Raw genomic sequence first — 56,182 nt, 5'->3', positions numbered from 1 at the left:
TTGAGGGAGGCGTGCGATGCCGCAGAGCGTGCCCAGCTTCATTGACATGCTGGCCGACTGCCACCGGTCGGCCGTGCATTTGGAGATGCGCGACGCGTACGCGGTCGGCGACGAAGTGGACGAGTTCGAGGCGTGGCGCAGTGGTCACCGTACGAACTGGGATGACCGCGAGTCATGGTGGCACCCGTTCTACCAGGCAGTATCCGACGCCGTGGGGCGTGGTGTCGTGGTCCGGCGTGCGCGAGTCGTCTGCGAACCGGTGACTGAGTACATCCGGTACGAGCACTACATCACCCAGGCCAATGTCGTGGCCGGGGAGCAGGTGCGGTGGCTGCCCCGCCGACGGGCTACGGACATCGCGTTCCCCGGCAATGACTTCTGGCTCTTCGACGACCGCCTTGTGCGCGTCAACCACTTCACTGGCGACGGAGTCATGGTCGACCAGGAAGTCATCGAGGACCCTGACGTGGCGAAGCTCTGCAGTTCCGCCTTCGAAGCAGTCTGGGAACGAGCCGTGCCGCACGAGGAGTACCAGGTCTAACGGCACGATCCACCGGATAGCCAGCAATGCCCTCGTCACCCGTCTCCAGCGCTCAGGCAGCGCGCGAAGCCGTCGCGGCGCGGCTGAAGGAAATGCGCCTGGATGCCGGCCTGACGGGGCTCGAACTGGCTATCCGGTGCGGCTGGCACAAAGCGAAGTCGTCTCGGATCGAAAACGCGAAGACGCCGCCCTCAGACGCTGATATCCGGGCATGGACCCGCGTCTGCGGAGCGCAGGACCAGGCCGCCGATCTCATCGCCGCCTCCCGCACCGCTGAGTCGATGTACGTGGAGTGGAAGCGGAAGCAGCGCACCGGGCTCCGCCGCCTACAGGAGTCGTACGTCCCCCTCTACGAGCGCACCCGGCAGTTCCGTGTCTACTCCTCGGATGTCATTCCCGGCTTCTTGCAGACTCCCGAGTACGCCACGGCGCTGCTGTCCTCGATCACCGAATTCCGCGGGATCCCAAACGACGTCGCTGATGCCGTGGAAGCCCGGATGGCCCGCTCGCACGTCATCCGCGAAGGGCGCCACAGCTTCGCGCTGCTTATAGAGGAATCGGTGCTGCGCTACCGCATCGGCGACCGCGAGGCGATGGCCGGCCAGCTCGGGCATCTCCTGACTGTGATGTCCCTACCGTCTGTCTCCCTCGGAGTCATCCCCTTCACCTCCGAGCGCCGCATCTGGCCGATGGAGGCTTGCTACATCTACGACGACCGGCTGGTGCAGGTGGAACTGCTGACGGCCGACGTCACCGTAAGCACGCCGAGCGAGGTCGCCACGTACCTCAAGGCGTTCACCAAGCTGCAGGCGCTCGCCGTCCACGGCCCGAAAGCGCGGGCGCTAATCACCTCTGCCATCGACGCGCTCGGCTGAATCCGCGCAACCTCGTGCAACTTCATTGAGGCCCAATTGGCCTCGTCCGTACGTTCGTTCCCGTGGTCGTTACGTGCGCGGAGACCACGTCACCCCCCACCCCACCTGGGGCGACGACGCACGGACCCCGCATTCCCCCGCCGCTTCTCATGGGTGGGCAGCGGCGGGTGCACCCGCATCCGCCGAGGAACCGATGCGATGGAGGTACGAGATGGACCGAGGGAAGCCCCAGTCGGCGAAGCAGGTAGCTGCTCCTGCCGTCACGCCCGAATCCGTGCGGGCGATCCAGCGGCGCGTGAAGGCGTTCGCCGCGACCGGCACCACCAGCAGCTCCCCGACGACCTACCACCGGTAGCCGCAACGCGGAGGGGGACGCCGGTCGCTCCGGCGTCCCCCTCCGCCCGCTCGCACTGTCCGATCGCATAGAGGAGATCGTCATGGCTGCTCCCGCCGGCCTTGAGCTGACGTTCCTGGGCCACCAGACCTGGCACATCACCGATGGCCTGTCCACCGTGTTGCTCGACCCGATCCTCGCCCCCGCCTTCGGCGCCGGGAACCTGGAATTCGAGATCTGGCCGCCCCGCACGGTAGACACCATGGGCATGCCCGCCCCCGGCGCAGTGATCCTGAGTCACGAGCATCTGGACCACTTCCACCTCCCGTCCCTCAACCTCCTCAGCCGCAGCGCCCCCGTCTACACCGGCATCACCACGCCGACGGCCGTTACCGACGCCATCGCGGCCCTGGGATTCACCGTCCACCGCGTCGATCACACGCAGCCGCTGCACATCGGCGACATCGAGATCACCCTCTACCCCGCCGGCGCCCGGACCCTGTTCTGGGAGAAGCGGGTCGCCCAGCCCCTGGTTCGGCTCGCCGGCACGACAGGCAACGACGTTTTCATCGGGGTGGACGCCGACGTGTCCGACCTCTACATCGAGCAGCTGGCCGACGGAGCTCTCGCCCCGCCTCGCCTTGCCGTCGTCTCCAACAACGCCCAGACGGTCCCCTACGGCGCACTCGGCGCGGACAACAACCTGTTGCCCGGCCTCGACGGGCCGCGCAACCGGAAGACCGGCCTCGAAATCCTCCACAACCTCCTCATCGACTACCTGGCACCGCTCGACGGCGTGAAGGACGTGGCCCTGTGCGGAAACGGCTTCACAGCCCCTCGCAGCCCGCACGGCCCGTTCCTCTACTCCGACCACGCCGCACTCGCGGATATGGCAAACAAGCTCCAGCACCTGTTCCACGTCCACGGCCCCCGCCCCGGCGACCGACTGACGGTGCCCACGGGAGAAGGCCCGATCACTCGCTCCCACGCCACGTGGGTCACTCCCGACCCCATCGCCGAGAAGCGAGCTCTCGCCACGCAGCAAGTTTTCCTCGCCGAACCGCAGCAGGTGATGCCCTCCGCGATCACCCCGGCCCTCCCCGAAGAGGAATGGCAGCAGGCGCGCGCCCTGGTGGCAGACGAGCTTCCCCGCCTGGCCCGCGAACTGATCGCCACCCGCACCGGCGCCCTGGCCGCCAGCATCCACGACTACCTGCACGGCCCCCTGAGCGGTCACCGCCTCGTCCTGCGGCTGCTCGACCCGCCAGGTCAGCCCGGCACCGTCGACTCCTACGCCTGGAACATCGCCGGCCCCTCCTGGGACAAGGTCGAGACCACAAGTCGGGAAGCGGCCATTGCCGCCTACCCCTTCGGCATCGAGATCTACTTCCAGGACTTCGCCTCGCTCTTCCTCGGACGGGCCCAGATCTGGGACGTCGTCGGTGGCTCGTACCAGGGCTGGCACATCGGCGAGGGCCTCGACTCACCGGTCTACGCGCTGTTCGCGATCTACGGCGAACACCAACGCCCCGACCTCGCCGCCCGCTGCTACAGCAACAGCCTCGTCGCGCTCGGCATGGACTCCCTGTCGTGAACGCCGCCCCCGCCGGGCCGCTGGACGGCGCAGCCCGCACGCGGCCCGACGGGTGGCTGGCCAACCCGCTCAGCACGGACCACGCCCTCGCGGAACGACAGGCCCACGCGCTCCTACACCAGCACCATCCCGACGCCCCCTCCCCAGCGCGGTGTATCTCCGCCCGGTACCGCACCGCCGCCTTCGCCCTCGGCGACCCACCCGTGCAGCTACTCAAACGCCATGCCGATGAGGCTGCCTACCTCGGCGAGATGCTCGCCTACGAGGTGCTGGCCGACGAACAGGTGCTGCCGGCCTTATACAGCTCGTCCGACAGCTCCCGGACGCTGGTCGTCGACTACCTCAGCCATGGCGTTGACCTGACAGACGCCGACGCCTTCGATGAACTGATTCATAGGGTGGCAGTCGTGCACACTGCCTCTGCTCGCTGGCACCCTGCCGTCGCTGGAGCGATGTCCTCCTGGCGCGTGGAGATCGCCCTTTCCTCGCCAGCGGCGGACTGGATCAGCAGCCCCGCCGACTGGCACGACCTGATGCGGCTCATGGCCGACGCCCATGGGCCCGATCATGTCCCCCTCGGACATCTCGATCTCAAGCCCGACCACGTTCGGCGCCACCCCGACGACGGCCTCGCTCTCATCGACGCCGAGACACTACGACCGGATCTGACAGGACTGCCGGACCTGATCACGCTGGCTTACATCGCAGGCAGCAACGACCGGTATCCGCGACCGCGTTGGATACGGCACGCGTACCTCCGACACGTCAACGAACTCGGAGCCCAGTGGACCGGCGTCGCGCTGGTGAACGCGTTGACCGCTTTCGCCACTGCCACCGGCTTGCACTCCCTGCACGGCGCACAAAGCTGACCATCACCGCGATACCGTGCCACCCCCAAGAGCAAGGAGAACGTTCAGTGATCCGCGGTATCCGCACCGTCATGGTCTTCGTCAAGGACCCCGAAGCGGCAGCACGCTGGTGGGCCACGATCTTCGGCGCCGACGTCAAGCTCGACGTAGACGGCCCCAACGTCTACGCCTGGCTCGACCTCGATGGGATGGAATTCGGCTTCCACCAGGCATCGCCGAGGAACAACCCGCACGGGGGCAGCACCGTTCCCTATTGGACCGTCGACGACCTGGAGATCGAACGCACACGCCTCCTCGACGCCGGCTGCACTCATCACCGCGGCCCCCTCGACGTCGAGCCCGGGCGCCGGATCTGTCAGCTCGTCGACCCATTCGGCACCATCTTCGGCCTCGACGGCCCCTGACCCCGGAGCCTCGCCATGCGCCACTGGCCCCTGACCGCCCTCGAACTCACTACCCCAGACCTCACTCTTCGGCTGCCGACGGATGCCGAGCTCGACGAGCTGGCACAGGTAGCCGCCGACGGAGTCCATGCCGACGACGCGGTCTGCTTCCCCCAGCCCTGGGCATCAGGACCGCCGGAAGAACGAGCCCGCAATGTCCTGCAGAACCACTGGTGGGCCAGAGGCGACTGGGCGCGACACAACTGGCGCCTACTCCTCGCTGTCTTCCGTGGCGAACAGGTCATCGGCCAGCAGAATCTCTCGGCACGTGACTTCGCCGTCACCGGCGAGGCCCGCACTGGTTTCTGGGTGGGGCAGCAGTTCCAGGGCCAGGGGTTCGGAACGCAGATGCGCGCAGCGGCACTCGCTCTGGCCTTCGACGGACTGGGCGCCCGCCGGGTCACCTCAACAGCGTTCGCCCACAACACCGCTTCACGGGCCGTCTCAAGCAAGTTCGGATACCGCCCCAACGGCGTGCACCGGGTCGCCGTGGGCGACGTCGCGGTCGATGCGCATGAGGAGGTCCTCGAACAGGCAGACTGGCCAAGCTACGCCCCTCGTACACCCGTCGAAATCATCGGACTCCCCATCTGTATGTCCTTGTTCCGTTGATGGGGTAGCGGTGGAGACGAGTCGTTGCTAGCACGACGCGGCCCCACGCTGGGCCCGAGCCCAGAGCTGACAGGAAGGACGGAACCGGCAGCGAGGGGGACGACGCACGGTCGCTCAGATCTTCAGTACGGCGTCGTCGAACTTCTCCCGGAGCCGGTCCGAGCGCTGCTGGGCTTGCAGCCACCGCCGGTGCAGGGCTTCCCGTGCCTCTCCCGAAGGGGTCTGGCGTGCCTCCCGAAGGATGTCGACTTCCTCGTGAAGTGACCGATGGGCGTTGCGGGCCACGGCTCCCAGGTCCCGGTCCTCCTGGTAGATGCGGCGTGTTGTCCGGCCGACCGCCTTGAGGGCGGTGTGCACGACGTTCCACGACTCCCCCGTCGACCCCATCGTCTCTTCCTCAATCTCCGGCGGAGCGCCGTAGCCGGGAAGGTTGTAGCTGGAGAAGACGAACCGTACTTCGGCCTCGAACTTGTCCTGTAGGGCGTCGCAGTCGTCCTGGAACCGGTCGCAGGCCGCCCGTAGCCGGTCTTCCCGGCGGTCGGACTCTGCCTGCCTGCGGTCCTCCTGCCGGTTGCGCTGCGTTGCCTTCGCGGTGAACACAGGGGTGAAGATGACTCCCGCGAGAGCGATGAAGGCAACGGCCAGAGTGACGGCGTTCGTTGACATCAGGCCAGGGTGCCACGGATTTTCAGGGCGCCGTCGTGGTTCGGGATGGTTCCGCGGTTTGTGGCTGGTGACACGGTTCTGCGATACCCCGCACGACTAGGGTCGTTGAAAACGCCTCGATTGGGTGAGACATGACAGGAGTTCGCCGGGGGCAGACAGGAAAGCTCGTAGAAGGGCTGGTCACGGTGGGCACGACATGTCAACGTAGACGACCTTCCCGGAGATCTCGGGGGCAAGGCAACGTGGTCTCGGAGCACGACGACGATGGCTCCGGTGAGGCTGCCCAGCCGCGAATTCTCTCCGGTGGTGTCTCTACCATCCCGCCCCTGATGTCCGCTCGCTCCGTCGGCGGGCAGTAGATCTCCCCCATGCTCTGGAGGCGCTTCTGAACCCGCAGTTCCCGTTCGACCCGTCCCTGCCGATCGGCGCCCCGTCCGCGTACTGGGTCGGTCCCCGGCACCTGGCTGGTGACGACGGGCATCTCTACGACGCCGTCGCCGACACGCTCGCCGGCCTCGGCTGGACGAGCCTGACGGTCGTCCGTGGGCGGCGTGAGCTCGACGAGCCGTTGGAGGACCGTCAGGTGTTGCGGAGCACCGTCCTCCACATCAGCCCCGACGCCCTCCGGTGGGCTCAGTGGGTGCTGCCCGACGAGCCGTTTCACCTCGGTGGGTTGCCGGTAGCCTGGGCAGGTCTCCGCCCGTTCGGACGCGACCAGCCCGCTCGCGGACTGGTCCGCCTACTTCACCCCCGATGTCCCGGGCGAGGTCCTCACCGACTTCCTCCTCGCGTTTGATCGATGCGACCGTCCTACGGCCGCGTTGACCGAGCCCAAGGTGGTCTTTGACGCGGTCACCGCGCACGGCTGGCTCCGCGATGCCGACGAGCCCCACGCGACGGCGATGCATCCGACGTTCACCGGCCGCCTCAGCCTCAGCGAGGTCCCGCCCCTCATCCAGGACGCCGACCCCCGCGGCCTGACCACCGAGCCGGGTGGGACAGGGCCGTTCGGTTGGCAGGCGTGGGCTGAGCCTGCGATGGGCGCTCCGTATTTGTGGGCTGCGTCGTTCGGTGCCAGCGTGCCGCACGGCCTTGTCGCCGCATTCGCCTCGTCGCTGAGCTCTACCGCACCGGTGCTGCGCCGGGTCCTACCGGAGAGTACGCGGGACCAGCTGATGCGCGCCCCGGCCAGCTGAGAATTGCCCCACGCAATGAAGCCGGGCCTCCCATTTCGGGGATGCCGTTGGTTAATTCGGATCCTCTCGTGACGTCGGCTCCCAAGACCTGGTTGTGGTCTTGGGAGCCGACGTCGTTTGGGGAGGGTATCGATGTCGATGCGGCCGGAGGAGCCGGGGGAGATTCCGGCGGAGACGGTACGGGTGGCTCGGGCGGCTTTCCGGAAGGGGAGTCTGGCGATCCGGATGCGGGACGAACTGGGGCCGTTGTTCGGGGACGGGCAGTTCGCGGGTCTGTTCCCCGCGCGGGGGAAGCCCGCTTGGTCGCCGGGGCGGCTGGCGTTGGTGCTGGTGTTGCAGTTCGTGGAGGGGCTGACTGACCGGCAGGCCGCAGAGGCGGTGAGGGCCCGTATCGACTGGAAGTACGCACTGGGGCTTGAGCTGGCCGACGCGGGGTTCGACTACTCGGTGCTCTCGGAGTTCCGTGATCGGCTCATTGGAGCGGACGGCGGCCGGGAGATCCTGGACGCGGTGCTGGCTGCGGCCCGCCGGCGGGGCCTGATCACCGCTCGGGGCCGTGCACGGACCGACTCCACTCACTTGCTGTCCGCGGTGCGCGAGCTCAACCAGCTGGAACTGGTCGCGGAAACCCTGCGCTGGGCGCTGAACGCCGTGGCTTCGGCCGAACCGGACTGGCTGAGCGAGCATGCCCGGCCGGATTGGTTCAAGCACTACGCCACCCGGGCTGAGGACTCCCGTTTCCCCAAGGAGCGGTCCCGGCGTGACCAGGCGTATCGGCGGGTCGGCAGTGACGGCATGCACCTGCTTCAGATGATCTGGGCGAAGGATGCGCCACCGGGCTTGAGGCAGCTGCCGCAGGCGGAGGTGCTGCGGCAGGTGTGGGTGCAGTACTTCCACCTGATCGAGGGGGAGGTGGCCCGCCGGGGCCCAAAAGACCGGCCACGGGGCCTGAAGCGCGTGGTGACTCCCTATGACTTGGATGCGCGCACCGGCGGGAAGCTCGACATCAATTGGGACGGCTACAAGGTCCACGTCACCGAGACGTGTGAGGAGAGCACCCCGCATCTGGTCACGAGCGTGGTGAGCACGGTCGCGAGCGTCTCCGACGACCGGATGTCTGCCCCGGTCCATGCCGAGCTCGCCCGGCGGGATCTGCTGCCGGGCGAGCACTGGGTGGATGCCGGTTATGCCAACGCCGGTGCCCTGTCCGCCGCCCGCCGTGACCACAGCATCGGTCTGCACGGACCGCTGAAGGCGGTGACTGTCCCCCACGCCCGGGGGGATGCCGCCTTCAGCCAGAATGCCTTCACCATCGACTGGGACAACCAGTACGTGACCTGCCCGAACGGCGCTGTCAGCACGCAATGGGCCGAGCGCCCCTCCAAGGAGGGCCTGGCGGAGGTCCGGGTCCGGTTCTCTCCGGCCGACTGCGGCACCTGCCCCCAGCTGCCCGAATGCGTCAACTCCCCCAGACCCCGACGGCGGGAGATCAACCTCCGGCCTCGTGACGAGTACGAAGCACTCCAGCAGGCGCGAAAGCTCCAGGCGACCGACGAGTGGAAGAACCGCTACAAGATCCGTGCCGGCATCGAAGGCACCATCTCCCAGGCAGTCCAAGTCTGCGGCCTGCGCAGATCCCGCTACCGCGGTCTGTCCAAGACGAGCCTCCAACACCAGCTAACCGGCGCTGCCGTCAACCTCATCCGCATCGACGCCTGGCTCACCTACACGCCCCGAGCCCGCACCCGCACCAGCCCTCTGACAGCACTTCGCCCCGCCGCATAGCGACGGGGCGAAGCAACCGGGCCGAATTTACCAACAGCATCCCCGTCGGGAGGCCCGGCTTCAGCGTTGCTGTGCTCTGGCGTCTCTCCCACGTCACCCCTGTCACTGAGTGACGTGGGCCTTCGTCAGAAGGTGTACGGAGTGAAGGGGCGGACCGGTTCGATGGTGAGGCCGAGCAGTCGATCGAACTCCGCCCGTTCCTCCTTGCTCATGAGCTGAACGGCGTTGCCGAGGTTCTTCTTGGTGAGCTGCTCCATGAACGGGGCGAGGAAGCGCTGCAGAGCCTCCGGTGCTTCGTCCATCGTGCGCAGGTACTCCCGGTATCGCGTTATCTGTTCGCTCACCTCTTCGAGTTCGACTCGAGTGGCCCTGAAGATGAGGGCCTGTTCCTCCTTGCTGAACGGGCGTCCGTCGCGATGGGTCCAGGTTTTGGTGTCACGCCAGCGCTTGAAGTCCGCGTCGCAGAGCAGGGCGACGATCTCGGGGCGGGCTGTGGTCGTGGGCATACGGGTGCTCCTCACAGGGGGTCGGGCGGGTGGAGGCATCAATGGTCCGGAGGATCGCCGGTTTGCCCAACCGGCGATCGTCGGCTATGTTCCGCCCGCTTCTCCGGTCAGCGACGAAGGCCGGAGTCATCTACTGCGCTGGGCGCCGGCCTGTGTGGTGGGCGCCGTGACGGGGCGCGGCGGCCTCGGGCCAGGTACCGTGGGAGCTTTCGGATGCGCCGGGCAGATGAGCCTGCGGCGCGAGGTGGAAGCGGCGTGATCGAGGGACGGCCGCAGCCGTTGACGGCAGGACGGGTCAGGGATGGCCTATCGGGCTGCTGGAACGCGTCTGTCCGGACGAGCGTCGCTGGGCGTGCTCGTCTCGCCGGATGGGTTCCCGGCCACTGTGGGATGGTGGGAAGTATGAGCGCGGGCTACGACGACTTCCTTGCCCAGGTCCGTGACCGTGGCGGCTATGCCGACCTGGAACACGCCGAACAGGTCCTGACCTCGGCACTGACCGTGCTCGCTTCCCGCCTCGGCCCCAACACGGCGGCGGCCTTGGCTCGCCAACTGCCGGCCTTCCTGACCGAGGCCCTGGAGAGTCGCTCACCGGAGGAACCCGAGCAGTTCTGCGCGCAGGAATTCTGTCGCCGGATGGCTGAGCTGAATGAGACGGACCTGAAAACCGCCCGCTGGGATGCCGAGGCCGTGCTGACCTGCCTCGCCGACACACAAACCCGGGGCCTGACCGCGCAAATCCTGCACGAACTGCCACCCGACTATGCGCCCCTGTTCGGCAGACGCGGGATGATCTGAACCACCAACGTCCTCAACACACTGGGGCCGGCACCCGACAAGGTGAATCGCCGACCCCAGCCAGCCGAACGCTACCGCTCCCGCCCCACTGCCCATGACGGCTCACCGGCCGCGGCAGGCCCGAAACAAGCTTCCAGCGCAGTCCCCGACAGGTCACTAGCAGCGTGCAGGTGCGGGGTTCGGAGCAGTGGGAAGCCAACGCGGCCAAAACAGCGGGCTGTGATTTCTACGCTGGTCACCCCTCCTGTGGTCAGTGCGCCAGCGGAAGCACGGCTCGGACGGATTTGCCGTGTGGGTGTATGTTGACGCTTACCCTTCTCGCCAGCTCTTGGACGAGGGGCCAGCCGAATCCGCCGGGTTCGAAGGCGTCGGTGCGCCGGAGGCGTGGCGGGGTTGTGCTGGCGTCGGAGACGGTCACGGTGACGCTGCCGGCTGCGGCGTCCAGCCGGAATCCTGTGACGCCGCCTGCGTGCCGTTCCGCCTTGGTCACCAGCTCGGACACCACCAGGACCACGGCTTCCGCTTCGGCGCTGTCGGAAGGGCCCACGGAGGACAGAAAGCCTCGCGTGACATCACGTGCCTGTCCGGCTGTGCGGATGTGCCTCCTGCCGGAGGGGTCGGGGTGTTGTGCCTCGGGTGGCTGCACCATCGCTTCCTCCGGCGTTGTCCGACAGTTCCCGGGTCAGACGTATGCCCGGAATGTAGGCAATCACTCGCCGTGCGGGTTTCGGTGGCCAGATGAGAGTGGCCATGGGCGCCGTGCACGGTTGAGGTTAGACCACAGGCGCTCAGCGGCCCTTAATGGGTGATGCCACGGCCAGGAGTGGGGCAGGCCCGTCGGCGCGGCCTCGATGTCATGTGTGGCTGGGAAGGCCGCCCAACTCGTCCATGCTCTTCTTGCATTTCGCGCCTGGGGGCCGGGACCATGTTGTCGAAGGAGGCGGCCAGGCGCGGGTCGACGGGCTCCCCGTGGGTGCCCTTGCCGTACAGGTAACGCAAGGTCGGCTGGAGAGGAAAGCGAGCCCCCGGTCTCCACGTATACGCGGCCCCCCATATTGCCGATCTCGGCCCGGATGTGTACCGGACTTCACGGTCTATAGATCATTTCCACGAGGAACGCGCCGATCAGGACCCAGGCGCCCAATCCGAGCAGCCACATCTGGCGGGTAGGAACACCGACGGCGATGAGGATGACCGCGGTACCGGTCAGGGCGTAGACCATGCGCCGGATGCCCTGGTCTGCGCCGGATCTCTTCATGAGGCTGTCCGCGAGCACTTTGCCGACAGGCGGGCGCTGCGTCCTCGGAAGCTGCCAGTCGGGAAGGGCTGGTGGGGCATGCAAGAAACTGTAGGCGCGACCGTCCGCTTTGTTGGTGAGCCCGCGCGTTAGAAGTCCGTCATGGATGGCTATCGTCGTCCAGTGCGATTGATTGAGACGGGGTCGGCAGCCAGAGTGGACTCGCTGTGGTGAGGCGGCGATGGCCGCGGCCGCGGCATCCGGCGCAGTTCGTCGTGGCCGGCTTTGCCACGGCGATCCTTGTCGGGACCGGACTGCTGATGCTCCCGGTCGCCAAGGCCGGGCCGGGAGGCGCGACCCTGCTGGAGGCGCTGTTCACCTCGACCTCGGCCGTGTGCGTGACGGGGCTGGTCGTGGTGGACACCCCCACCTACTGGACAGGGTTCGGCCAGACCGTGATCCTCGGCCTGATCCAGCTCGGCGGCCTGGGCATCATGACCTTCGCCTCCCTACTCGGCCTGCTGATCTCCCACCGAATGGGCCTGCGCGCCCGCCTGACAGCGGCGGCCGAGACCAAGACACTGAGGCTGGGCGAGGTACGCTCGGTCGTCTTCGGCGTGGTCAGAGTCAGCCTGCTGCTGGAGGCCATCACCGCGCTCGTACTGACCCTGCGCTTCGGCCTCGGCTACGACACGCCGTGGCCCCGAGCGCTGTGGCTTGGGGTCTTTCACGCCGTCTCCGCGTTCAACAACGCGGGGTTCGCCCTGTACTCCGACAGCCTCATGGGGTTCGTCACCGACCCGTGGATCTGCCTGCCGATCGCGCTCGCGGTTATCGCCGGTGGCCTGGGCTTCCCTGTGCTGTTCGAGCTGCGCCGCCGCTGGCGCAGGCCGCGGGAATGGTCGCTGCACACCAAAATCGTCGTCTGGGCGAGCGGGGTCTTCCTCGTTGGCGGCAGCGTGTTCATCACCGCGATTGAGTGGACCAACCCTGCCACTCTGGGCCCGCTGGACACTCCGGGAAAGCTCCTGGCTGGCTTCTTCCAGGGCGTGATGCCCCGTACGGCAGGGTTCAACAGCATTGATACCGGCCAGATGAACCCCGCGAGCTGGCTGGGCATGGACGTGCTGATGTTCGTGGGCGGCGCCAGTGCCGGCACCGCCGGCGGTATCAAGGTGACCACCTTCGCGGTGCTGTTCTTCGTCATATACGCGGAGGTGCGCGGCGAGGGGGCGGTGAACATCTTCCACCGGCGCCTGCACGGCGACACCCAGCGCCAGGCCCTGACCGTCGTGCTGCTGTCGGTGGCCGCCGTGGTCAGCTCAACAGTGATCTTCATGGTTTTCACCGACATCAACCTCGACCGTTCCCTGTTCGAGGTCATCTCGGCCTTCGCCACTGTCGGCCTGTCCACCGGCATCACCGCCGACCTGCCCGCCACTGAACAGATCCTGCTGACCGCACTGATGTTCATCGGCCGGCTCGGCCCGATCACCGTGGCCTCCGCGCTCGCCCTGCGCCAGCGCATCCGCATGTACGACCTGCCCGAGGAGCGACCCGTCATTGGCTAGGAACCGCAGCCCCAAACCCCGCCGCATCGCCCGCAAGGACTCCGTCGCGGTCATCGGCCTGGGCCGCTTCGGACGCGCCCTGGCCCTGGAACTGGTCGACGAGGAGACCGAAGTCCTCGGCATCGACGAGGATCCGGAAGTCGTCCAGATGATGTCCGGCTCTCTCACGCACGTCGTGCGCGCCGACTCCACCAAAGAGAGCGTCCTGCGCCAGCTCGCCGTCCACGAGTTCAACCGTGCGGTTGTCGCCATCGGCACTGACCTGGAGGCCAGCATCCTGACCGCCTCCCTGCTGGTGTCCTTCGGCATCCAGGACGTCTGGGCCAAGGCGATCAGCGAGCCCCACGGGCGCATCCTCACCCAGCTCGGTGTCCAGCACGTTGTCTACCCCGAACACGACATGGGCCAGCGCGTCGCCCACCTCGTACGCGGTCGGATGCTCGACTACATCGAGTTCGAGGACGACTTCGCCATGGTCAAGACCACCCCGCCCGCTGAGATCGTCGGTAAACGCCTCGCCGAGAGCACCGTACGAACCCGATACGGCATCACCGTCGTCGCGATCAAGCGCCCCGGCGAGGACTTTACTTACGCCACCGCCGACACCGTGGTCGAAGCGCACGACACCATCATCGTCGCGGGACGCACACGCCAGACCGAACGCTTCAGCGAACTCCAGTAACCGGGCATGCGGGTGGAGGCCGCGCCCTGCCCAGACGTCGGCTCTTTACTCGCTGGCCCCGGGGTCCTCGGCAAGAACAAGCAGGTCACCGTCGTCGGACGGTTCCGTGACCGTGTGTCCGAGCTGCGCCAGCAAGCCTGAGACCGCCGTCTGCACAATGGCCTTCATGCTGTCACCCGAGGCCCCGGACTGGTCCGAGGCCAGCGCAGAGAACCCGTCCGAAGCGGTCCACGTGATCAAGACCCCGGACGGGTCTTCCGTCACCCCAAGCCCCGGCTTGCCGTCGTCCGCATCACTGACCAGGTGAAATCCCGCCTGGCTCAGGGCATGCCGCACCCGCAACAGGAGTTCGGATAAGGCGGATGGCACAGGTCCCGCCTGCCCCGAACTGCGGCGATCACACCTCTTTCAGCGACGACGATGCGGAGCCTTCGTCACCGACTGGCATGGGGGAAGCGGATCCTTCCGGAGGTGATTGGCCGCTCGATTGCCCGTGACGGTGTGGGCTTGGGGGGTTCGGGTGCTGTGAGCGGGGTGCTGGATGAGACGGTGCACGCGCCACGTGAGGGTCCGTGCCGGTGAGCGGGCGTCGTCCAGTGGCCGTTGGTCGGCTGCCTGTTTCAGCAGCGGGGCGGGTTCGTGCCCGGCCGTTTCGGCGTCGGCGAGGGCGGTGATGAGTGCTGCCCAGGCGTGGTCGTCGAGGACCTGGTGGGCGTGCGTGGGTACGGCCTCGTAGACGAGGGCGGCGAGCCGTTCGACCGTGGGCGCGGGGGGTTTGCGGTGGGCGAGGGCGGCCAGCGGGACGGCGGCGGCTTGGTCGTAGGCGGCCTGGAGGTGGATGAGTGCTTGGCGGGCGGCGATGACCTGCTGGTCGTGCTGGCGGAGCTGGTGCCAGCGTCCGGCGGCGATCACCGCGAGGATGGCCACGTCGAGGAACATCGCCAGCAGGGCTCCATCGCGCGGTGCCGGCTGGCTGCGCATGGCGCGGATGGCGCCGCGCAGGGCGCGGGCGTGTTCGTGTTCGGCCCGGATGCGGGAGCGGGTGGCGCGTTCGAAAGCGGCGGCGGCCTCACGTAGGTGGGGCCGGATTTCCTTGGGGGCGAGGAGGGGCAGAGCGTCGAGGGCTTCGCCGAAGGCGGCGATGTGGGCTTGGGCGGCTGCGTCGTCGCCTTGGTCGAGGCAGTCGGGGATGTGCTCGGCGGCAGCGGTCGCCTGGTGCCACGGGTCGGGCCGGTGTTGCCTCGTCGTCTGGGCGGTCGGGTCGGTGGCGGTGAGGCGGTCGCGGATCTGGGGGAAGGACAGGTCGGGGGCGAGCTTGGAGCCGGAGTACCAGATGGGCTCGCCGGCGGCGTTGGTGTCTCCTTCGATGGCGATCTTGTATCCGCGGATGTCGCCGGAGGGGAAGCGCTGGATTTCGACCAGCACGCTGTCGGTGGCGGCGAGGATGCCGAGGAACTCCTCGGGGCTGGTGGCCACCGATACCGCGGTGCGGACGGTGAACCGCAGACGTTCGCGGGCGGTCATCGCGTGGCCGGCCCGCTGGGCTTTCTCCTTCTCGGCGCGGGTGGGTCGCTTGGCGGCGGTGCGGTCGCCGCGTACGACCTGCTGGAGGCCGTACTCCTTCTCGATGGCAGCGAGTTCCTTGTCGGCGGTCAGGTAGTCGTTCCAGTGGCGGGCGGGGCGGAGGTCGCCTCGGACCTTTGTGGCGGCGATATGGATGTGGTCGTCGGCATGCCGGACGGCAACCCACCGGCACCCGTCAGGATCCCCCTCGGGGGCGATGCCGGTGGCCGCCACAATGCGGCGGGCGATGTCGGCCCACTCGGAGTCGCTGAGGTGGCGGTCGGTCTCAGCGGCGCGGATGGAGCAGTGCCACACGTGCCGCTCGGGCGCACGGCCGAGCCGCCGGGCCTGCTTCACGTGCAGGTCGAGGTCCGCCACGAGGAGCTTCTTTGTGGCCGCAGGGTCGTCGGCGCGGCCGGGGTCGGGTGCGAAGCCGTCGAAGGAAGCGACCAGGTGCGGGTCGGTGTGCTCGTTGGCCCGGCCCGGGCCGTAGAGGTAGCGGATCAGGCCGGCCGTGTCCTTGCCACTGCTGATCTTCGCGATCATCAGCCCGCCTTACTGGCAACCGCCTGGTTGGCGGCAGCCGCGATGTGGCTGACGGCCGTGCCCACCGCGGCCAGGGTGCGTTCGGCCTGGGCCAGGATGGCGGTGTCCCCAGGGTGTGGATGGCCGCCAAAGTTCAGCTTCTTGGCGACCTGGTTGACGAGGTGGCCGATCTTGGCCACCTGCTGGCGCAGGCCAGTCAGCTCATCGATGTAGTCATCGAGCGGGGTGCGCTGGCCGGGCAGGGTGAGGTCACCGTGGACGTGGGCCATGACGACAGCGCCGACGTAGTGGGCACCGGCGATGTTCAGCGACCGGGCCTTGGCGAGGATCTCGGTCTTCTCGTCGACGCTGTAGCGCACGTCGACACGCTCTTTGCGCTGCTCGTCTCTGCGCTTACGGCGACGGGCGACGCGGTGCAGGGCGGCGGCGTCAGCGGCACGCGACAGCGACAGCGGCACGGCGGTGTCGATGAGCTTCTCCTGCTCGGGCACCCCCTGGTGCCCGACCGCCTCCGCCACCCCCGGGGCGGAGGACTCTGCGTTGGACCGGCCCTTGGACGGTCCAACGCCATACCTTGCTGCGCTGGTGGCGGTGGTGGTCATCTGCTGCTGATCGGTGCGGGGTTCGTCGTGCTGGTGGTGCATGTGTGCGTTCTCCATGGCGTGTTCTGGCGGGGTAGCTGGCTAGCGCTGGGCATCGATGTGAGCTCGGGGTTGGACCGTGGGCTGGTCGGGCAGCGATGGCAGGTGGCGGAGCCGGTCCGGAGGGCTTCCGGACCGGCTCCGCGACACGAGTCCCGAGCGCTGTCGTTCGTGGCTGTGTCCGGCGATCGGGTTGACCGGATCTGTGTGGTGGGCCCCAGGCCCGCCTCTGGGGCGGTCCAGGCCGGGGTGCCGGTCACTGCAGTTGGTCTGCAGTTTCGTCCGGCCCGTCGGCTTCGGTGCCGGTACCGCTTTGACCCGTAAGGGGCTGTGACCTGCGGATACTTCCGGTCAGCGGCTGTCGGCGGCTCCGGTCGTACCCGCTGGCTGCGGGCGCAGGGCGGCCATGACCTGGGTGAGCCGGTCTTGTCCGATGCTGTGTCCGGCGGCGCGGATGGTCTTGCGGACCGCCTCGCGAGTAGGGGTTTCGTCCGCTGTGAACAGCGGCCGTGCGATATCGACCAGCTCGTCGAGGTTGGTAGCCGGTCGGCCGACACGACGGGGACGTTTCGCTTCGCCGTTGTCATCGGGCGCTTCGAGCTCAGCCCGAACCTCGCCGTCGCCCTCGTCCGGCTCGTCTCGCACGGGCTGCGTCCGAGGCTCCTCGGCTGCTGGAGGCTCGGCCTCGGCTCGCTCTGTGCCTGGCATGGGGGCGCCGCCTCCAGGGGTGGGCTCGGCGACGAGTTGGTGGATCTGCCGCATCAGGACACCGAAGGCCAGCAGCGCGGCGGTCGGGGGAACCGCGGCGACCACGTAGTCGAGCAGCGGCACGGTGTCAGCTTGGCGCGTGCCGTAGACCCCGGCCACGTTGAGCGCGATGGATCCGACCGATCCGGTGGCCGTGAGAGCGATGGCCCATCCGTCGGTGACCCGGCGCAGGCCCGCGCGGAGCATCAATAGTTCGCCCGCGACGATGAACGCGTCCAAGGTCGCGGGCCAGGCCCACTGGCGGGCTGGGGATCTGCCCAGACCGTGCTGTCCTGCGACCTCGGCGAGGTGTGCGTAGGAGAGCCAGAATCCGCCGACGGTGAGGGCGACGATGACGGCTCCGGCAGCGGCAAGCGCGTACCGTTCGGCAGCGTCCTTGGTCATCACTTGCCGCCCTTCGCGGGGACGTGTTTCGTCACCGTCTGCACGATGGCTCGGTTGCGGTCTTGCTGCGGCGGGGGTGGGTTTCGCGGGGGTGACCATGGCGATGGTGAGGCTCCTGCGGTGTGTGCGAGGGGGTGTTGGCGTAGTCCGTCTTTGCCGTCTTGGCCGTTGCAAGCGCAGGTCAGGGCCGGTACGGCAACCCCGTCGGTTGCCGTCTTGACGGCGCGCTCTGACGTTTCCGCCTGATGCGGGCACCGGCACCAGGGCGTGCCTGGTGCCGGTGCCCGCCCTCATCTGCTGGGCCAGGGGCTGGGACGTTGCCGTTCCGTCTGCCGTCCCGGCTGGTCGGGCTGTGACCTGCGGCGATACGGCGGGGACGTCGAAGACGGCACAAGACGGATGCGGGCGGTGTCCTGACCGGCGGTCGTGCGTCGGTCTTGATCGCGTTGCCGTCTTGACCCCAGTTGCCGTCTTGCGCGCATGCTGGCTGACCTGCGCTTTTACGGCAGGGACGGCAAGGACGGCAACCAGGGGATGCGGGCTGGGCGGCGCTAGCTGGCCGTGTTGTCGGCGCCGACCGGGTGGACGGTCGGGCAGTAGCGCCGCCATGCGTCGAGGAACTTGTTGCGCGTGTAGCCCTTGCGCTGGGTTCCGTCGGCCAGGCGGACGTTGCTGGGCCGGATGTCGAACTCCCGAAGCATGCGGCCGAGCTCACGCGGGCTCAGGCCGCTTCGCCCCCACTCCGCCCAGGGACTCTCCGGGTCCAGGCGCAGCTGATGGAGCAGCTCCTCGGTGGGGAGACTGTCGGCCTCGCGCTGGGCGACGAAGACGCGGCGGATGTCGGCGAGGATCCGCGCTCCGCTGGGATGGTCCTCCTCCGCCGCCGCTTCGGCGGCAACCATCTGCGCGCAGGCGGCGCGGGCGCGCCGGGGCCAGGGGCCGGCGGCGAGGTCGGCGACGATCACCAGGGGCTCCCAGGTGTCGGCGGCTCGGTCCTCCACCGGCATCTCCGGTTCCAGGTCGGCCGCCTCGTCGAGCAGCGGCCGTGTCCATGCGGCGATCCGGTCGCGCAGGTCGTGCAGGGCCGGGGTGTCGCGGCGGGAGCGGAAGGGCTTGACGCTCTCGCCCTCCGCTCGGCGGCGCATGCGGATGACCACCGACCGGTCCATGATCGTGTCGGGCAGGTCGCCGATCCCGGCCAGGGCTGCCATGGCGAAGGTGGCGAACTTATGGGGCGTGTGGTCGTTGCCGACCACGCGGGTGACGTACCGGTTGCGCTGGTGACCGGCGTTGAGCAGGCCGCGCATCTCCTCATTCTTCTCCGCCATCTTCGGGGTGCCGAAGATGGTGTCGGCCTCGTCCACCAGCAGGGTGGGCGGCTCGTCGCTGATCGAGCGGAAGACCGCCGCCGGCGTGGTGTTGATGGTGAGCATCGGCTCGTGGACCGTCTCGGTCAGCACGTCCAGGAGCCGCGACTTGCCACACCGCTTCGCCGGTCCCACCACTGCCAGGCGCGGGGCGTGCTGCCACGCGGGCTGCAGGTGCGTCGCAGCCACCCACAGCGTGACCGCGTCCATCGCCTGCTCGGAGGGCAGGATCACGAACCGCGCTATCTGGGCACGCAGTTCATCCAGCAGCCCGGAGCCGTACGTCGGCTCTGGATCCGGCAGCACTTCCTCGGCGGGCTGATCCGCCGGGGCCAGCGCCTTGTCGTCGGCCGGTTCTGTGGCCTCGGGTAGGCGGCGGGGCTGGCCGGGTACGGCGGGCGTCGGCCATACCGCTTTGCCGGGTGCGGAATACGGCTCGGGTGTCGTAGGTTGCACAGGGCAGCTCCTCATCCGGTGACCTCGGGCAGGCACGCCCGGGTCACGCAGGTCGTTCGTTGGAATGCGGGCAGTGGAGTGTGCTGAGCCTCCGGCGTTGCACCGCCGGGGGCTCTTGCTTTGTTCGCGGGCACTGGGCCATCGCGAGGGAACACGGACAGTACGTCCACGCCTGGCAACAGTCCAGCGTTTCTGTGTCAGCTCCGCGCAGAATCGTCTGCTACGCGCACGAGCGGTCATGCGGCCAGGCCGAGCAGGTCCAACAGGTCGGCGGTCACCACCCGGTACGCCTTGCCCAGCCGCAGGACCTTGCACGGGTACTCGCCACGCTTGGCCAGCGCATAGCCCTTGCTCCGCCCCAAGCCCAGGGCTCGGTTGCCGGTGTCCAGGTCAACGGCGGCGGGAAGGGCGAGCAGTTCCTCCCGTGTCATGCCCTTCGACTGCTCGCCGGTCTCGCCCTTGCGCATCCAATGCTCCGTTCATGAATGAGCCCTCGGCGAACGCGTCATCACGTCCGGCTCCAGGCCCTCACTAACCAGCATCGCCAAGCTAATGTGTCTTTATGACACAACACGGTTTCGATGCTGGAGATGACGAGGACGACGTCCCGGAGTGGGCGGACCAGGTCTTGGCCACCGTGGCCGCCGAGGTCCGCAGAAGGAGGAAGGAGCTGCGCATGAGCGCCCAGGACCTGGCCGACAGGTGTGAGGAGATCGGCTATCCGATCCCGCGCAATGTGATCGCCAACATGGAATCCGGTCGCCGCTCGACGATTCCCCTGGTCGAGGTCATGGTCCTGGCCGAAGCCCTGCGCACCTACCCGATCTGCCTGCTCTACCCCGTCGGCTACGTCGAGCGCGTCCAGCGGCTTCCCCTCCGCGACTCCGAACCGACCTGGGAGGCCATGCGCTGGTTCACCGGCGACATGGAGGGCTTCGGCGTCGAGGACGAGATGCTCCGCGCCTTCCGCGCCCACGCCAGCCACGAACGAGCCGCCCTGGCCGCCCTGAAGGGCGAGAAGCACGAACGCTGGAAGGTCGCGACGGCGCCCAACCAGGCCGAACGCGAGGAAGCCGCCCACGCCCAGGCCGACTACGCCGAAAGGGCCGAGAGGGCCAAGTACCGGCTCCGCAGCGCCCGCGCCTTCATCCGCGACGGCGGCGGCACACCGCCGCTCCTGCCGCCCGAACTCGCTGACGTCGACCCACCCGACACCTACCCCAGCACCACCGAGGAGAACAGCCTTTGAAGGGCTCCACCCACCGCCGCTGCTACTGCCGCGACCCCAAGACCGGCAAACCGCTCGGCAAGTCCTGCCCCAAGCTCACCAGCCGCAAGCACGGCTCGTACTCCATACGCCAAGAGCTCCCACCCCGCGAAGACGGCACCCGCCGCTCCTTCAGCCGCGCCGGCTACGAGAGCCTCAAGTCCGCCCAAGCCGACCTCGACCACGTCCGCGCTCTGCTCGCGCTGGCAGATACCGACGACTCAGATGCCCAAGCGCGGATCGCGGAGCTCCTGGAGAAGGTCGCCGCCGACAAGACCCCGTTGCCGGACATCGAAGCAACGCGGCGCCGCCTGAAACAAGGGCTCGACCTCACCGGCCGGCTCACGGTTGGCGAGTGGCTCGACTACTGGCTCGCGGCGAAGAAGCGCCGTAAGACGACGCTCAACGGGTACGCCTCGCACATCCGGGTCCACCTGAAGCCGCGGGTCGGGCACGTCCGTCTCGACCGGCTCAACGTCGGTCACCTGGTCGCGATGTTCGACGCCATCGCTGACCAGAACGAGGTCATAGCGGCCGAGAATCAGGCCCGACGTGAGCAGATCGCGCGGTGCAAGCCGAGCAAGCCCGGACGGCCGGTCGCCGCCGAGCGGGAGCGCCTCGCGATCGAGCGGGCCAAGCTGGCCGAGATGAAGCCGTTCCGGAAGCTCACCGGACCGGCTACCCGGCAGGCCATCCGCCGTACCCTGCGCGCCGCTTTGAACTCCGCCATCGCGCAGCAGCTCGTCACCTTCAACCCGGCCGCCCATGTCGAACTGGAGTCGGGCAAGCGGCCCAAGCCGCTCCTCTGGACCGAGGAGCGGGTCCGGCGCTGGCGCGAGACCGGCGTCATACCGGGTCCGGTCATGGTGTGGACTCCACAGCAGTTCGGTGTCTTCCTCGACGCGGCCGAGGGCGACCGTCTGTACGCGGTCTTCCACCTGATGGGCACCCGTGGCCTGCGCCGTGGCGAGGCGGTCGGTCAGGACTGGCACGAGGTCGACCTCGACGCTGGCCTGATCACGCCCGCCAAGGAGATTGTGGTCGATGGGTGGGATCCGTACGAGTCCGACCCGAAGACGGACGGCAGTGCGAACACGATCGCGCTCGACAGCCTCAACGTGGCGGTTCTGAGAGAGCATCGGGTCCGTCAGATGAAGGAACGCGACCAGTGGGGCGCGGCGTGGAGCGACACGGGGAAAGTCTTCACCAAGGAGGACGGCTCCTGGCTGCACCCCGAGACGGTCTCCGAAGCGTTCCGGCGCATCCTGGCGAGCACTGGCCTGCCGCCCATCACCCTGCGGGACCTGCGGCATGTCGCCGCGACGCTCACGCACGGCGGAGGTGGCGACCTTCACACGATCAAGGAGACGCTGCGGCACTCCACGATCACGCTGACCTCGGACACGTACACGAGCCTGCTGCCCGAAGTCGACAAGGCGGCGGCTGAAGCGGCGGCTGCGTTGGTGCCGCGTGCTCGTTCATCGTCGGCTGAACCGGCGGCTGCCGCCCCGTCCGCTCACGCATCGCGCACGCAAAAGGCGTCCTGACGCGCTTGTGCCCCGGCCAGTGATAGTGGCCGGGGCACAAACTTGCTGGTCAGAGCCCTAGCAGGGCTCACAACCCGGTAGGCCGTGTGGGACTCGAACCCACAACCAACGGATTAAAAGTCCGCTGCTCTGCCAATTGAGCTAACGGCCCTCGGTGAGGCACCCCCGAGCATAGCCCCAAGAGAGCCGACTGCCGATCGGGTATCGGCTGCCAGGCCTGTCGCGCGGTCGGCTCGCAGGGTCTGAACGGGCCGTACGGCACACGCGGGAACGTGTGCCGTACGGGCCCATGGGTGAGGACTCAGAAAAGGCCCTTGTAGCCCTGCCAGCCCGTCCCGATCTTGACCGTGGAGCCGAACGACCCGGCGCCGTTGCCGTTGTTGCGCAGCAGGTCACCGGCGGCGTTGCGGGAGATCAGGTCCGCCTTGCCGTCCTTGTTCAGGTCGCCGACACCGACGAACGCGTTGCGGCCGGTGGCCCAGTTGTTGCCGAACACCAGGGTGCGCGGCTTGAGCGTGCCCGTCGCCGTGCCGTTGAACCGCCACATCGAGTTGGCACCGTCCACCGCGAGCAGGTCGCCGATGCCGTCACCATTGAGGTCACCGGCGCCGAACACCGCGCGGTACGCCTTCCAGTTGGTGGCGATCCGGCCCCGCGACTTCAGCTTGCCGGCGCCGTCGTCCGCGTACAGGTAGAGGTCGCCCGTGGTCGCCTGACGGGCCACCAGGTCCGCACGGCCGTCACCCGTCATGTCCCCGGGCGAGGTGAGGACATTGAACTGCGCCCACGTCGTGCCCAGCGAGGTGTACGGAGTCGTCGGCGTCAGCGCCTTGCCGCAGCCGGGCCGGTACGCGCGCAGCGCGCCGTTCGTCATCCGGACCAGCACGTCGTTGCAGCCGTCACCGCTCAGGTCCCCGAAGGGGACCGCGACCGCGGACGTCGACCAGCCGCTGCCGGTCGTCGCGCCCGCCAGAGTGCCCGTCCCGCTGCCGTGCCGGAAGGCGAGGGAGCCGGAGCCGCTCAGCGACACCAGGTCGCCGACCGTGTCGGGGCCGGAGGGGCCCGCGTGGTCACGGCGTACGGCGGCGGCGCCGGTCAAGGTCACCGTGCCGGACGCCGCCAGGCTGCCGCCCTGGCCGCTCACCGGCTCGGCGGTCAGCGTCCACGCGTACGAGCCACTGGTCACCAGCCGGCCGGACGCGTCCCTGGCGTCCCAGACGGGGGCGACCAGGCCCCGAGTCTGCCCACCACTCAGCGTGCGCACCACGGTGCCGGTCGCCGTGCTCTTGAGGGTCAGCTTCCACGACGCGCTCCCGGTGGACGGCCACCAGCGCGGCCGCCAGGGCGCGGCGCCGCCCTTCACCGCCTGTGTCGGGGGCACGTCGGAGTCGACGGCCGTGAGCGCCGACGGCGCCACCCCGCTGCCGACGAGGTGGACGGCGTTCTTGGTGTCCGCCCAGGCGACGGTGCCGGTGGCCGGGTCGACCGCCCACGGCTGGTAGGACACGCGATCGTCGGTGAGGGTGTGCACTGTGCCACCGTCGCTCAGGTCCTTCAGCTTCAGGGAGGTGCCGACCGGGTAGACGACGAACCCGTCACCCAGCTGCGCGCCGGCCCGGTACCCGATACCCAGCGGGGTGATCGTGTTCGTCTGGAAGTCGAACAGCCCCTGGTCGTCGCGCGATCCCGCGCAGCTCCAGAGCAGCCAGCGGCCGATCGCCTCGGCCCCGCTGAGCCCGCACCGGGGGATGTACGCCGACTGCGTCCGAGCGCCGGTCCTGATGTCGTACCCGACCGCCCAGTCGCCGTCGTCGGTCCACAGGGTGGTGCCCGACAGGGACACCCCGTACACCGGCAGCGTCCTCGCCACCTTGCCGGTGTCGAGGTCGATGATCCGCGTGCCGCCCGAGCCGTCCGTCGCACTCGCCCAAACCGCGGCCCAGCGACCCCAGCTGCCGATGAAGCCCGCGTAGCCGGCCCCCGTATCCACCTTGGTTCCCGGAAGCTGAGCCCCTTCGGCCAGCCGGTGCGGCGGCACGACGGGTTCGCCCCAGATGCGCATGGTGCCGCCGTACGCGATGCGCCCGTCCCCGGTCTCCACGACCTTCGGGCAGTAGCTCTGGAAGCAGGCCTCGGGCTGGATGGACATCCAGCCGCGGTTCTTCCGCTCGCCGTGGTAGGCGGGCACGCCGCCGGACTGCTCGGTGGTACGCGTGTGGACACCGGCCAGTCCCGCCGCCGCGTCGGCCTCCACGCTCGTCAGCCGCCCCTGCCGGAACGACATCTGGTGGATCGTGTTCGGTACGGCCTTCACCTGGACCGGCGTCTCATGGGACACCGTGGCCCGCCCCGCCGCGTCGGCCCGGAGCGACTGGACGCCCCACTCGGTCATGCTCGGCCCGCCGTGCACCAGCAGGCCGCCGTCGGGGGTGTGCGACGCCCGGCCGCTCGACCTGGCCAGCAGGGTGCGGACGGCACTCCCGTCCAGCGGATGGGCCTCGACCCGCCACACCGGCAGGTCCTCGTCGACCACTCCGAGCGCCGGATCGTGCCGGGCCACGACGAGCTCCCCGCCCACCATGCCCAGCAGCCGCGCGTCGCTCTCGGGGAGCGGCCGCACGCGCTCCGGCGTGGAGAGGTTGCCGCGCGAGTAGACCGACACCTGGCCGTCCGACCAGATCAGCAGCCGGTCCCGGGTCAGGGCGAAACGCTTCGTCGCCAGCGGCTCGTCGCTCCGAATCGGTACGACGCGGCCCTGGGTCACGTCCATCCACACGTTCCCGGCGCCGGGCAGCGCCATCACCAGTCCGTCGGCGTCCCCCACCCCCGGCAGGACGGCGTAGGAATGAACCCCCGTGGGCACGCCCTCGACGAGCCGGTCACGCACCTGCCCCGTCTCCATGTCGAGCACGTGGAAGCGCATGCCCCCGTCGAGCAAGTCGTAGGTGAGCACGTTCCGGCCGAACGCCCCCACATAGGAGTGGCCGGTCGGCACCGGCACGGTCAGGGTCTCTCCCGCGACCATGTCCCGCAGTTCGACGCGCTGCGGCGACTCCAGGTACCGGGCGACGACGTCCGAGCCCGTTCCACGCTGGAAGTTGCCCCCGTCGTAGTCCTGGACGGTGTCGAGCTGGACGTCGGTGGCGGCCGCCCCATAGGCCCGCCAGAAGGTGCCGCGCCGGGCTTCATGGCGCAGATAGCCGTGAGGCCCGGTGTTGAGGAGCTCGCTGCGCACGGGCAGGGCGCTCGTCGTTGCGGGGATCACCACTTCTGTCGTGGGTGCCGCCTGGGCTGTGGACACCGCCGGACCGGTGGCTGTCGCCGCCGCCAGTACCACGGCGGCGGCGATGACACGCAAGGGTCTCTTGCCGTACACGGAACTCCGCTTCTCGATCGGATTGATCGGGCCTGCGGGGTGGCGCCCACCAAGGCGCGGCTGCCGGCATGCCGCGTACGCGTCGAGATGAACGAGAGCCCCCCGGCCCCGCCTCCAGTGCCCCCCACTGCGAGGTGGACGGATCGTAACAGCGGCCGATGACAACGCGGCAGGGCCCGTCCCCCCTTGCGGAGGTACGGGCCCTGCTCAGCGGGTTACGCGTCAGCCGTTGCGCTTCCAGCGCGGCTTGTCGTCGCGGCGCCCGAAGGAGGAGCCGGAGTTCGAGCCACCGCGGTGGTCGTCACGGCGACCGTAGGGGCGCTCGTGGCCACCGGAGCGGAAGCCACCGCCCGAGGGGCGGTCGTCGCGGCGGTCACGGTTGAACGGACGGTCGCTGCCACGGTGGCCGCCGGTGGGGCGGTCGTCGCGGCGGTCGTCGCGGCGGAAGCCACCGGACGGGCGGTCGTTGTCCCGGCGGAAACCACCGGAAGCCGGACGGTCGTTGTCACGGCGGAAACCACCGGAAGCCGGACGGTCATTGTCCCGACGGAAACCACCGGAAGCCGGACGGTCATTGTCCCGACGGAAACCACCCGAGGCCGGACGGTCATTGTCCCGACGGAAACCACCGGAAGCCGGACGGTCATTGTCACGGCGGAAACCACCACGGTCGTTGTCACGGCGCTCGTCGCGGCGGAAGCCGCCACGGTCGTCGCGGTCCCGGCGCTCGAAGCTGCCGCCCCGGTCGTCGCGGCGGAAGCCACCGGACGGACGGTCGTTGTCGCGACGGAAGCCGCCACGGTCGCCACGGTCGTTGTCACGGCGCTCGAAGGAGCGGCCACCACGGTCGTCACGGTCCCGGCGCTCGAAGCTGCCCCGGTCGTCACGGCGGTCGCGGCGCTCGTAGTTGCCACGCTCGTCGCGGGAGTCACGCGACTCGCGCGCCGGCTGCTCCGGTACGGACGCGATCGCGGCCTGGACCTCGGCCTCCGCGGCCTCCGCCACCTCGGCGACGGCGGCCTCCGGGTCCTCGCCCCGCTCGCGGGCGGCACGGGCGACCAGGCGGTCGGCCTCCTCGCGCAGCTCGACGGCCCGGCGCTGGAGCCGCTCCAGCTGCTTGGTGAGGTCGGCGACCTCGCGCTCGGCCTGCTTGGCGGCGTTGTTCGCGGAGTCGGCCTGCACCTCGGTCAGGGACCGGGCGCCGGTGATCTCGGCGACCTCCGGGTCGAACGCCCCGGCACCGCCCACGATGTGGCGCGTGGCGTCGACGCCCGCGTCCTCCATGAGGCGGAAGATCTGGCGGCGCTGGTGCGGCAGGGCCAGCGAGACGACCACGCCGGACTTGCCCGCACGGGCCGTACGGCCCGAACGGTGCAGGTAGTCCTTGTGGTCGCCGGCCGGGTCCACGTTCAGGACCAGGTCGATGCCGTCGACGTGGATGCCGCGCGCGGCGACGTCGGTGGCGACGAGGGCGTTGACGTAGCCCTTCTTGAAGTCCTCGAGGACGCGCGTACGGGCGCCCTGCGTCATGCCGCCGTGCAGCGCGTCGGCCTTGACGCCGGTGTCCTGCAGCTGCTCGGCGATGCGGTCCGCGCCCAGCTGGGTACGGACGAAGATGATGGTGCGGCCCTTGCGGGCGGCGATCGCGGCGGTGACCGGCGCCTTGTCCTTGGGCTTCACGACCAGGACGTGGTGGGTCATCGTGGTGACGTTGCCCTGGGCGCTGTCGACCTCGTGGACGACCGGGTCGGTCAGGTAGCGCTTGACCAGCGTCGCGATCTCGTTCTCCATCGTCGCGGAGAACAGCAGGCGCTGGCCGCCGGCCGGAACCTGGTCGAGCAGCTCGGTGACCTCGGGCAGGAAGCCCAGGTCGGCCATCTGGTCGGCCTCGTCGAGGACCGCGACCTGGACGGCCTCCAGCGAGCAGGCGCCGCGGTTGATGATGTCGCGCAGGCGGCCCGGGGTGGCGACGAGGATGTCGACGCCGCGCTCCAGGGCGTAGATCTGGTTGCCCATCGACGTACCGCCGCAGACGACCTTCATCTTGAGGCCGAGGACGTCGCCGTACGGCTGGAGGGCGTCCGCGACCTGCATCGCGAGCTCACGGGTCGGGGTGAGGATGACGCCGCGGGGCTTCTTCTTGTCGGTGTGGCCGCCGGCCAGGGTGGCGAGCAGCGGCAGACCGAAGGAGAGGGTCTTGCCGGAGCCGGTGCGGCCGCGGCCGAGGATGTCCTTGCCGGCCAGGGCGTCCGGGATGGTCGCGGCCTGGATCGGGAAGGGGGTGGTCACGCCGTTCTGGGCGAGCTTGCGGACGACGCCCTCGGGCAGACCGAGGTCCGCGAAGGTGACGGTCGGCTCGTCCGCCGCATCCTGCTCGGGAGCGTCGGTGGCCTCGGGAGCGTCGGTGGCCTCGGGGGCCGCTACGGTCTCGTCGGCCTCGTCGGCGAGAGCAACGCTCTCGTCGAGGTCGTTGCTCTCGGGCATGACGGCGTGGTCAGGACTGAAAATGGACATGCGAAATGCGAAACCTTCCGGAGTCTCGGCACGCGCCCGTCAACTCCGTGTTTCGCAATTCGACCGCCTCGATGCGGTCAGTCACGGCAAGGGAGAGTACGCGCCACACGCGGCGCTCTCGGTAGTGGCGCCGGGCAAAGGGGAACATGGGATCAAACGATCTACCACCATACGCACCCTCCCCCACTCAGCGCAAACCGGTCCACGTCGGCTGTCTGTGACGTCGCTCTCACGCCGGTGCGACCTGCGGCGATGCCACCGGTTCCGCCGACGCCCCCATGGACTGCGTACGGGTGTCGGCGGCCGGCGAGGCGGACGGCGGGTCCGACGGGTCCGGGCTCGGCTCGGTGGGCGGTGTCGGTGTGGGCGTCGGCTCCGGGGGCGGGGTGGGCTCCGGCGGCGTCGGCTGCCCGCTCGGCGAGGCCCCGCCACCGCCGCCCGGCGCGCCGCCGTCACCGGTCGGTGAGGCGGCGGGCGGCCGCGCGGGCCGGGCCCCCGGCTTGCCGTCCGCGGACGGCTTGCCGGACGGCGCCGCGGACGGCTTCACCGGCCCGGACGCCCCGTCGCTCGGCTCGGGCGACGCCCCGTCCTCCTCGCCCGGCGCGCCCGCCTGGCCCTCCACGCCGTGCCCGGTACGTACGTCATGCCGCCCGCCCGGCGCGTCCTCGCCGCCGTCCGGCTCGGCCGCCGCTGCCTCCGACGGGCCGGCGGACCGGGTGGGCCCGGGCTTCGCGCCCGCGTCGGTGACGCTCATGCAGCCGCTGACGGAGCCTGCGGAAGCCGCTACCGCCAGCGCGGTGACGGCCCATCGGACGGGGGCGGACAAATGGCGCACGAGGGCACCTCCAGGGGTGCGGGACGGGGGTTTCCCTGCCCAACTCCCCAGGCCCCACAAGGACACGCCCGCCCCGGGACCGGTGTCATGCGACCGTCAGCCGTACCCGAGCTCGTGCAGCCGCTCGTCGTCGATCCCGAAGTGGTGGGCGATCTCGTGCACCACCGTCACTTCCGTCTCGGCGACCACGTCCTCCCGGGAGTCGCACATCCGCAGCGTCGGCCCCCGGTAGATGGTGATCCGGTCGGGCAGCACGCCCGCGTACCACTCGCCCCGGTCGGTCAGCGGAGTCCCCTCGTACAGACCCAGCAGATCCGGATCGTCCGCCGCCGGCTCGTCCTCCACGAACACCGCGACGTTGTCCATCAGCCGCGTCAGTTCCGGCGGGATCCTGTCCAGCGCCTCGGCGACCAGTTCCTCGAACTCCTCGCGTGTCATCTCCAGCACGCGGCCATTGTCACGGATGGCCGGGCATAGTGGCCCGTCCGCATGGGCATACGGCGCCCATGGCCGCCCGAGCTGCCCTCCGCACCACCTACGCCCGCCTGCTGCACCACTACCGCTCCCGCCGCACCGGCCCCACGTCCACCCTGGTCCACACCCCTCACCCGTACGCGCGCGCCTTCGGCATGGTGACCGTGGTCCTGCTCGGCGCGTGGCTCGGCCTGCTGATCGTCGGCAGCGTCCGTACGCCCGTGGGGCCGATGGACACGAGCATGACGCTGCGGCCTTCCCTGCACGGCGGAACGAAGATCAACGTCTCGCCGCTGGGCGCGCTGGAACTCGACTCGCACACCGCGCCCATCCGGCTCGACGTGGACGTCGACCAGCTCGACCCGGTCCGCGCACAGGCCCTGGTGGAGCACCCGGAGCGGATCACCGGCCTCCAGGACGAGATCACCCAGGACGTCGCCGACGGCACCCGTGAGCTGGCCCTGCGCTCCTGCGTCGCCGTCGTGTCCGGCGCCACCGCCCTCGGCCTCGCCGTCTACCGCCGCCCGCGCCGCGCTCTCGCGGCCGGCGGCCTGGCGCTCGTACTGCTGGGCGCCGCCGGCGTCTCCGCGTACGCCACCTGGAACCCCAAGTCCGTGCTGGAGCCGAAGTTCTCCGGGCTGCTGTCGTCGGCCCCCTCGGTGGTCGGCAACGCCCGCTCGATCGTCACCGAGTTCGACGTCTACCAGAAGGAACTCGCCCGTCTCGTCACCAATGTGACGAAGCTGTACGAGGCCGCCTCGACGCTCCCGACGTACCAGCCCGACCCGGGGACGATGCGCGTGCTGCACGTCTCCGACATCCACCTGAACCCGGCCGCGTGGGAGATCATCCGCTCGCTCGTCGAGCAGTACCGGATCGACGTGATCATCGACTCGGGCGACACCATGGACCACGGCACCGCCGCCGAGAACGGTTTCCTCGACCCGATCCCCGATCTCGGCGCGCCGTACGTCTGGGTGCGCGGCAACCACGACTCGCAGGTCACCCAGCGGTACCTGGCCGGCCTCCGGAACGTCCACGTCCTCGACGAGGGCCGCGCCGTCACCGTCGCCGGCCTCCGGGTGGCCGGCACCGGCGACCCGCAGTTCACGCCGGACCGCTCGGTGGTGCCGGCCGGCGACGACGCCGAGCGGGCGGCGGGGGCCCGGCTGGCGGCCGCGCTGGACGCCCAGCGGCGGGCGGGCAGGCCGGCGGACATCGCGGTGGCCCACAACCCGGTCGCCGCCCAGGAGACCGACGGCAAGGTCCCCCTGGTCCTGGCGGGCCACGTCCACCGCCGGGTGAACAAGCTCCTGCCGAACGGCACACGCCTCAAGATCGAGGGCTCCACGGGCGGCGGCGGCCTGCGCGCCCTGGAGAGCGACGAGCCGGAGAAGGTCCACGCCTCGGTCCTCTACCTCGACCGGGACACCCGCCGGCTCCAGGCGTGGGACGAGATCACCCTGGGCGGCCTGGGCCTGACGACAGCCGAGGTCAGCCGCCACGTCCCGGAGGAGAACCCCCCGGCCGCCCCGTCCACCACACCCTCGGGAACCCCTTCCTCGCCCCGCTCCCCCACCCGGTCCCCCTAACCGTTTTGGCGAACCGTCCCCGCATCCCATATGCTTCTCACGTCCCCGACGCGCTGACGAAGCGCCCAGGCGGGCCAATTAGCCCTCATCGTCTAGTGGCCCAGGACGCCGCCCTTTCAAGGCGGTAGCACGGGTTCGAATCCCGTTGGGGGCACGCATCACCGTGTGCGAGACTGGTGCTCGCGCATTGCTTGGTCCTGTGGAGCAGTTTGGAGTGCTCGCCACCCTGTCAAGGTGGAGGCCGCGGGTTCAAATCCCGTCAGGACCGCTGCGGCTCGAAAGAGCCGCGTGGCTGGGTAGCTCAGTTGGTACGAGCGTCCGCCTGAAAAGCGGAAGGTCGCCGGTTCGACCCCGGCCCCAGCCACCGTAGCCCTACCAGGGCAAACACCCCCGTCGAGGATCATCGGCGGGGGTGTTTTCGTGCCACCTACGCCAACCGGTGCCCCAGCGAGGTCACGAGAGGCCATTCGCGCCCTGCCCCCGGACGTTGTCCGGCTCCGGTGGCGTCCCGATGCGGGACGTGAACACCAATCCGCGTTCCTTCCACTCAGTGCCGGCGGCGGCCCGCTCCTGAGCCTGCCGCTCCTTGTGGTCGACTAGGGCCTGGTCACGAACGGCGGAAGCGGCACCGTACGGACGGAGGCGAGCGTCTTGGGATGGACGAGCATCAGCTCACCGCTTCCCGAAACACGGTGCGCCTGGGATTCAACGACTCGTTGCAGAACGATTGGTCTTCGCGAACAAGAGAGAACACCGAGTCAGAACTTTCGTCGATGAGCAGACGCGGTCAGCGGGAGATTCATATATCCGCACGACTGGTGAAGAACACGCCGATCCCAGAACCAGCCGACATCGCCGAGGGGGTCATCGCCTACATGGCGTCAATGGGATACAAGCAGACGCACTACGTCGACGACGTCACTACCGTTACGCCCAACCCGAAGCAGGCTGAGGAATCGGCCATCGAGGCCGGCATTCCGCTGCTGGTCAGGACAGGCGTGAGGTATACCGACTCAGAAGCCGTGCGCGTCACGATCACGACGATGCCGACAGGCCGAAACGTCCTCCGGTACGAGCTCGGGACAGGTGTGCCGAATGCATGACGACCGTGTCACCATCCGGCCTGCCAGCCCCAGCGAAGCGGACGTTATCGCGTGCATGTGGGACGAAGCCGCTGGATGGCTCAAATCAAAAGGGGTCGATCAGTGGCAATACCCAGCAAATAAAGATAAGATCGCCCAAGATATCGACCACCTGCACGCCTATGTGGCCGGCAGAGGCGCTGACTATCTGGGCACAATAACCGTAGACACGTTCGCCGATCCGGAATTCTGGCTGCCTGACGATGCACCGGACAGCGCGCTGTACGCCCATCGCATCATCGTGCGCCCCACGGCCGACGTCGCCGAATTGGGAACGGCGCTTCTCGATTGGGCCTCAGAGAAGGCAGCACAATTCAACAAGGCATGGCTACGGGTCGACGCTTGGAAAACGAACGCCAAGCTTGGCCGCTATTACGAGTCTCAGGGGTTCGAGCACGTCAGGACCGTGGATCTCCCTCACCGCAGATCAGGCGCCTTGTACCAGCGGCCGGCCGGAAGCATCAGGGGCGGCGGCCCTCGGTACTTGGGGCTGGAGGTGCCCATGTACGACGCGAACGGGAACCCGGAGTGGGGCAGGACGTCTGGGATCTGAAGGGGTGCCTGCGCGGCGAGCACCTGGTTGGCGTACGCCCACGCGTACGCCAACAGCAGCGCACAAGCGCAGCCACCAGAGAGCCCAAGCGCCCTATGCGATCTGCCTCCTACGTCGCCAGACACGGCCTGAAAAGCGGAAGGTCGCCGGTTCGACCCCAGCCCCAGCCACCACCACGAAGGCCCCGTCCCCCGGACGGGGGCCTTCGACGTACCCGCCGCCGCGGGGCGGGGGCCGAAGCCCCCACCCGGCCCCGTCAGGCCCGCTCGCGGCCGCGCCAGCCGCGGACGCCGAGGACGACCGCGACGACCGCGACGACCACCAGGAGCAGCGCCCAGTCCGGAACCGCGCGGCCCAGGCCGGAGGCCCACTTCTCCACCGCGTACGAGTCGTCCACCGACAGCAGGCCCGGCAGGGCGGTCGTGCCGTCGAAGGCCAGGAACAGCGTGCCCAGGGCGATGAAGAACAGGCCCGACAGCAGCGACGTGCTGTGCAGCTCGAAGCGGCCCGCCCGCAGCGCACGCCCCCGCAGCCAGACGCGCCGCCCCAGGTCGTAGCGGTCCCACAGCAGAGCCAGCACGAACAGGGGCACGGCCATGCCGAGGGCGTACACGGCCAGCAGCAGTCCCCCGTACACCGGGCTGCCGCTGAGCGCCGCCACCGTCAGGACGCTGCCCAGGATCGGTCCCGCGCAGAACCCGGCCAGGCCGTAGACCAGGCCCAGGGCGTACACGGAGAGCGCCGAGACAGGGCGGATCCGGCCGCTCACCTCGGCGATCCGGCGCGAGGCGAAGCCCAGGCCCAGGATCTGCGCCACGCCCAGCGCGACGATCGTCCAGCCGCCGACGGCGACCAGCAGGTCACGGTGGCCGTAGAAGAGGCGTCCGGCGAAGGACCCGGCCGCGCCCAGCGGGACGAGCGTGGTGGCGAGACCGGCGTAGAAGATCCCGGTACGGGCCAGGAGACGGGCCCGGGTGTCGATGGAGTACGCGAAGAAGGCGGGGAGCAGCAGGGCACTGCACGGACTGAGCAGGGCGAGCAGCCCGCCCAGGAACGCGGCCAGGTAGCCGATGTCCGTCACTTCGCAGCCTCCCGCTTCGCCGCCTCGATTGCGTCCGTGAACATCTCCATGGGCTGTGCGCCCGCGATCGGCCGGCCGTTCACCAGGAACGACGGCGTGGACGTGGCGCCCAGCGCGTACGCCTGCTCCTGGTCCTTGGCCACCGCCTGCCGTGCCGCCTCGCTGTCGAGGTCGCGGCCGAAGCGGTCGAGGTCGGCGACGCCCGCCTCCCGGGCCAGCGCGGTCACCCGGTCCTTGCCGAAGCCCTGCTCCTTGGCGCCCTCGGCGTACGCCGCCTTGTGGAACTGCCAGAACCGGCCCTGCCGGCCCGCCGCCCACGCGGCGCGTGCCGCGCGCTCGGACTCCTCGCCGAAGATCGGGAAGTTGCGCCACTCGATGCGCAGGGTGCCCTCGTCGACGTACTTCTCGATCAGCTCGGGCCCGGTCTCGCGGGCGAACTTCCCGCAGTAGCCGCACTTGAAGTCGGCGTATTCGATCAGTACGACGGGGGCGTCGGCGCGCCCGACGGCGAGCGGGTCCTTGGCATCGCGCCGGGCGTACTTCTCCAGCTCGGGATAGACGCCGGTCCGCGGCTCGGCGGAGCTTTCGGCGACGACCGTGGGGGAGGGGGAAGCCGGCTTGGTGGCGGTGTACGAGACGAGGCCGAGCAGTGCGGCCGCGGCGACGACACCGGCGCCGATGACGTACGGCTTCTTGGACGTGGGCATGGTGGGACTCCTGTACGCATGGGGAAGTGACCGGCGGGAAGTGCGGCGCGCCGGCTATACGCGCAGGATCGACAGGTCCATGGGAGAGGGCGGTACGAGCGGCGGCGGCCCCCGCTCGGGGCGGACGTCCAGGACCGTCTCGTCCGCGCCCCACGCACCGGTCGCCACCCGCGCCGCGTGCAGGGCGGGCAGCAGCTCGCTCAGGGAGCCCGAGCGCGGCGGCACGGCGGGCGCCGACCGGCCCTCGTCGTCCGGGGCACCGCACCCGGGCGCCTCCTCGGCCCCGTGCCCCGCGTCCGCCCGGACGGCGACCGGCGCCTGACCGGCCCCGTCACGGGCGTCCGCCCGCAGGAACCGCAGCGCCTGGCCGGCTCCGTCGCTGGCGTCCACCCGGACGGCGACCGGAACGGCCGGGACGCCCACAACCGCCGAGACCCCCGGGGCAGCCGAGGCCGCCGGGGACACCGGGACCGCCGAGGCAGCTGGGGCCGTCGGAACGCCCGGAACCACCGGAACCACCGGAACCACCGGAACCGCCGGGGTCACCGGGGTCACCGGGGTCACCGGGAAGACCGAGGCAGCCTCGACAACCCCAGCCGCCGCATCGGCGCCCGGGCCCACCGGAACCACCGGGGTGACCCCGGAAGCAACCCCCGCCGCCGCGCCGGCACCCGTACCCGTGGCCGACCCGCACACCAGCAGGGCGAGCAGGGCGGCCGTCGGGCGGCACCACCGGCTGCCGGCACGGGGCATGGGGCACCGCCTTCCAAGGTCATCCGGGGCTCGTCGACTCGCCGGAAATGGTACGGGGAAATCGGTTCGCCACTCCGTCGCCGCGAGTGAGATCCTGGGTCAGGTATGTCTACTTCCTTCGCCGACCTCCAGACCCTGCTGGCCGAGGTCTCGCTGCGCGACGCGCACCGGCTCGGCCGCCGTCTCGAAGGCGCCCGCCGCATCCGTAAGCCCGAAGCCCGGCAGGCCGTGCTGGACGAGATCGCCGCCGAGGCCGGGAAGGCCGCTGCCCGCACGGCAGAGCGCGCGGCTCGGGTGCCGGAGATCACGTACCCGGAGCAGCTGCCGGTCAGCCAGAAGAAGGACGACATCCTGGAGGCGATACGCGACCACCAGGTCGTGATCGTCGCCGGTGAGACGGGGTCCGGCAAGACGACCCAGATCCCGAAGATCTGCATGGAGCTGGGGCGCGGCGTCCGGGGCATGATCGGCCATACGCAGCCGAGGAGGATCGCCGCCCGCACGGTCGCCGAGCGCGTGGCGGACGAGCTGAAGACGCCGTTGGGCGAGGCGGTCGGCTGGAAGGTGCGGTTCACCGACCAGGTGAACCAGGACGCGACCTTCGTCAAGCTGATGACGGACGGCATCCTGCTCGCCGAGATCCAGACGGACCGCGAGCTGCGCGCCTACGACACGATCATCATCGACGAGGCCCACGAGCGCAGCCTCAACATCGACTTCCTGCTCGGCTACCTCGCCCAGCTCCTCCCCAAGCGCCCCGACCTCAAGGTCGTGATCACCTCCGCGACCATCGACCCCGAGCGCTTCTCCCGCCACTTCGGCGACGCGCCGATCGTCGAGGTCTCCGGCCGTACGTACCCGGTCGAGGTCCGCTACCGCCCGCTCCTCGAAGAGGACTCCGAGGACTCCGACCGCGACCAGATCACCGCCATCTGCGACGCCGTCGACGAGCTCCAGGCCGAGGGCCCGGGCGACATCCTGGTCTTCCTCTCCGGCGAGCGCGAGATCCGCGACACGGCGGACGCGCTGATCAGGAAGAAGCTCCGCAACACCGAAGTCCTCCCCCTCTACGCCCGCCTCTCGCACGCCGAGCAGCACCGCGTCTTCCAGCAGCACTCCGGCCGCCGCATCGTCCTGGCGACGAACGTCGCCGAGACGTCCCTGACGGTCCCCGGCATCAAGTACGTGATCGATCCCGGCACCGCCCGCATCTCCCGCTACAGCCACCGCACCAAGGTGCAGCGCCTGCCGATCGAGCCGGTCAGCCAGGCCAGCGCCAACCAGCGCAAGGGCCGCTGCGGCCGTACGTCGGACGGTATCTGCATCCGGCTGTACGACGAGGACGACTTCCTCGCCCGCCCCGAGTTCACCGACGCCGAGATCCTCCGTACGAACCTGGCGTCGGTCATCCTCCAGATGACGGCGGCCGGGCTGGGCGACATCGAGAAGTTCCCCTTCATCGACCCGCCGGACCACCGCAACATCCGCGACGGCGTGCAGCTCCTCCAGGAGCTGGGGGCCATCGACCCCACCCAGAAGGACCCGAAGAAGCGGCTCACGCAAGCGGGGCGCAAGCTGGCCCAGCTGCCGGTGGACCCGCGCCTGGCCCGGATGGTCCTGGAGGCGGACAAGAACGGCTGCGTACGCGAGGTCATGGTCATCGCGGCGGCCCTGTCCATCCAGGACCCGCGCGAGCGGCCGGCCGAGAAGCAGGCGCAGGCGGACCAGCAGCACGCCCGCTTCAAGGACGAGACGTCCGACTTCCTCGCCTTCCTCAACCTGTGGCGCTACATCCGGGAGCAGCAGAAGGCGCTGTCGTCGTCCGCGTTCCGCCGGATGTGCAAGTCCGAGTACCTCAACTACCTGCGCATTCGCGAATGGCAGGACATCTACACGCAGTTGCGTACGGTCGCGAAGCAGATGGGCATCCACCTCAACGAGGAGGACGCCCCCGAGCAGCAGGTGCACATCTCGCTCCTCGCCGGCCTGCTCTCCCACATCGGGATGAAGGACATCAAGGACGGCGCCAAGAACGAGTACCTGGGCGCCCGCAGCGCCAAGTTCGCGATCTTCCCCGGCTCGGCGCTCTTCAAGAAGCCGCCGCGTTTCGTGATGTCCGCCGAGCTGGTGGAGACCTCCCGCCTGTGGGCGCGGGTCAACGCCAAGATCGAGCCGGAGTGGATCGAGCCGCTGGCCGGGCACCTGCTGAAGCGCACGTACTCCGAGCCGCACTGGGAGAAGGACCAGGCGGCGGTGATGGCGTACGAGAAGGTCACGCTGTACGGCGTACCGATCGTCGCGCAGCGCAAGGTGAACTACGGGCGCATCGACCCGGAGGCCAGCCGCGAGCTGTTCATCCGGCACGCGCTGGTGGAGGGCGACTGGCGTACGCACCACAAGTTCTTCGCGGACAACCGCAAGCTGCTGACCGAGGTCGAGGAGCTGGAGCACCGGGCCCGGCGCCGCGGCATCCTCGTGGACGACGAGACGCTGTTCGACTTCTACGACCAGCGGGTGCCCGAACACGTCGTGTCGGGCGCGCACTTCGACTCGTGGTGGAAGCACAAGCGGCACGAGGCGCCCGAACTGCTGGACTTCGAGCGCGAGATGCTCATCAACGAGAAGGCGGGCGCGGTCACCAAGGCCGACTACCCGGACTCGTGGCGGCAGGGCGCGCTGAAGTTCCGTGTGACGTACCAGTTCGAGCCGGGCGCGGACGCGGACGGCGTCACCGTCCACATCCCGCTCCACGTGCTGAACCAGGTCACGGACGAGGGCTTCGACTGGCAGATCCCGGGCCTGCGCGAGGAGGTCGTCACCGAGTTGATCCGCTCGCTCCCGAAGCCGGTCCGCCGCCACTACGTCCCGGCGCCGAACTACGCGAAGAAGTTCCTGGAGCGGGCGACGCCCCTGCAGGAGCCGCTGACCGTCACGCTCGCCCGTGAGCTCCAGCGGATGGTGGGCGTCCCCGTCGACGCCGACGACTTCGACCTCTCCCGCGTCCCCGACCACCTGAAGATCACCTTCCGGATCGTCGACGAGCGGCGCCGCAAGCTCGCCGAGGACAAGGACCTGGAGGCGCTCAAGCTCCAGCTGCGCCCGAAGGCGCGCCAGGCGCTCTCCAAGGCGGCCAAGGCCGCCACGGCGGGCCCCTCGGGCTCCGGCCAGTCCCTGGAGCGCACGGGGCTGACGGACTGGACGATCGGCACGCTCACCAAGGTCTTCGAGACCCGCCGCGCGGGCCAGCCCGTCAAGGCGTACCCGGCCCTCGTGGACGACGAGGGGCCGGCGGCAAACACAGTCTCCGTACGGCTCTTCGACACGGAGGCCGAGCAGGCGCAGGCGATGTGGCGCGGCACCCGCAAGCTCATCATGCTGAACATCCCGGTGAATCCGGCCAAGTTCGCCTCGGACAGGCTGACGAACCAGCAGAAGCTCGCCCTCTCCCGCAATCCGCACGGCTCGGTCCAGGCGCTGTTCGACGACTGCGCGACCGCCGCCGCCGACCGGCTGATCGCCGAGCACGGCGGCCCGGCGTGGGACGAGGAGTCGTTCCGCAAGCTGTACGACAAGGTCCGCGCCGACCTGGTCGAGCTCACGATCCGCACGGTGGACCAGGTGCAGCAGATCCTGGCCGCCTGGCAGGCCTGTGAGCGCCGCCTGAAGGCCACGAACAGCCTGGTCCTGGTGAACAACGTCCAGGACGTGCGCGAGCAGTTGGCGGCCCTCATGCCGGCCGGCTTCGTGACGCGGACGGGGCTGCGGCGCCTGCCGGACCTGATGCGCTATCTGGTGGCGGTGGACCGCAGGCTCCAGCAGATGCCGACGTCCGTCCAGCGCGACACCACGCGCATGGCGAAGGTCCACGAGATGCAGGACGAGTACGCGTGGCTGCTGGAGCAGCTGCCCAAGGGCCGCCCCGTACCGCAGGAGGTCCTGGACATCCGGTGGATGATCGAGGAGCTGCGGGTCAGCTACTTCGCCCACGCCCTGGGCACGGCGTACCCGGTCTCCGACAAGCGCATCGTGAAGGCGATCGACGCGGCGGCACCCTGAGAGCCGTATCGGGACCGTCGCCAGGAGTGAGGTCGACCGGACCCTCTGACCTGCTGTACAGTGTGATTCGCAGCCGCGCGGTCGGCCGCGAATCAAGGTCCTGTGGAGCAGTTGGTTAGCTCGCCACCCTGTCAAGGTGGAGGTCGCGGGTTCAAGTCCCGTCAGGATCGCAGCGAATCAGCAAGAAGGGCCCGTATCCCCCCAGGGATACGGGCCCTTCTTGCTCTGTGCCTTGACGCGGGCATCTGCCCCCCGGTACCCAGGCAACAGGGAATCGGGGGCCCTTCACCGGAGGTGACGCGCATGGCGGCGGCATCCACAGCCAGGCACGAGACTCGCGCACTGCTCCGCGCCCACCTGGCGGCCGCGTCCGGCTATCGCCACATCACCCGCCACTGCCCCGTCTGTCACCGCCTTCTGCGGCTGGCTGCCATGGAGTCCCCGGACACGGCCCAGGAGGAGCTGGAGAGCGCCGAGCGCGCGGCCGAGGAGGAGCCGGCGGAGCCGGAAGACGACGCCTGAACGGTGTGACGCGAGTCACGAAACCTCTTTTGAAAACCGCTCAACTTACACCCTCCCTACAACCAACCAATTTAATATGTGCAATTGCACCACTCGGGAGGGCCTCCGGCGGGTCTCCGGCGGTCTCCGGCAGACACGGGCCAACCGGCCGCCGGCGCACAAAAAGATCGCGCTGGACCCGGCGGAGTCCAGCGCGATCGATGACGAAGACCCGTTGGGGCGGGCTCCCGTCGGTGGAGCTAGGGGTGGGCGGACCGGGTTGGGGGACCCGGAAATGCCCGGTTCATCGGGGTGTTCAGGCCTCGCTGCGCTGCTGCGGGATACCCGCAAGCAGTGCGCGGACCTCTGCCTCGCGGTACCGGCGGTGTCCACCCAGGGTGCGGATGGACGTGAGCTTGCCCGCCTTTGCCCAGCGGGTCACCGTCTTCGGGTCCACGCGGAACATCGTGGCAACCTCAGCGGGGGTCAGCAGCGGCTCGGCATCAGGGGTGCGAGCGGTCATGAGCGGCCTCCTCGGGAGAACCGAACCTTCTCGGTTCTTTCCTCTAAATTCTGCACCTTGACCCGCGTTGCCCGAAATGGCAGACGCGAGCCGAGTCGGTTATAGGACGAACGGCTTGTCCTCGGCACTACAACTACACCATCTGTCCAGCCACGTTCGGCCAAACCGATGGAATTGCCCTCTCAGGTGTTCATCAGCGGCGGAAGCCGATGGACCATGCCATAGCGGACAGTCACGTCACAGTGACGATCAGTCACAGAGCGATCAGGAGCCAACAGACCCCCCATAGCGTGCAATGCTGAGCCTTCCGCCCATACGTGGACGGAAGGAGCCCTCCCCGGACTCCTTGTCCTATTTTGGCATGAGGTTGGGCGATGGGCGCAAGAGCCCAGTTAGTGCTATCCGTCACCCTTGACACAAACGCCCGGATCGGGACCAAGGGCCCACGCAGTGCCCGGGGTCCCCGGGAGGGAGATCATCCGTCAAGCCGCCCGCCGAGGTCCACACCCGGGGCGGGGGTGGGTCTCAGTTGGCGTGCTGCCGGTTGCGTACCGCGCGCCACCGTTCCGTCAGCCGCTCGTACGCCTCACCCGCCGCCGCGCCGTCACCGGCCCGCAGCGCGGCGATACCCGCCGCCACGTCCGCCGCCGACCGGTCCTCGGCCAGGAACTCCTCCGGCAGGGCGTGCACCAGGCCGCCGTAGTCCAGCTCGACCAGCGAGCGCGGGTGGAACTCCTCCAGCCACCGCCCCACGTCCACCAGGCCCTCGGTCAGCGGCCCCTCGTCCAGCGACTCGCGCAGCGTCTTCAGCGCCCGCGCCACCCGCCGCCGGGCCTGCACCATCGGCGTCCGGTAGCGCAGCACCGGCGCCTTGCCGGGTCCCGGGCCGGAACCGGCCGCGACGTACTCGCGCTCCTCGTCCGAGAACAGGGCGAACCACCGCACCGGCACCTGCCACACCGACGTCCTGATCCACGGCCGCGCGTCCGGGTTCCGCTCCCGCCACCGCTCGTAGTCCGCCTCCGCCTGGCCCCGCACCACCGGCGGCACCGCCGCGTCCAGGACCGCCGGCGGCAGCGTGCCCGGCAGCTCCTCCAGGGCCAGCCACCCGCGCAGCCGGGTGCGCCACGGGCACACGCAGACCACGCCGTCCACCTCCACCACGAAGGCGTCGGCGCTCTCCTGCACGGGCACCGCGACCGGTGGCGTGGCCAGCAGGCCCACGAGCGAGCGGCGCAGCTCGTCCTGGGCGGTCGGAGCGGTCCCGCGGCGCGCGTACCGGGCCCAGTGGCCCCGCTCCGGCTCCGGGAAGGCCGCCAGCGGCTCGTACACCCGCAGGTAGGACGCGTACGGCACGAGGACCGAGGAGACGGCTGGCATGGCACGAATCCTTCCACGCCCGTACTCCGCGAGGGGGTGATCCGCGGCACTGGCTCTCATCTACGCCCAGGTAGGACTTACTCTCTTGCCGTCAAGGTCCTCCCCCACCCGCAGGAGGGCCTCATCCGCCGCTTCGTACTTGGGAGTCACCACCGTGACCGATGTGACCGACGGCGTCCTGCACACCCTGTTCCGCTCGGAGCAGGGGGGCCACGAACAAGTCGTGCTCTGCCAGGACCGTGCCTCCGGCCTGAAGGCCGTCATCGCCATCCACTCGACCGCCCTGGGCCCGGCCCTCGGCGGTACCCGCTTCTACCCGTACGCCTCCGAGGAAGACGCCGTCGCCGACGCGCTGAACCTGTCCCGGGGCATGTCGTACAAGAACGCCATGGCCGGTCTGGAGCACGGCGGCGGCAAGGCCGTGATCATCGGTGACCCGGAGCTGATCAAGACCGAGCAGCTGCTGCTGGCGTACGGCCGGTTCGTGGCCTCGCTCGGCGGCCGGTACGTCACGGCCTGCGATGTCGGCACCTATGTGGCTGACATGGACATCATCGCCCGGGAGAACCGCTGGACCACCGGCCGCTCCCCCGAGAACGGCGGCGCCGGCGACTCCTCCGTCCTCACCGCCTACGGCGTCTTCCAGGGCATGCGCGCCTCCGCCCAGCACGCCTGGGGCGACCCCACGCTGCGCGGCCGCAAGGTCGGCGTCGCCGGCGTCGGCAAGGTGGGCCACTACCTGGTGGAGCACCTGCTGGAGGACGGCGCCGAGGTCGTCATCACGGACGTACGGGAAGAGTCGGTGCGCCGGATCACCGACAAGTTCCCGCAGGTCACCGTGGTCGCCGACACCGACGCGCTGATCCGCGCCGAGGGCCTGGACATCTACGCCCCGTGTGCGCTCGGCGGGGCGCTGAACGATGACACCGTGCCCGTACTGACGGCGAAGGTGGTGTGCGGCGCGGCCAACAACCAGCTCGCGCACCCGGGCGTCGAGAAGGACATCGCGGACCGCGGGATCCTCTACGCACCCGACTACGTCGTCAACGCCGGCGGCGTGATCCAGGTGGCCGACGAGCTCCACGGGTTCGACTTCGACCGGTGCAAGGCGAAGGCCGCGAAGATCTTCGACACCACGCTGGCAATATTCGCACGTGCGAAGGAAGACGGGATTCCGCCGGCCGCTGCGGCCGACCGGATCGCCGAGCAGCGCATGGCGGAGGCGCGCCGCGGGTAACCCCGTGGAGAGCCGTGGTTGACAGCGTCGGCCCGCCGGCCGCGTCGAGTGTGTCCCCGGATCGCCCGCAGGGAGACATGGCTCACGCCGGTCGGCGGGTCGACCGCCAAGAAGAGGTTAAAATCGCAGCTGACCAGCGAGGACAGGGCTCCTCGTCGGTCTTGCTCCGAGGCGCGTCATGCGGGCGGCGTACCGTATGGCCGCGGAAGCAGGTACCGTTGAAGCCCTACGGGCCGGTCTCTCCACGGAGAGTCCGTTCCGACTCATGAACGCGTGTCAAGACTCTGGGGCCGTCGAGCCCCGTCACCGAGGGGGTCGAGCCATGGGGCGCGGCCGGGCCAAGGCCAAGCAGACGAAGGTCGCCCGCCAGCTGAAGTACAACAGCGGCGGGACTGACCTGTCGCGTCTGGCCAGCGAGCTGGGCGCTTCTACTCCGCAACCGCTCTCGCAGCCGCCGAATGGCGAGCCTTTCGAGGACGATGACGAGGAAGACGACCCGTACGCCCGCTACGCGGAGTTGTACAACGACGACGATGACGAGGACGAAGAGTCCGGTCCGTCGGCACAGCGTCGCGGTGCTTGACGCCTGAATTCACTCAACCCGGTCCGGGGCCCCGCCCCGGACCGGGTTCTGTGCTGCTCAGACGGCGTACTCACCGGTCAGGGTCGCTCCCGTGGTGTGCGCGCCACGCTCGGTGATCTCACCGGCGACCCAGGCGTCCACGCCCCGGTCCGCCAGGGTGGTCAGGGCCACGTCGGCCGAGTCGGCGGGGACGACGGCCATCATGCCGACGCCCATGTTCAGGGTCTTCTCCAGCTCCGGCCGCTCCACCTGACCGGCCGTGCCGACCAGGTCGAACACCGCGCCGGGGGTCCAGGTCGACCGGTCGACCGTGGCGTGCAGCCCGTCCGGGATCACCCGGGCGAGGTTCGCGGCCAGGCCGCCGCCGGTGATGTGGCTGAACGCGTGCACATCGGTCGTCCGGGTGAGCGCCAGGCAGTCCAGCGAGTAGATCCTGGTGGGCTCCAGCAGCTCCTCGCCGAGCGTCCGGCCGAACTCCTCGACCTGCTGGTCCAGGCGCATCCCGGCCCGGTCGAACAGCACATGGCGTACGAGCGAGTACCCGTTGGAGTGAAGGCCGGAGGACGCCATGGCGATGACCGCGTCACCCGTACGGATGCGATCGGCGCCCAGCAGCCGGTCGGCCTCGACCACGCCCGTACCGGCGCCGGCGACGTCGAAGTCGTCCGGGCCCAGCAGGCCGGGGTGCTCGGCGGTCTCGCCGCCGACCAGGGCGCAGCCGGCCAGGACGCAGCCCTCGGCGATGCCCTTGACGATGGCGGCGACCCGCTCGGGGTGGACCTTGCCGACGCAGATGTAGTCCGTCATGAACAGCGGCTCGGCGCCGCAGACGACGATGTCGTCCATGACCATCGCGACCAGGTCGTGGCCGATCGTGTCGTACACGCCCATCTGGCGGGCGATGTCGACCTTCGTACCGACACCGTCGGTGGCGGAGGCCAGCAGCGGGCGCTCGTAGCGCTTGAGGGCGGAGGCGTCGAAGAGGCCGGCGAAGCCGCCGAGGCCGCCGAGTACCTCGGGGCGCTGGGTCTTCTTCACCCACTCCTTCATCAGCTCGACGGCGCGGTCGCCCGCTTCGATGTCGACGCCCGCGGCTGCGTAGCTGGCACCGGTGGTCTCAGTCTCAGACATGACTGTGAGAACTTTCGTGTCGTACTGCAGGGATTGCGGGTGGTCCTACGGGCGGCGGAGGGCGTCGGCCGCGGCCGTGGCGGCCGGTCCGGCGGCCAGCTCGGTCTCCAGGAGCTGCTTGCCGAGCAGCTCGGGGTCCGGCAGTTCCATCGGGTACTCACCGTCGAAGCAGGCGCGGCACAGCTTCTGCTTGTCGATGGTGGTGGCCTCGATCATCCCGTCGAGGGAGATGTACGAGAGCGAGTCGGCGCCGAGCGACTTGCCGATCTCGTCGACCGTCATGCCGTTGGCGATCAGCTCGGCGCGGGTGGCGAAGTCGATGCCGAAGAAGCACGGCCACTTCACGGGCGGGGACGAGATCCGGATGTGGACCTCGGCGGCGCCGGCCTCGCGGAGCATCCGGACGAGTGCGCGCTGGGTGTTGCCGCGGACGATCGAGTCGTCGACGACCACCAGGCGCTTGCCCTTGATGACTTCCTTCAGCGGGTTCAGCTTCAGGCGGATGCCCAGCTGGCGGATGGTCTGGGACGGCTGGATGAAGGTCCGGCCGACGTACGCGTTCTTGACCAGGCCCGCGCCGAAGGGGATGCCGCTGGCCTCCGCGTACCCGATCGCGGCGGGCGTGCCGGACTCGGGCGTCGCTATGACGAGGTCCGCCTCGACGGGGGCTTCCTTGGCCAGCTTGCGGCCCATCTCCACCCGGGAGAGGTACACGTTCCGGCCGGCGATGTCGGTGTCGGGGCGCGCCAGGTAGACGTACTCGAAGACACAGCCCTTGGGCTTCGCTTCCGCGAATCGCGAGGTGCGGATGCCGTTCTCGTCGATCGCGATCAGCTCACCCGGCTCGACCTCGCGGACGTAGGCGGCACCGCAGATGTCGAGGGCGGCGGACTCGGAGGCGACGACCCAGCCGCGCTCCAGGCGGCCGAGGACCAGCGGGCGGATGCCCTGCGGGTCACGGGCGGCGTAGAGGGTGTGCTCGTCCATGAAGACGAGGGAGAAGGCGCCCAGCACCTCGGGGAGGACCTTGGCGGCCGCCTCCTCGATGGTCAGCGGCTTGCCGTCGTCGTCGACCTGGCCTGCGAGCAGCGCGGTGACGAGGTCGGTGTCGTTGGTGGCTGCCACCTGCGTGGCGCGGCCGTCCTGCTTGGGGAGGTCGGCGACCATCTCGGCGAGCTGGGCGGTGTTCACCAGGTTGCCGTTGTGGCCGAGCGCGATGGAGCCGTGGGCGGTGGCCCGGAAGGTCGGCTGCGCGTTCTCCCACACGGAGGCACCGGTGGTCGAGTAGCGGGCGTGACCGACCGCGATGTGACCCTGGAGGGAACCGAGAGAGGTCTCGTCGAAGACCTGGGAGACCAGGCCCATGTCCTTGAAGACGAGGATCTGGGAGCCGTTGCTGACCGCGATTCCCGCGGATTCCTGGCCCCGATGCTGGAGGGCGTAGAGCCCGAAGTACGTGAGCTTTGCGACCTCTTCACCCGGAGCCCAGACACCGAAGACGCCACAAGCGTCCTGGGGGCCTTTTTCGCCGGGAAGCAGATCGTGATTGAGTCGACCGTCACCACGTGGCACGCCACCGAGTGTAGGCGAGATCGACCACTGGTCCGAATTGAGGACGGGCCGGGGAGCAGGAAGCGGAAGAATCGATTCCGGTCGCGTCGGCGGCGAGCGGTCCGCCGGCCCTGTCGCCGGTCAGGCGCGGAGCGGACGCCCAGCGGGCGCCGATCAAGCGCTGACCAGGGCCTGAGCGGGTCCTGAGCTGGTCGTCTGTGCGATCCTCCCAGGCCCGCTGAGTGGCGTCCGGAGACCCGGTGACGGCTCCGCCCGGGGCGCTCGGCCTGCTGCGGGGCGCGCCTGGTGTGACGGACCTCGCAGCGGGGCCGGATGCTACTGGCCGGCAGGAGCGCGTGTCGCCTTGCTTTCCGTGCCCGCCTCCGCCCCCGCGGCGAAGCCGGTCTTGTCCGGGGCGGTGACGGTCAGGCTGCGGTGGTCGATCGTGTACGCGACCTTGCCCTTCATCGTCTTCAGCAGGGCGCGCTCCAGCTCCATCTCCGGGCCCCGGCAGAGCTTGCGGGTCGTGGTGACGCGGCCGAACGTCATCGTCGATCCGTCGGTGGAGACGGAGGCGTTGAACTGGTTGCAGCCCAGCGTGCCGCGTACGGAGTCGTCCTTGCCGAACACGAAGGACGCCTTGCCCTCGGTGCCGGCCGGCAGGGAGGTGGCGGCCTGGCCGGAGACCAGCGAGTTCACCGTCCACTTGGTTCCGACGAGCGGCGCCGGAGGCTGCTCGCTGAGCCGGACGGAGTCGCCGTCGGCGGTCGTCAGCGTCAGCGCGCCGTCGGTCAGCTTCGCCTTGAGCGTGCCGGTGAGGGCGGACTTCAGCGCGTCCTCGAAGCCCTGGAGGGGTTCCGGGCAGCCGATCTCGGTCATGCCCGTGTCGCTGAGCGTGACGGTGTCGCCCTCCACGGTGGCCTTGGCGTTGAAGTGGTTGCAGCCGAAGTTGCCCTTGGCCCGGCCCTTGGTGTCGATCTCGACATGGGCGCCGGCCGGGGCGGCGGTCTTCTTGCCGTCGACGGTGACGCTCTCGACGGTCCAGTGCACGCCGGTGACCGGCACATCGGGGCGTACGGAGGTGCTGCCGTCGCCCGCGCCCGATCCGTTCCCGGATTGGGTGCCGCAGGCGGTGAGGGCGAGGGCGAGGAGCGGGACGAGCGCGGCGGCGGCCCCGGTGACGTGCGGCTGCTTCCGCGGCTTCTGCTGCGGCTTCTTCGGCATGGTCGGCATGGTGATGGGACGGACCGGGCGGGGCCCTGGTTCCGCGTCAGCGCCGTACGGGGGAGTCAGCCAAGGACCGGGAGGTGGGCCGACAGGTCCGCCCGCTCGCCGCTCGCGCGGACCTGGGCCGCGGACACGGCCTCCGCCCACGCCGTACGTCCCGTGGCCAGCCGCACCCACGTCAGCGGGTCGGTCTCGACGACGTTCGGCGGGGTACCGCGCGTGTGCCTGGGCCCCTCGACGCACTGCACCACCGCGTACGGCGGCACCCGCACCTCCACCGATCCACCCGGGGCCTTCACCGCGAGCGCGTCGGCGAGCAACCGGGTGCAGGTGGCCAGCGCCTGACGGTCGTACGGGACGGCGAGCCCGGTCGCGTCGTTCAGGTCGTCGGTGTGGACGATCAGCTCGACGGTACGGGTCACCAGGAAGTCATCGAGGCGTACGCCACCGAAGCGGGTGGTGATCAGCCGCTCGTCCGGGGCCGCGACCAGCACGTCCGCGAACTGCCGCCCGGTCTCCTCGTACAGCGCGGCGAGCGCCCCCTGGGTGTCCGCCGCCGCCTCGGCGATCTCCCGGGTGTCGTGGTCGACGTCCCGGGCGAACTTCCGGGTGGCGAGCGGCCATTCCAGCAGGGTGAGGTCGCGCGTGGCGGGTGCGGGCGCGGCCACGCCCCGGACGACCGAACGCACCGCCATGGTGATGTGCGCGGCCAGTTCGAGGACCGTCCACTCCCCCAGCCGCGTCGGCTGCCGGAGCTGCTCGGGCGTGAGGGTGAGGATCCCCTGGCGTACGTGGTCGAACTGCGCGAGCACGGCGGCCCGGGTCTTGGCGGGGTCGTAGCTGCGCGTGCGCTGGGTGCGCTTCCTGGCCGGTGGCATGGGCCGAGGTTAGCCCGCCGCCGCATGGCACGGGGCGGAGTCCGGGCGGACGATGGAGAAGGGCGGCAATGACGGCTTGGTAAGGGCACGAAAGGCGGGAAGCAACCATGAGCGAACACCCGGACTCCGCCCTGGTCCGCCGGAGCTACGCCGCGTTCGGCAAGGGCGACATGGAAACCGTCGGCTCCCTGATGACGGCGGACTGCGTCCACCACTCGCCGGGGTCCAGTCAGGTCTCCGGGCACTACAAGGGCCGTGACAACGTCCTGGGACACTTCGGCAAGCTCTTCGAGCTGTCCGGTGGTTCCCTGCGCGTCGAGCTCAAGGACGTCTTCGTGGACGGGCGCGGGCATGCCATGGCGACCCACAAGTGGTTCGCCGAGCGCGGGGACCGTGGCATCGAGATGAAGGGCGGTCTCTTCATCACGATCGTGGGCGGCAAGATCTCGGACGGCGACGAGTGCGTCGAGGACATCGACGAGGCGGACGCCTTCTGGGGCACGGCCGACTGACACGTCACGGACTCCGGACTCCACCGAAAGAGCCCCCGCCCGGACCGCGAGGTCCGGACAGGGGCTCTCCCAGGCGGATCGTCAGGCGAGCAGACCCGGGATGGTCGCCTCGTACGCCGTACGCAGCTCGCTCAGCGCGATGCTGAACTCGCCCTGTACGTCGATCTCGTCGCCGTCCACGACACCGATGCGGGTCGCGGGCAGGCCACGGGCGCCGCACATGTCGGTGAAGCGGAGCTCCTCGCTGCGCGGGACGGACACGACCGCGCGGCCGGCCGACTCGCTGAACAGGAACGTGAACGCGTCGAGACCGTCCGGGACGATCAGGCGCGCGCCCTTCCCGCCGCGCAGGCAGGACTCGACGACGGCCTGGATCAGACCGCCGTCCGACAGGTCGTGCGCGGCGTCGACCATGCCGTCGCGGGAGGCGGCGATCAGGATCTCGCCGAGCAGCTTCTCCCGGTCCAGGTCGACCTTGGGCGGCAGGCCACCGAGGTGGTGGTGGACGACCTCGGACCACGCCGAGCCGCCGAACTCCTCACGCGTGTCGCCCAGCAGGTAGAGGAGCTGGCCCTCTTCCGCGAAGGCGATCGGCGTACGGCGGTTGACGTCGTCGATCACGCCCAGGACGGCGACGACGGGCGTCGGGTGGATCGCCACGTCACCGGTCTGGTTGTAGAGCGAGACGTTGCCGCCCGTCACCGGCGTACCGAGCTTCTGGCAGCCGTCCGCCAGACCGCGCGTGGCCTCGGCGAACTGCCACATGACCGCCGGGTCCTCCGGCGAGCCGAAGTTCAGGCAGTTGGAGATGGCGAGCGGCTTGGCACCGGACGCGGCGACATTGCGGTACGACTCCGCCAGCGCGAGCTGCGCGCCCGCGTACGGGTCGAGCTTGGCGTACCGGCCGTTGCCGTCCGTCGCGATGGCCACACCGAGGTTGGTCTCCTCGTCGATCCGGATCATGCCGGAGTCCTCGGGCTGGGCGAGGACGGTGTTGCCCTGCACGTAACGGTCGTACTGGTCGGTGATCCACGCCTTGGAGGCCTGGTTCGGCGACGAGACCAGGGCGAGGACCTGCTCGCGCAGCTCCTCCGCCGTCTGCGGCCGGGGCAGCTTGTTCGCGTCGTCGGCCTGGAGCGCGTCCTGCCAGGCGGGCCGCTCGTACGGGCGGTGGTAGGTCGGGCCCTCGTGGGCGACGGTGCCGGGGGGCACGTCCACGATCTGCTCGCCGTGCCAGAAGATCTCCAGCCGGTCGCCGTCGGTCACCTCACCGATGACGGTGGCGATGACGTCCCACTTCTCGCAGATCTCCATGAAGCGGTCGACGTGCTGCGGCTCGACGATCGCGCACATGCGCTCCTGCGACTCGCTCATGAGGATCTCCTCCGGCGAGAGCGAGGCGTCGCGCAGCGGCACGGTGTCCAGCTCGACGCGCATACCGCCGGTGCCGGCGGAGGCCAGCTCGCTGGTCGCGCAGGACAGGCCCGCGCCACCGAGGTCCTGGATGCCCGCGACGAGCTTCTCCTTGAAGATCTCAAGGGTGCACTCGATGAGGAGCTTCTCCTGGAACGGGTCACCGACCTGGACGGCGGGCCGCTTGGTGGGCTTCGTGTCGTCGAACGTCTCCGAGGCGAGGACCGAGACGCCGCCGATGCCGTCACCGCCCGTCCGGGCGCCGTACAGGATCACCTTGTTGCCGGGGCCGGAGGCCTTCGCCAGGTGGATGTCCTCGTGCTTCATCACACCGATGCAGCCCGCGTTGACCAGCGGATTGCCCTGGTAGCAGGAGTCGAAGACGACCTCGCCGCCGATGTTCGCCAGCCCCAGGCAGTTGCCGTAGCCGCCGATGCCCGCCACGACGCCCGGCAGGACGCGCTTGGTGTCGGGGTGGTCGGCCGCGCCGAACCGCAGCGGGTCGACGACCGCGACCGGGCGGGCGCCCATGGCGAGGATGTCGCGGACGATGCCGCCCACGCCGGTGGCCGCGCCCTGGTAGGGCTCGACGTACGAGGGGTGGTTGTGCGACTCGACCTTGAAGGTCACCGCGTACCCCTGGCCGACGTCGACGACACCCGCGTTCTCGCCGATGCCGACGAGCATCGCGTCGTTCTCCGGCACCTTCTCGCCGAACTGCTTCAGGTGGACCTTGCTGCTCTTGTACGAGCAGTGCTCCGACCACATGACGGAGTACATGGCCAGCTCGGCACCGGTCGGGCGCCGGCCCAGGATCTCCCGGATGCGCTCGTACTCGTCCTTCTTCAGGCCGAGCTCGGCCCACGGCTGCTCGACGTCGGGGGTCTCGGTGGCGTGCTTGACGGTGTCGAGGCTCATCAGACGTTGACCAGCTTCTTGAGGATCGAGGTGAAGAAACCGAGCCCGTCGGTACGGCCCGTGCCGACCAGCGGCTCCACGGCGTGCTCGGGGTGCGGCATCAGGCCGACGACGTTGCCGGCGGCGTTGGTGATGCCGGCGATGTCCCGCAGCGAGCCATTGGGGTTGAACTCTTCGTACCGGAAGACGACGCGGCCCTCGGCCTCCAGCTCGTCGAGCGTGCGCTCGTCGGCGACGTACCGTCCGTCGATGTTCTTGAGCGGGATGTGGATCTCCTGGTCCTGCGCGTAATCGGCGGTCCAGGCGGTTTCCGCGTTCTCCACCCGCAGCTTCTGGTCCCGGCAGATGAAGTGCAGGTGGTTGTTGCGCAGCATCGCGCCAGGCAGCAGGTGCGACTCGGTCAGCACCTGGAAGCCGTTGCAGATGCCCAGGACCGGCATACCGGCCTTCGCCTGCTCGATGATCGTTTCCATCACCGGCGAGAACCGGGAGATGGCACCGGCGCGCAGGTAGTCGCCGTAGGAGAACCCACCCGGCAGGACGACCGCGTCGACCTGCTGGAGGGCCTTGTCACGGTGCCAGAGCGACACGGGCTCCGCGCCCGCGAGCCGGACCGCGCGCAGCGCGTCCCGGTCGTCGAGCGTCCCGGGGAAGGTGACGACCCCGATCCGAGCGGTCACGACTCCACCTTCACGACGAAGTCCTCGATGACGGTGTTGGCGAGGAAGGTTTCGGCCATCTCGTGGATGCGGGCGAGGGCGGCGTCATCGACCGGCCCTTCCACATCGAGCTCGAAACGCTTCCCCTGACGGACGTCGGCGATTCCCTCGAAGCCGAGACGGGGCAGTGCGCGCTGCACCGCCTGTCCCTGCGGGTCGAGGATCTCCGGCTTGAGCATGACGTCGACTACGACGCGTGCCACTGGCACTCCCGGTGGTGTGTTGCGTGGGCGGTTCCCTCAGCGTACCTGTCTCCAAATTCTACGCGGGTAGACATCTGGAGGACCCTACAAAAACGTGCAAGAACGCGCCGAGAACCAGCGGGAAAAATCCCGGAAAAGAATGACCCCGGGCATTGGCGCCGGACACGCTGATGCAATTGGCTGGGTTCACAATGCCACGCGATCCGCTGTACAAAGGAATACAGAGGAAAGAAGCATTGCCTCTCGACAGCCGTAAATCCGGTATCGCCGCATGTCACGCATGTCGAGCACGTGGGCAGGCGCGCCAGGCGGCACACCGCGGGAAAGGACCGATATCCGTGGCGCAGCGCGTAGTGGTCACACTCTTCGACGACATCGACGGAGGGGAAGCGGCGGAAACGGTCATGTTCGGCCTCGACGGTAAGACGTACGAGATCGACCTCAATCCCGCCAATGCAAAGAAACTGCGCGAGACCCTCGCGCCGTACGTGTCGGCCGGCCGCAAGCAGTCCGTCGGCGGCGGTACGGGCGGCGGGGGCGGCGCCGGGGCGCCACGCGCCTCGTACAAGCGCACCGCGCTCGAACCCGACCCGGCGGCCGTCCGCGCCTGGGCGCAGTCCAACAAGATGGACGTCCCGGCACGCGGCCGGATCCCGAAGCGGGTCTACGAGGCGTTCCGCGAGGCGAGCTGAACGACCGTCGCCGACTGCCCCGGAGCACCGAGTTGCGCGACACCCCAGGTGATCCGCTAGAGTCTGGATCACGCCGAGGGGCAAGGCCGAAAGGCCCGAACCTCACGGAGCGTGCGGGTGTAGTTCAGTAGTAGAACATCCCCCTTCCAGGGGGAAGGCGCAGTGTGCGATCCCTGTCACCCGCTCTGCATCGCTTACCGACCACTCCGGTGGATCAGGTACAGTGGTGTTCGCACCGCCCAGTGAAAGCTGGTCGGGAGCACTGCGGACGTGGCTCAGTTGGTAGAGCATCACCTTGCCAAGGTGAGGGTCGCGAGTTCGAATCTCGTCGTCCGCTCAGAGTACGAAGGCCCCGGTCATCACGACCGGGGCCTTCGGCGTTCTTCCCTCACGATTGGCGCCCGATGACATTTGTCATCGACAACCGGTGACAGCGCGGCCTGCCCGCGCGCGGCGGGCGGCGGAAGCCTTGAGGCATGACCCAAGTGATTGAGGCGGAAGACGTCCGGCGCAGCTACGCCGGGGGCTTCGAGGCCGTGACCGGAATCACCTTCTCCGTGGCGCCCGGCGAGATCTTCGCCCTGCTCGGCACCAACGGCGCCGGCAAGACCTCCACCGTGGAACTGCTGGAGGGCCTCGCCCGCCCGAGCGGCGGCACCGTACGGGTCCTCGGCCACGACCCGTACGCCCAACGCGCCGCCGTCCGGCCCCGGGTCGGGGTGATGCTCCAGGAGGGCGGCTTCCCCTCCGACCTCACGGCCACCGAGACCGTACGGATGTGGGCCGGCTGCACCACCGGTGCGCGGCCGGCCGGGGAGGCGCTGGAGATGGTCGGGCTCGGCGCCCGGGCCCGCGTACGCGTCAAGCAGCTGTCCGGCGGCGAGAAGCGGCGGCTCGACCTCGCGCTCGCCCTGCTCGGCCGCCCCGAGGTGCTGTTCCTGGACGAACCGACGACCGGGCTGGACGCGGAGGGGCGGCGCGACACCTGGGAATTGGTGCGGGCGCTGCGGGACGGCGGTACGACCGTGCTGCTCACGACGCACTACCTGGAGGAGGCCGAGGCACTCGCCGACCGGTTGGCGATCATGCACCGGGGCCGGGTCGTGACGGCCGGCACGCCCGCCGAGGTGACGGCCGGGCGGCCCGCCCGCATCCGCTTCACCCTCCCCGAAGGGGTGCCGGCCGGGCGGTTGCCGCTGTCGCTGAAGGCCGCCGCGACGGGTCGGAGGGTCGAGATCCGTACGCACGCGCTCCAGCACGCGCTCGGCGAGCTGCTGCTGTGGGCCCGCGAGAGCGGCGTACGGCTCGAAGGGCTCGACGCCCGGTCCGCCTCCCTCGAAGAGGCCTTCCACGACATCGCGCGGAACGAAACGGTGGGTGTGTGACATGACGTCCGTGGCGGAACGGATGGGCACGCTGGGGCGGGCCGAACTGACGCTCCTCGTACGGAACCGGTACGCGCTGTTCACGGCGCTGCTGATGCCCGTGCTGATGGTGGGGGTGCTGCGCGGCTCGCTCGACCGTGTCGACCTCGACCGGGCCGGGATGAGCGCCGTCGAGGCGGCGCTGAGCGGCGGCGTCGTGATGATGCTGATCCTCGTCGTCTACCTCAACCTCGTCACCGCGTACGTGGCCCGGCGCGAGGAGCTGGTGCTCAAGCGGCTGCGTACGGGCGAGGCGTCCGACCGGGAGATCCTCGCCGGGACCGCGCTGCCGGCGGTCGTGCTCGCGGTGGCGCAGAGCGCGCTGATCGTGGTGGCGGGCGTGGCGTTCCTCGGTGTGGGCGCGCCGCAGCGGCCCGAACTGCTGGTGGGCGGTGTGCTGGTGGGGGTGGTGATGCTGATCGCGCTTGCCGGGGCGACGGCGGCGGCCACCCGCACCGTGGAGAGCGCGCAGATCACCACCATGCCGCTGTTCCTCGTCTCGTCGTTCGGCTCGGGGTTGTTCATGCCGCTGGAGATCCTTCCGGAAAAGGTCGCCTCGGTGTGCGAACTGCTGCCGCTGACGGGTGTGATGACGCTCGTACGGGCCGGCTGGCTGGGCGGCGGGGGCGACGCCGAGGAGCTGGTGGGCGCGGCGCTCACAGCGCTGGCCTGGACGGTGATCTCGGTGTTTGCTGTGCAGCGGTGGTTCCGCTGGGAACCACGGCGCTGAGGGTTTCGGGGGAGCGGGACATGAGGCTGACGGGCTGGTGGAGCCGGCGGAGCAACCCGGAGAAGGTCGAGCTCTACACCCGTTGGTCGTTCCACACGTTCGCGCTGATCGAGATCGGTGGGGTCGGGCTGCGGGCGCTCTCCGGGGCGCCGCAGCCGCTGGGTGGCTGGCTCCTGCTGCTGGCGTGCGCGCACGCCGTGCTGGGCGGGGTGCTGTCGTCGCGGGCGCTGGACTGGACCGTGGGGCGGCGGGAGCGCCCGTACCGGCTGATCGCCGCCCACGGCGCGCTGTCGGTCGTGCTGGCCGCCGGGGCGCTGGTGCTGCGGAGGGTCGGTGCGCTGGACGACGCCGGGACGGCCGGGGCGGTGGTGGTCGGGGCGCTCGGCTTCGGTATCGGGTCGGTGGTGCTGTGCATGGTGAAGGCGCGGCACATGCTGTACCTGGTCCTGGCGACGGGGGCGGGCATCGCGCTGGTCTGCCTGGCGCTGGGGCTGCCCGGGCAGGAGGCTGTCGGCTTCTCGGTGGGGTTCCTGGTCGGCGGGGTGCTGTTGGCGTTCACCAGCGGGTTCTCGGGCTGGCTGCTGCGGGCGGTGTGGGAACTGGACGCGGCGCGGGAGCTGCAGGCGCGGCTCGCGGTCGCGGAGGAGCGGCTGCGGTTCGGGCGGGACCTGCACGACGTCATGGGCCGCAACCTTTCGGTGATCGCGCTGAAGAGCGAGCTGGCGGTACAGCTGGCCCGGCGCGGCAAGGAGGAGGCGGCGATGGAGCAGATGGCCGAGGTGCAGCGGATCGCGCAGGAGTCCCAGCGGGAGGTGCGGGACGTGGTGCGCGGCTACCGGGAGGCCGACCTGCACACGGAACTGGAGGGCGCGCGAGGTGTGTTGGCGGCCGCCGGCATCGCGTGCACGGTGGCGGCGGGGGATGTGGACCTGCCGGTGCGGGTCCAGTCGGCGCTCGCCTGGGTGGTACGGGAGGGCACGACGAACGTGCTGCGGCACGGGGACGCGCGGCGGTGCTCGGTGACGGTGACGGTGTCCGTGCCGGCGGGCGCGGAGGGGGGGTGCGCGGTGCTGGTGGTGGAGAACGACGGGGTGGATGGCGGTGCGGGTGTTGGGGCGGAGGCGGGTGCTGGTGGGGGTTTTGGGTCGGGGGCGGGTGGGGGGTCGGGTGCGGGTGCCGGGTCGGCGCTGGCCGGGCGGCGGGAGCGGCTGGCGGCGCTGGACGGGACG

Annotated in this window: 52 protein-coding genes, 7 tRNA genes and 1 pseudogene (1 of these 60 cut by a window edge); 33 read left to right on the top strand and 27 right to left on the bottom strand. The window is 69.7% G+C overall.

The annotated features are described in order from the left end of the window. From BKD26_RS34375 to BKD26_RS34345, 8 genes are all read left to right on the top strand, one after another. On the top strand, positions 1–45 hold the final stretch of the coding sequence (locus BKD26_RS34375; protein WP_084906373.1) for a hypothetical protein. It extends 198 nt beyond the left edge of the window; only the last 45 of its 243 coding nucleotides appear in the window; the start codon falls outside the window, past its left edge; it ends in the stop codon at positions 43–45. After that, on the top strand, positions 17–541 hold the full coding sequence (locus tag BKD26_RS34370) for a DUF6879 family protein (protein ID WP_084906371.1): 525 nt from the start codon (positions 17–19) through the stop codon (positions 539–541). Before BKD26_RS34375 ends, BKD26_RS34370 begins: the two co-directional genes overlap by 29 nt. A 26-nt stretch (positions 542–567) precedes the next feature. Further along, a complete protein-coding gene (locus tag BKD26_RS34365) occupies positions 568–1,416 on the top strand; it encodes a helix-turn-helix transcriptional regulator (protein WP_084906369.1) in 849 nt (282 codons plus the stop codon). 211 nt (positions 1,417–1,627) lie between these two features. Then, the gene (locus BKD26_RS40680; protein ID WP_179166816.1) at positions 1,628–1,771 is read left to right on the top strand and encodes a hypothetical protein; all 144 of its coding nucleotides are present in this window, start codon (positions 1,628–1,630) and stop codon (positions 1,769–1,771) included. An 82-nt stretch (positions 1,772–1,853) separates the two neighbouring features. Continuing rightward, positions 1,854–3,344: an MBL fold metallo-hydrolase gene (locus BKD26_RS34360; RefSeq protein WP_084906367.1), complete on the top strand. Its 1,491-nt coding sequence runs from the start codon at positions 1,854–1,856 to the stop codon at positions 3,342–3,344. Continuing rightward, positions 3,341–4,213 carry a hypothetical protein gene (locus BKD26_RS34355; RefSeq protein ID WP_084906365.1) on the top strand — a complete coding sequence of 291 codons (873 nt, stop codon included), beginning with the start codon at positions 3,341–3,343 and terminating at the stop codon, positions 4,211–4,213. The genes BKD26_RS34360 and BKD26_RS34355 overlap by 4 nt, the downstream gene beginning before the upstream one ends. A gap of 47 nt (positions 4,214–4,260) precedes the next feature. After that, positions 4,261–4,617: a VOC family protein gene (locus BKD26_RS34350; RefSeq protein ID WP_107418097.1), complete on the top strand. Its 357-nt coding sequence runs from the start codon at positions 4,261–4,263 to the stop codon at positions 4,615–4,617. Positions 4,618–4,632: 15 nt separating this feature from the next. Further along, entirely contained in the window at positions 4,633–5,268 is a 636-nt protein-coding gene (locus BKD26_RS34345) for a GNAT family protein (RefSeq protein ID WP_084906363.1), read from the top strand. Between the two features lie 114 nt (positions 5,269–5,382). Here the strand turns inward: BKD26_RS34345 and BKD26_RS34340 are convergent, their stop codons facing one another. Beyond that, positions 5,383–5,934: a hypothetical protein gene (locus tag BKD26_RS34340; protein ID WP_084906361.1), complete on the bottom strand. Its 552-nt coding sequence runs from the start codon at positions 5,932–5,934 to the stop codon at positions 5,383–5,385. A gap of 373 nt (positions 5,935–6,307) precedes the next feature. Between BKD26_RS34340 and BKD26_RS34335 the strand changes: the two are divergent. Together BKD26_RS34335 and BKD26_RS34330 are read left to right on the top strand one after the other, a co-directional pair. After that, positions 6,308–7,130 (top strand): annotated as a pseudogene (locus BKD26_RS34335) (DUF317 domain-containing protein). A gap of 132 nt (positions 7,131–7,262) precedes the next feature. Further along, a complete protein-coding gene (locus BKD26_RS34330) occupies positions 7,263–8,915 on the top strand; it encodes an IS1182 family transposase (RefSeq protein WP_084906359.1) in 1,653 nt (550 codons plus the stop codon). 125 nt (positions 8,916–9,040) lie between these two features. Here the strand turns inward: BKD26_RS34330 and BKD26_RS34325 are convergent, their stop codons facing one another. After that, positions 9,041–9,421, bottom strand: a complete 381-nt coding sequence (locus tag BKD26_RS34325) for a hypothetical protein (RefSeq protein ID WP_084906357.1) — start codon at positions 9,419–9,421, stop codon at positions 9,041–9,043. Between the two features lie 402 nt (positions 9,422–9,823). Here BKD26_RS34325 and BKD26_RS40675 point away from each other — a divergent pair, with 402 nt between their 5' ends. Continuing rightward, the gene (locus tag BKD26_RS40675; RefSeq protein ID WP_179166815.1) at positions 9,824–10,219 is read left to right on the top strand and encodes a DUF2267 domain-containing protein; all 396 of its coding nucleotides are present in this window, start codon (positions 9,824–9,826) and stop codon (positions 10,217–10,219) included. A gap of 250 nt (positions 10,220–10,469) precedes the next feature. Here BKD26_RS40675 and BKD26_RS34315 read toward each other — a convergent pair whose 3' ends face one another. Both BKD26_RS34315 and BKD26_RS40670 read right to left on the bottom strand, forming a co-directional pair. Next, the gene (locus BKD26_RS34315) at positions 10,470–10,868 is read right to left on the bottom strand and encodes an ATP-binding protein (RefSeq protein ID WP_084906353.1); all 399 of its coding nucleotides are present in this window, start codon (positions 10,866–10,868) and stop codon (positions 10,470–10,472) included. 438 nt (positions 10,869–11,306) lie between these two features. Beyond that, positions 11,307–11,477: a hypothetical protein gene (locus BKD26_RS40670; protein WP_179166814.1), complete on the bottom strand. Its 171-nt coding sequence runs from the start codon at positions 11,475–11,477 to the stop codon at positions 11,307–11,309. 299 nt (positions 11,478–11,776) lie between these two features. Here BKD26_RS40670 and BKD26_RS34305 point away from each other — a divergent pair, with 299 nt between their 5' ends. Then, positions 11,777–13,027, top strand: coding sequence for a potassium transporter TrkG (locus tag BKD26_RS34305; RefSeq protein ID WP_277622440.1), 1,251 nt, complete (start codon positions 11,777–11,779; stop codon positions 13,025–13,027). After that, positions 13,020–13,709 carry a TrkA family potassium uptake protein gene (locus BKD26_RS34300; protein ID WP_241518980.1) on the top strand — a complete coding sequence of 230 codons (690 nt, stop codon included), beginning with the start codon at positions 13,020–13,022 and terminating at the stop codon, positions 13,707–13,709. The genes BKD26_RS34305 and BKD26_RS34300 overlap by 8 nt, the downstream gene beginning before the upstream one ends. A gap of 45 nt (positions 13,710–13,754) precedes the next feature. Here the strand turns inward: BKD26_RS34300 and BKD26_RS34295 are convergent, their stop codons facing one another. The 6 genes from BKD26_RS34295 to BKD26_RS34270 all read right to left on the bottom strand — a co-directional run bounded on the left by BKD26_RS34295 (position 13,755) and on the right by BKD26_RS34270 (position 19,901). Continuing rightward, complete coding sequence (locus tag BKD26_RS34295) at positions 13,755–14,078, bottom strand: hypothetical protein (RefSeq protein ID WP_084906347.1); 324 nt, start codon at positions 14,076–14,078, stop codon at positions 13,755–13,757. A 39-nt stretch (positions 14,079–14,117) separates the two neighbouring features. Next, positions 14,118–15,818 carry a mobilization protein gene (locus tag BKD26_RS34290; protein ID WP_084906345.1) on the bottom strand — a complete coding sequence of 567 codons (1,701 nt, stop codon included), beginning with the start codon at positions 15,816–15,818 and terminating at the stop codon, positions 14,118–14,120. Then, positions 15,818–16,462 carry a plasmid mobilization relaxosome protein MobC gene (locus tag BKD26_RS34285; RefSeq protein WP_241518979.1) on the bottom strand — a complete coding sequence of 215 codons (645 nt, stop codon included), beginning with the start codon at positions 16,460–16,462 and terminating at the stop codon, positions 15,818–15,820. The genes BKD26_RS34290 and BKD26_RS34285 overlap by 1 nt, the downstream gene beginning before the upstream one ends. Before the next feature lie 348 nt (positions 16,463–16,810). Continuing rightward, a complete protein-coding gene (locus BKD26_RS34280) occupies positions 16,811–17,611 on the bottom strand; it encodes a DUF2637 domain-containing protein (protein WP_084906343.1) in 801 nt (266 codons plus the stop codon). Positions 17,612–18,162: 551 nt separating this feature from the next. Continuing rightward, complete coding sequence (locus BKD26_RS34275) at positions 18,163–19,434, bottom strand: DUF3631 domain-containing protein (RefSeq protein ID WP_084906341.1); 1,272 nt, start codon at positions 19,432–19,434, stop codon at positions 18,163–18,165. A gap of 236 nt (positions 19,435–19,670) precedes the next feature. Continuing rightward, positions 19,671–19,901, bottom strand: coding sequence for a hypothetical protein (locus tag BKD26_RS34270; protein ID WP_084906339.1), 231 nt, complete (start codon positions 19,899–19,901; stop codon positions 19,671–19,673). Between the two features lie 95 nt (positions 19,902–19,996). Between BKD26_RS34270 and BKD26_RS34265 the strand changes: the two genes are divergently transcribed. Both BKD26_RS34265 and BKD26_RS34260 read left to right on the top strand, forming a co-directional pair. Next, positions 19,997–20,683, top strand: a complete 687-nt coding sequence (locus BKD26_RS34265) for a helix-turn-helix transcriptional regulator (protein ID WP_084906337.1) — start codon at positions 19,997–19,999, stop codon at positions 20,681–20,683. After that, positions 20,680–22,248 carry a site-specific integrase gene (locus tag BKD26_RS34260; RefSeq protein WP_084906335.1) on the top strand — a complete coding sequence of 523 codons (1,569 nt, stop codon included), beginning with the start codon at positions 20,680–20,682 and terminating at the stop codon, positions 22,246–22,248. The genes BKD26_RS34265 and BKD26_RS34260 overlap by 4 nt, the downstream gene beginning before the upstream one ends. A 78-nt stretch (positions 22,249–22,326) precedes the next feature. On the opposite strand, the gene BKD26_RS34255 is transcribed toward BKD26_RS34260, so the two are convergent. The 5 genes from BKD26_RS34255 to BKD26_RS34235 all read right to left on the bottom strand — a co-directional run bounded on the left by BKD26_RS34255 (position 22,327) and on the right by BKD26_RS34235 (position 29,420). Beyond that, positions 22,327–22,399: transfer RNA gene (locus BKD26_RS34255), tRNA-Lys, on the bottom strand. A gap of 150 nt (positions 22,400–22,549) precedes the next feature. Next, positions 22,550–25,516, bottom strand: coding sequence for an FG-GAP-like repeat-containing protein (locus BKD26_RS34250; protein ID WP_143662744.1), 2,967 nt, complete (start codon positions 25,514–25,516; stop codon positions 22,550–22,552). Positions 25,517–25,846: 330 nt separating this feature from the next. Next, on the bottom strand, positions 25,847–28,138 hold the full coding sequence (locus tag BKD26_RS34245) for a DEAD/DEAH box helicase (RefSeq protein ID WP_084906330.1): 2,292 nt from the start codon (positions 28,136–28,138) through the stop codon (positions 25,847–25,849). A gap of 229 nt (positions 28,139–28,367) precedes the next feature. Then, positions 28,368–28,892 carry a hypothetical protein gene (locus tag BKD26_RS34240; RefSeq protein WP_241518978.1) on the bottom strand — a complete coding sequence of 175 codons (525 nt, stop codon included), beginning with the start codon at positions 28,890–28,892 and terminating at the stop codon, positions 28,368–28,370. Between the two features lie 177 nt (positions 28,893–29,069). Beyond that, positions 29,070–29,420, bottom strand: a complete 351-nt coding sequence (locus BKD26_RS34235) for a metallopeptidase family protein (protein ID WP_179166812.1) — start codon at positions 29,418–29,420, stop codon at positions 29,070–29,072. Between the two features lie 182 nt (positions 29,421–29,602). Between BKD26_RS34235 and BKD26_RS34230 the strand changes: the two genes are divergently transcribed. From BKD26_RS34230 to BKD26_RS34205, 6 genes are all read left to right on the top strand, one after another. Next, positions 29,603–31,039: a metallophosphoesterase gene (locus tag BKD26_RS34230; RefSeq protein WP_241518983.1), complete on the top strand. Its 1,437-nt coding sequence runs from the start codon at positions 29,603–29,605 to the stop codon at positions 31,037–31,039. Between the two features lie 81 nt (positions 31,040–31,120). After that, positions 31,121–31,193 (top strand) — tRNA-Glu (locus BKD26_RS34225). A 39-nt stretch (positions 31,194–31,232) separates the two neighbouring features. Next, a tRNA-Asp gene (locus BKD26_RS34220) sits at positions 31,233–31,307 on the top strand. Positions 31,308–31,329: 22 nt separating this feature from the next. After that, positions 31,330–31,403: transfer RNA gene (locus BKD26_RS34215), tRNA-Phe, on the top strand. Between the two features lie 292 nt (positions 31,404–31,695). Next, a complete protein-coding gene (locus BKD26_RS39935) occupies positions 31,696–32,142 on the top strand; it encodes a hypothetical protein (RefSeq protein WP_143662743.1) in 447 nt (148 codons plus the stop codon). After that, positions 32,135–32,734 carry a GNAT family N-acetyltransferase gene (locus BKD26_RS34205; RefSeq protein WP_179166811.1) on the top strand — a complete coding sequence of 200 codons (600 nt, stop codon included), beginning with the start codon at positions 32,135–32,137 and terminating at the stop codon, positions 32,732–32,734. The genes BKD26_RS39935 and BKD26_RS34205 overlap by 8 nt, the downstream gene beginning before the upstream one ends. 256 nt (positions 32,735–32,990) lie before the next feature. Here BKD26_RS34205 and BKD26_RS34200 read toward each other — a convergent pair whose 3' ends face one another. The 3 genes from BKD26_RS34200 to BKD26_RS40665 are packed head-to-tail and all read right to left on the bottom strand — an operon-like array spanning position 32,991 to position 35,275. Continuing rightward, positions 32,991–33,815 carry a cytochrome c biogenesis CcdA family protein gene (locus BKD26_RS34200; RefSeq protein WP_084906323.1) on the bottom strand — a complete coding sequence of 275 codons (825 nt, stop codon included), beginning with the start codon at positions 33,813–33,815 and terminating at the stop codon, positions 32,991–32,993. Next, a complete protein-coding gene (locus BKD26_RS34195) occupies positions 33,812–34,522 on the bottom strand; it encodes a thioredoxin domain-containing protein (RefSeq protein ID WP_084906321.1) in 711 nt (236 codons plus the stop codon). Before BKD26_RS34195 ends, BKD26_RS34200 begins: the two co-directional genes overlap by 4 nt. A 54-nt stretch (positions 34,523–34,576) precedes the next feature. Continuing rightward, a complete protein-coding gene (locus tag BKD26_RS40665) occupies positions 34,577–35,275 on the bottom strand; it encodes a hypothetical protein (protein ID WP_107418095.1) in 699 nt (232 codons plus the stop codon). Between the two features lie 105 nt (positions 35,276–35,380). Here BKD26_RS40665 and hrpA point away from each other — a divergent pair, with 105 nt between their 5' ends. From hrpA to BKD26_RS34175, 3 genes are all read left to right on the top strand, one after another. Next, positions 35,381–39,331, top strand: a complete 3,951-nt coding sequence (gene hrpA / locus BKD26_RS34185; protein WP_084906317.1) for an ATP-dependent RNA helicase HrpA — start codon at positions 35,381–35,383, stop codon at positions 39,329–39,331. Positions 39,332–39,427: 96 nt separating this feature from the next. Beyond that, positions 39,428–39,501, top strand: a tRNA-Asp gene (locus BKD26_RS34180). A gap of 133 nt (positions 39,502–39,634) precedes the next feature. Further along, a complete protein-coding gene (locus BKD26_RS34175; protein ID WP_084906315.1) occupies positions 39,635–39,853 on the top strand; it encodes a DUF6274 family protein in 219 nt (72 codons plus the stop codon). 295 nt (positions 39,854–40,148) lie between these two features. Here BKD26_RS34175 and bldC read toward each other — a convergent pair whose 3' ends face one another. Continuing rightward, positions 40,149–40,355, bottom strand: a complete 207-nt coding sequence (gene bldC / locus BKD26_RS34170; protein WP_003949541.1) for a developmental transcriptional regulator BldC — start codon at positions 40,353–40,355, stop codon at positions 40,149–40,151. Between the two features lie 525 nt (positions 40,356–40,880). Then, entirely contained in the window at positions 40,881–41,735 is an 855-nt protein-coding gene (locus tag BKD26_RS34165; RefSeq protein WP_084906313.1) for a hypothetical protein, read from the bottom strand. Between the two features lie 139 nt (positions 41,736–41,874). Between BKD26_RS34165 and BKD26_RS34160 the strand changes: the two genes are divergently transcribed. Further along, positions 41,875–42,972, top strand: coding sequence for a Glu/Leu/Phe/Val dehydrogenase (locus BKD26_RS34160; RefSeq protein WP_179166810.1), 1,098 nt, complete (start codon positions 41,875–41,877; stop codon positions 42,970–42,972). A gap of 322 nt (positions 42,973–43,294) precedes the next feature. Beyond that, the gene (locus BKD26_RS34155; protein WP_073756357.1) at positions 43,295–43,555 is read left to right on the top strand and encodes a DUF3073 domain-containing protein; all 261 of its coding nucleotides are present in this window, start codon (positions 43,295–43,297) and stop codon (positions 43,553–43,555) included. A gap of 57 nt (positions 43,556–43,612) precedes the next feature. Here the strand turns inward: BKD26_RS34155 and purM are convergent, their stop codons facing one another. From purM to BKD26_RS34135, 4 genes are all read right to left on the bottom strand, one after another. Then, the gene (purM, locus tag BKD26_RS34150) at positions 43,613–44,686 is read right to left on the bottom strand and encodes a phosphoribosylformylglycinamidine cyclo-ligase (RefSeq protein WP_084906311.1); all 1,074 of its coding nucleotides are present in this window, start codon (positions 44,684–44,686) and stop codon (positions 43,613–43,615) included. 45 nt (positions 44,687–44,731) lie between these two features. Then, positions 44,732–46,258, bottom strand: coding sequence for an amidophosphoribosyltransferase (gene purF / locus BKD26_RS34145; RefSeq protein ID WP_084906309.1), 1,527 nt, complete (start codon positions 46,256–46,258; stop codon positions 44,732–44,734). Positions 46,259–46,573: 315 nt separating this feature from the next. Next, the gene (locus BKD26_RS34140) at positions 46,574–47,461 is read right to left on the bottom strand and encodes an META domain-containing protein (RefSeq protein WP_084906411.1); all 888 of its coding nucleotides are present in this window, start codon (positions 47,459–47,461) and stop codon (positions 46,574–46,576) included. A 65-nt stretch (positions 47,462–47,526) separates the two neighbouring features. After that, entirely contained in the window at positions 47,527–48,342 is an 816-nt protein-coding gene (locus BKD26_RS34135; protein ID WP_084906307.1) for a maleylpyruvate isomerase family mycothiol-dependent enzyme, read from the bottom strand. Positions 48,343–48,449: 107 nt separating this feature from the next. Between BKD26_RS34135 and BKD26_RS34130 the strand changes: the two genes are divergently transcribed. After that, positions 48,450–48,854: a nuclear transport factor 2 family protein gene (locus BKD26_RS34130; protein ID WP_084906305.1), complete on the top strand. Its 405-nt coding sequence runs from the start codon at positions 48,450–48,452 to the stop codon at positions 48,852–48,854. Positions 48,855–48,935: 81 nt separating this feature from the next. On the opposite strand, the gene purL is transcribed toward BKD26_RS34130, so the two are convergent. Genes purL through purS form a run of 3 tightly spaced genes read right to left on the bottom strand, consistent with a single transcriptional unit; the run spans position 48,936 to position 52,107 of the window. Next, positions 48,936–51,185, bottom strand: coding sequence for a phosphoribosylformylglycinamidine synthase subunit PurL (purL, locus tag BKD26_RS34125; RefSeq protein WP_084906304.1), 2,250 nt, complete (start codon positions 51,183–51,185; stop codon positions 48,936–48,938). After that, positions 51,185–51,865: a phosphoribosylformylglycinamidine synthase subunit PurQ gene (gene purQ / locus BKD26_RS34120; protein ID WP_084906301.1), complete on the bottom strand. Its 681-nt coding sequence runs from the start codon at positions 51,863–51,865 to the stop codon at positions 51,185–51,187. Before purQ ends, purL begins: the two co-directional genes overlap by 1 nt. Further along, complete coding sequence (gene purS / locus BKD26_RS34115; protein WP_073756364.1) at positions 51,862–52,107, bottom strand: phosphoribosylformylglycinamidine synthase subunit PurS; 246 nt, start codon at positions 52,105–52,107, stop codon at positions 51,862–51,864. Before purS ends, purQ begins: the two co-directional genes overlap by 4 nt. A gap of 338 nt (positions 52,108–52,445) precedes the next feature. Here purS and BKD26_RS34110 point away from each other — a divergent pair, with 338 nt between their 5' ends. The 6 genes from BKD26_RS34110 to BKD26_RS34085 all read left to right on the top strand — a co-directional run. Then, positions 52,446–52,799, top strand: a complete 354-nt coding sequence (locus tag BKD26_RS34110; protein ID WP_179166809.1) for an Lsr2 family protein — start codon at positions 52,446–52,448, stop codon at positions 52,797–52,799. A 113-nt stretch (positions 52,800–52,912) separates the two neighbouring features. Further along, a tRNA-Gly gene (locus BKD26_RS34105) sits at positions 52,913–52,984 on the top strand. Between the two features lie 79 nt (positions 52,985–53,063). Next, positions 53,064–53,136, top strand: a tRNA-Gly gene (locus BKD26_RS34100). A 139-nt stretch (positions 53,137–53,275) separates the two neighbouring features. Continuing rightward, positions 53,276–54,184: an ABC transporter ATP-binding protein gene (locus tag BKD26_RS34095; protein ID WP_084906297.1), complete on the top strand. Its 909-nt coding sequence runs from the start codon at positions 53,276–53,278 to the stop codon at positions 54,182–54,184. Position 54,185: 1 nt separating this feature from the next. After that, positions 54,186–54,953, top strand: coding sequence for an ABC transporter permease (locus BKD26_RS34090; protein ID WP_084906295.1), 768 nt, complete (start codon positions 54,186–54,188; stop codon positions 54,951–54,953). A gap of 20 nt (positions 54,954–54,973) precedes the next feature. Next, a partial coding sequence (locus BKD26_RS34085) for a histidine kinase (protein ID WP_084906293.1) occupies positions 54,974–56,182 on the top strand: 1,209 nt, incomplete at its 3' end.

Origin of the sequence: Streptomyces sp. CB03238 (genome assembly GCF_002099185.1) — a bacterium.
Classification (GTDB): Bacteria; Actinomycetota; Actinomycetes; order Streptomycetales; family Streptomycetaceae; genus Streptomyces.
The sequence above is the reverse complement of the archived record's forward strand: the minus strand, read 5'-3'. Positions and strand labels throughout refer to the sequence as shown.

What these genes read in the sequence shown, in the direction of transcription:
- BKD26_RS34370 (WP_084906371.1), top strand. Translation starts at nt 17, where the DNA reads ATGCCGCAGAGCGTGCCCAGCTTCATTGACATGCTGGCCGACTGCCAC.
- BKD26_RS34365 (WP_084906369.1), top strand. Translation starts at nt 568, where the DNA reads ATGCCCTCGTCACCCGTCTCCAGCGCTCAGGCAGCGCGCGAAGCCGTC.
- BKD26_RS40680 (WP_179166816.1), top strand. Translation starts at nt 1,628, where the DNA reads ATGGACCGAGGGAAGCCCCAGTCGGCGAAGCAGGTAGCTGCTCCTGCC.
- BKD26_RS34360 (WP_084906367.1), top strand. Translation starts at nt 1,854, where the DNA reads ATGGCTGCTCCCGCCGGCCTTGAGCTGACGTTCCTGGGCCACCAGACC.
- BKD26_RS34345 (WP_084906363.1), top strand. Translation starts at nt 4,633, where the DNA reads ATGCGCCACTGGCCCCTGACCGCCCTCGAACTCACTACCCCAGACCTC.
- BKD26_RS34340 (WP_084906361.1), bottom strand. Translation starts at nt 5,934, where the DNA reads ATGTCAACGAACGCCGTCACTCTGGCCGTTGCCTTCATCGCTCTCGCG.
- BKD26_RS34330 (WP_084906359.1), top strand. Translation starts at nt 7,263, where the DNA reads ATGTCGATGCGGCCGGAGGAGCCGGGGGAGATTCCGGCGGAGACGGTA.
- BKD26_RS34325 (WP_084906357.1), bottom strand. Translation starts at nt 9,421, where the DNA reads ATGCCCACGACCACAGCCCGCCCCGAGATCGTCGCCCTGCTCTGCGAC.
- BKD26_RS40675 (WP_179166815.1), top strand. Translation starts at nt 9,824, where the DNA reads ATGAGCGCGGGCTACGACGACTTCCTTGCCCAGGTCCGTGACCGTGGC.
- BKD26_RS34315 (WP_084906353.1), bottom strand. Translation starts at nt 10,868, where the DNA reads ATGGTGCAGCCACCCGAGGCACAACACCCCGACCCCTCCGGCAGGAGG.
- BKD26_RS40670 (WP_179166814.1), bottom strand. Translation starts at nt 11,477, where the DNA reads ATGAAGAGATCCGGCGCAGACCAGGGCATCCGGCGCATGGTCTACGCC.
- BKD26_RS34305 (WP_277622440.1), top strand. Translation starts at nt 11,777, where the DNA reads ATGCTCCCGGTCGCCAAGGCCGGGCCGGGAGGCGCGACCCTGCTGGAG.
- BKD26_RS34290 (WP_084906345.1), bottom strand. Translation starts at nt 15,818, where the DNA reads ATGATCGCGAAGATCAGCAGTGGCAAGGACACGGCCGGCCTGATCCGC.
- BKD26_RS34285 (WP_241518979.1), bottom strand. Translation starts at nt 16,462, where the DNA reads ATGCACCACCAGCACGACGAACCCCGCACCGATCAGCAGCAGATGACC.
- BKD26_RS34280 (WP_084906343.1), bottom strand. Translation starts at nt 17,611, where the DNA reads ATGACCAAGGACGCTGCCGAACGGTACGCGCTTGCCGCTGCCGGAGCC.
- BKD26_RS34270 (WP_084906339.1), bottom strand. Translation starts at nt 19,901, where the DNA reads ATGCGCAAGGGCGAGACCGGCGAGCAGTCGAAGGGCATGACACGGGAG.
- BKD26_RS34265 (WP_084906337.1), top strand. Translation starts at nt 19,997, where the DNA reads ATGACACAACACGGTTTCGATGCTGGAGATGACGAGGACGACGTCCCG.
- BKD26_RS34245 (WP_084906330.1), bottom strand. Translation starts at nt 28,138, where the DNA reads ATGTCCATTTTCAGTCCTGACCACGCCGTCATGCCCGAGAGCAACGAC.
- BKD26_RS34240 (WP_241518978.1), bottom strand. Translation starts at nt 28,892, where the DNA reads ATGAGCGTCACCGACGCGGGCGCGAAGCCCGGGCCCACCCGGTCCGCC.
- BKD26_RS34230 (WP_241518983.1), top strand. Translation starts at nt 29,603, where the DNA reads ATGGTGACCGTGGTCCTGCTCGGCGCGTGGCTCGGCCTGCTGATCGTC.
- BKD26_RS39935 (WP_143662743.1), top strand. Translation starts at nt 31,696, where the DNA reads ATGGACGAGCATCAGCTCACCGCTTCCCGAAACACGGTGCGCCTGGGA.
- BKD26_RS34205 (WP_179166811.1), top strand. Translation starts at nt 32,135, where the DNA reads ATGCATGACGACCGTGTCACCATCCGGCCTGCCAGCCCCAGCGAAGCG.
- BKD26_RS34195 (WP_084906321.1), bottom strand. Translation starts at nt 34,522, where the DNA reads ATGCCCACGTCCAAGAAGCCGTACGTCATCGGCGCCGGTGTCGTCGCC.
- BKD26_RS40665 (WP_107418095.1), bottom strand. Translation starts at nt 35,275, where the DNA reads ATGCCCCGTGCCGGCAGCCGGTGGTGCCGCCCGACGGCCGCCCTGCTC.
- hrpA (WP_084906317.1), top strand. Translation starts at nt 35,381, where the DNA reads ATGTCTACTTCCTTCGCCGACCTCCAGACCCTGCTGGCCGAGGTCTCG.
- BKD26_RS34175 (WP_084906315.1), top strand. Translation starts at nt 39,635, where the DNA reads ATGGCGGCGGCATCCACAGCCAGGCACGAGACTCGCGCACTGCTCCGC.
- bldC (WP_003949541.1), bottom strand. Translation starts at nt 40,355, where the DNA reads ATGACCGCTCGCACCCCTGATGCCGAGCCGCTGCTGACCCCCGCTGAG.
- BKD26_RS34165 (WP_084906313.1), bottom strand. Translation starts at nt 41,735, where the DNA reads ATGCCAGCCGTCTCCTCGGTCCTCGTGCCGTACGCGTCCTACCTGCGG.
- BKD26_RS34155 (WP_073756357.1), top strand. Translation starts at nt 43,295, where the DNA reads ATGGGGCGCGGCCGGGCCAAGGCCAAGCAGACGAAGGTCGCCCGCCAG.
- purM (WP_084906311.1), bottom strand. Translation starts at nt 44,686, where the DNA reads ATGTCTGAGACTGAGACCACCGGTGCCAGCTACGCAGCCGCGGGCGTC.
- BKD26_RS34140 (WP_084906411.1), bottom strand. Translation starts at nt 47,461, where the DNA reads ATGCCGAAGAAGCCGCAGCAGAAGCCGCGGAAGCAGCCGCACGTCACC.
- BKD26_RS34135 (WP_084906307.1), bottom strand. Translation starts at nt 48,342, where the DNA reads ATGCCACCGGCCAGGAAGCGCACCCAGCGCACGCGCAGCTACGACCCC.
- BKD26_RS34130 (WP_084906305.1), top strand. Translation starts at nt 48,450, where the DNA reads ATGAGCGAACACCCGGACTCCGCCCTGGTCCGCCGGAGCTACGCCGCG.
- purL (WP_084906304.1), bottom strand. Translation starts at nt 51,185, where the DNA reads ATGAGCCTCGACACCGTCAAGCACGCCACCGAGACCCCCGACGTCGAG.
- BKD26_RS34095 (WP_084906297.1), top strand. Translation starts at nt 53,276, where the DNA reads ATGACCCAAGTGATTGAGGCGGAAGACGTCCGGCGCAGCTACGCCGGG.
- BKD26_RS34090 (WP_084906295.1), top strand. Translation starts at nt 54,186, where the DNA reads ATGACGTCCGTGGCGGAACGGATGGGCACGCTGGGGCGGGCCGAACTG.